Source organism: Paenibacillus sp. ov031, from assembly GCF_900143165.1.
GTDB lineage: Bacteria > Bacillota > Bacilli > Paenibacillales > Paenibacillaceae > Paenibacillus > Paenibacillus marchantiae.
In genome coordinates this window covers 1-57,671 of sequence record NZ_FRDO01000012.1, presented here as the reverse complement: position 1 = coordinate 57,671, position 57,671 = coordinate 1, and the positions used below count along the sequence as shown (strand labels likewise).

Annotated in this window: 56 protein-coding genes, 1 rRNA gene and 1 riboswitch (1 of these 58 running past the window's edge); of the genes, 3 read left to right on the top strand and 54 right to left on the bottom strand. The window is 47.4% G+C overall.

Features of this window, described 5'->3' with window-relative positions; translation table 11 throughout:
• The 27 genes from BUA17_RS29500 to pth form a co-directional block, all read right to left on the bottom strand.
• A protein-coding gene (locus BUA17_RS29500; protein ID WP_072735841.1) for an anthranilate synthase component I family protein crosses the window boundary here: on the bottom strand, positions 1 to 847 show its 5' portion. 725 nt of this gene lie to the left of the window's left edge; 847 of the gene's 1,572 nt are visible here — the first part of the coding sequence; the start codon lies at positions 845 to 847; its stop codon lies beyond the left edge, outside the window.
• 141 nt (positions 848 to 988) lie between these two features.
• The gene (cysK, locus tag BUA17_RS29495; protein ID WP_063567563.1) at positions 989 to 1,927 is read right to left on the bottom strand and encodes a cysteine synthase A; all 939 of its coding nucleotides are present in this window, start codon (positions 1,925 to 1,927) and stop codon (positions 989 to 991) included.
• Positions 1,928 to 2,265: 338 nt separating this feature from the next.
• The gene (locus BUA17_RS29490; protein WP_072735833.1) at positions 2,266 to 3,216 is read right to left on the bottom strand and encodes a peptidyl-prolyl cis-trans isomerase; all 951 of its coding nucleotides are present in this window, start codon (positions 3,214 to 3,216) and stop codon (positions 2,266 to 2,268) included.
• Positions 3,217 to 3,240: 24 nt separating this feature from the next.
• On the bottom strand, positions 3,241 to 4,131 hold the full coding sequence (hslO, locus tag BUA17_RS29485; protein WP_072735832.1) for an Hsp33 family molecular chaperone HslO: 891 nt from the start codon (positions 4,129 to 4,131) through the stop codon (positions 3,241 to 3,243).
• Positions 4,132 to 4,226: 95 nt separating this feature from the next.
• On the bottom strand, positions 4,227 to 4,997 hold the full coding sequence (locus BUA17_RS29480) for a type III pantothenate kinase (RefSeq protein WP_072735831.1): 771 nt from the start codon (positions 4,995 to 4,997) through the stop codon (positions 4,227 to 4,229).
• A gap of 6 nt (positions 4,998 to 5,003) precedes the next feature.
• Positions 5,004 to 5,870, bottom strand: coding sequence for a carboxylating nicotinate-nucleotide diphosphorylase (gene nadC / locus BUA17_RS29475; RefSeq protein ID WP_072735830.1), 867 nt, complete (start codon positions 5,868 to 5,870; stop codon positions 5,004 to 5,006).
• The gene (gene nadB, locus BUA17_RS29470; RefSeq protein ID WP_072735829.1) at positions 5,867 to 7,486 is read right to left on the bottom strand and encodes an L-aspartate oxidase; all 1,620 of its coding nucleotides are present in this window, start codon (positions 7,484 to 7,486) and stop codon (positions 5,867 to 5,869) included. Before nadB ends, nadC begins: the two co-directional genes overlap by 4 nt.
• A 36-nt stretch (positions 7,487 to 7,522) precedes the next feature.
• Positions 7,523 to 8,461, bottom strand: coding sequence for a quinolinate synthase NadA (gene nadA, locus BUA17_RS29465; RefSeq protein WP_024633731.1), 939 nt, complete (start codon positions 8,459 to 8,461; stop codon positions 7,523 to 7,525).
• A gap of 298 nt (positions 8,462 to 8,759) precedes the next feature.
• Entirely contained in the window at positions 8,760 to 10,805 is a 2,046-nt protein-coding gene (gene ftsH / locus BUA17_RS29460; protein WP_072735828.1) for an ATP-dependent zinc metalloprotease FtsH, read from the bottom strand.
• Between the two features lie 101 nt (positions 10,806 to 10,906).
• Complete coding sequence (gene hpt, locus BUA17_RS29455) at positions 10,907 to 11,446, bottom strand: hypoxanthine phosphoribosyltransferase (protein ID WP_024633729.1); 540 nt, start codon at positions 11,444 to 11,446, stop codon at positions 10,907 to 10,909.
• A gap of 53 nt (positions 11,447 to 11,499) precedes the next feature.
• Positions 11,500 to 12,939: a tRNA lysidine(34) synthetase TilS gene (gene tilS / locus BUA17_RS29450; RefSeq protein ID WP_063567557.1), complete on the bottom strand. Its 1,440-nt coding sequence runs from the start codon at positions 12,937 to 12,939 to the stop codon at positions 11,500 to 11,502.
• Between the two features lie 44 nt (positions 12,940 to 12,983).
• Positions 12,984 to 13,931: a serine/threonine protein kinase gene (locus tag BUA17_RS29445; RefSeq protein ID WP_024633727.1), complete on the bottom strand. Its 948-nt coding sequence runs from the start codon at positions 13,929 to 13,931 to the stop codon at positions 12,984 to 12,986.
• Positions 13,915 to 14,667 (bottom strand): vWA domain-containing protein, encoded by a 753-nt coding sequence (locus BUA17_RS29440; RefSeq protein ID WP_064641402.1) that lies wholly within the window; start codon positions 14,665 to 14,667, stop codon positions 13,915 to 13,917. The genes BUA17_RS29445 and BUA17_RS29440 overlap by 17 nt, the downstream gene beginning before the upstream one ends.
• Positions 14,668 to 14,752: 85 nt before the next feature.
• Positions 14,753 to 17,260, bottom strand: coding sequence for a stage II sporulation protein E (gene spoIIE, locus BUA17_RS29435; RefSeq protein WP_170867968.1), 2,508 nt, complete (start codon positions 17,258 to 17,260; stop codon positions 14,753 to 14,755).
• A gap of 502 nt (positions 17,261 to 17,762) precedes the next feature.
• On the bottom strand, positions 17,763 to 18,296 hold the full coding sequence (locus BUA17_RS29430) for a S1 domain-containing RNA-binding protein (RefSeq protein WP_063567555.1): 534 nt from the start codon (positions 18,294 to 18,296) through the stop codon (positions 17,763 to 17,765).
• A gap of 198 nt (positions 18,297 to 18,494) precedes the next feature.
• Complete coding sequence (locus BUA17_RS29425; RefSeq protein WP_063567554.1) at positions 18,495 to 18,830, bottom strand: FtsB family cell division protein; 336 nt, start codon at positions 18,828 to 18,830, stop codon at positions 18,495 to 18,497.
• Between the two features lie 12 nt (positions 18,831 to 18,842).
• A complete protein-coding gene (gene yabQ / locus BUA17_RS29420) occupies positions 18,843 to 19,412 on the bottom strand; it encodes a spore cortex biosynthesis protein YabQ (protein WP_072735827.1) in 570 nt (189 codons plus the stop codon).
• A complete protein-coding gene (yabP, locus tag BUA17_RS29415) occupies positions 19,409 to 19,693 on the bottom strand; it encodes a sporulation protein YabP (protein ID WP_053778920.1) in 285 nt (94 codons plus the stop codon). The genes yabQ and yabP overlap by 4 nt, the downstream gene beginning before the upstream one ends.
• Positions 19,694 to 19,872: 179 nt before the next feature.
• Positions 19,873 to 20,151, bottom strand: coding sequence for an RNA-binding S4 domain-containing protein (locus tag BUA17_RS29410; protein ID WP_024633720.1), 279 nt, complete (start codon positions 20,149 to 20,151; stop codon positions 19,873 to 19,875).
• Positions 20,151 to 20,423 carry an HU family DNA-binding protein gene (locus tag BUA17_RS29405; protein ID WP_017691362.1) on the bottom strand — a complete coding sequence of 91 codons (273 nt, stop codon included), beginning with the start codon at positions 20,421 to 20,423 and terminating at the stop codon, positions 20,151 to 20,153. Before BUA17_RS29405 ends, BUA17_RS29410 begins: the two co-directional genes overlap by 1 nt.
• A 303-nt stretch (positions 20,424 to 20,726) precedes the next feature.
• Positions 20,727 to 22,220: a bifunctional methyltransferase/pyrophosphohydrolase YabN gene (gene mazG / locus BUA17_RS29400; RefSeq protein WP_064641406.1), complete on the bottom strand. Its 1,494-nt coding sequence runs from the start codon at positions 22,218 to 22,220 to the stop codon at positions 20,727 to 20,729.
• A 249-nt stretch (positions 22,221 to 22,469) separates the two neighbouring features.
• On the bottom strand, positions 22,470 to 24,170 hold the full coding sequence (locus BUA17_RS29395; protein ID WP_072735826.1) for a putative polysaccharide biosynthesis protein: 1,701 nt from the start codon (positions 24,168 to 24,170) through the stop codon (positions 22,470 to 22,472).
• A 189-nt stretch (positions 24,171 to 24,359) separates the two neighbouring features.
• The gene (gene spoVT / locus BUA17_RS29390; RefSeq protein ID WP_024633717.1) at positions 24,360 to 24,902 is read right to left on the bottom strand and encodes a stage V sporulation protein T; all 543 of its coding nucleotides are present in this window, start codon (positions 24,900 to 24,902) and stop codon (positions 24,360 to 24,362) included.
• Between the two features lie 319 nt (positions 24,903 to 25,221).
• Positions 25,222 to 26,364 (bottom strand): peptidylprolyl isomerase, encoded by a 1,143-nt coding sequence (locus tag BUA17_RS29385; protein WP_063567550.1) that lies wholly within the window; start codon positions 26,362 to 26,364, stop codon positions 25,222 to 25,224.
• Positions 26,348 to 29,875 (bottom strand): transcription-repair coupling factor, encoded by a 3,528-nt coding sequence (gene mfd, locus BUA17_RS29380; protein ID WP_063567549.1) that lies wholly within the window; start codon positions 29,873 to 29,875, stop codon positions 26,348 to 26,350. Before mfd ends, BUA17_RS29385 begins: the two co-directional genes overlap by 17 nt.
• A gap of 278 nt (positions 29,876 to 30,153) precedes the next feature.
• Entirely contained in the window at positions 30,154 to 30,384 is a 231-nt protein-coding gene (locus BUA17_RS29375) for an anti-sigma-F factor Fin (RefSeq protein WP_024633714.1), read from the bottom strand.
• A gap of 98 nt (positions 30,385 to 30,482) precedes the next feature.
• Entirely contained in the window at positions 30,483 to 31,043 is a 561-nt protein-coding gene (pth, locus tag BUA17_RS29370; RefSeq protein WP_072735825.1) for an aminoacyl-tRNA hydrolase, read from the bottom strand.
• Positions 31,044 to 31,405: 362 nt separating this feature from the next.
• Between pth and BUA17_RS29365 the strand changes: the two genes are divergently transcribed.
• The gene (locus BUA17_RS29365; protein ID WP_064641977.1) at positions 31,406 to 31,606 is read left to right on the top strand and encodes a hypothetical protein; all 201 of its coding nucleotides are present in this window, start codon (positions 31,406 to 31,408) and stop codon (positions 31,604 to 31,606) included.
• A 109-nt stretch (positions 31,607 to 31,715) separates the two neighbouring features.
• Here the strand turns inward: BUA17_RS29365 and BUA17_RS29360 are convergent, their stop codons facing one another.
• From BUA17_RS29360 to BUA17_RS29300, 13 genes are all read right to left on the bottom strand, one after another.
• Positions 31,716 to 32,669 (bottom strand): ribose-phosphate diphosphokinase, encoded by a 954-nt coding sequence (locus BUA17_RS29360; protein WP_017691370.1) that lies wholly within the window; start codon positions 32,667 to 32,669, stop codon positions 31,716 to 31,718.
• 101 nt (positions 32,670 to 32,770) lie between these two features.
• Positions 32,771 to 34,171, bottom strand: a complete 1,401-nt coding sequence (gene glmU / locus BUA17_RS29355; protein WP_063567547.1) for a bifunctional UDP-N-acetylglucosamine diphosphorylase/glucosamine-1-phosphate N-acetyltransferase GlmU — start codon at positions 34,169 to 34,171, stop codon at positions 32,771 to 32,773.
• A 383-nt stretch (positions 34,172 to 34,554) separates the two neighbouring features.
• On the bottom strand, positions 34,555 to 34,839 hold the full coding sequence (spoVG, locus tag BUA17_RS29350) for a septation regulator SpoVG (protein WP_017691372.1): 285 nt from the start codon (positions 34,837 to 34,839) through the stop codon (positions 34,555 to 34,557).
• 188 nt (positions 34,840 to 35,027) lie between these two features.
• The gene (purR, locus tag BUA17_RS29345; protein ID WP_064641410.1) at positions 35,028 to 35,855 is read right to left on the bottom strand and encodes a pur operon repressor; all 828 of its coding nucleotides are present in this window, start codon (positions 35,853 to 35,855) and stop codon (positions 35,028 to 35,030) included.
• 98 nt (positions 35,856 to 35,953) lie between these two features.
• Positions 35,954 to 36,808 (bottom strand): 4-(cytidine 5'-diphospho)-2-C-methyl-D-erythritol kinase, encoded by an 855-nt coding sequence (gene ispE, locus BUA17_RS29340; RefSeq protein ID WP_063567568.1) that lies wholly within the window; start codon positions 36,806 to 36,808, stop codon positions 35,954 to 35,956.
• A 149-nt stretch (positions 36,809 to 36,957) separates the two neighbouring features.
• Entirely contained in the window at positions 36,958 to 37,134 is a 177-nt protein-coding gene (locus BUA17_RS29335; protein WP_053778930.1) for a small, acid-soluble spore protein, alpha/beta type, read from the bottom strand.
• Between the two features lie 223 nt (positions 37,135 to 37,357).
• A complete protein-coding gene (locus BUA17_RS29330; RefSeq protein WP_053778931.1) occupies positions 37,358 to 37,633 on the bottom strand; it encodes a biofilm formation stimulator Veg in 276 nt (91 codons plus the stop codon).
• 153 nt (positions 37,634 to 37,786) lie between these two features.
• Positions 37,787 to 38,683, bottom strand: coding sequence for a sporulation peptidase YabG (yabG, locus tag BUA17_RS29325; RefSeq protein WP_072735824.1), 897 nt, complete (start codon positions 38,681 to 38,683; stop codon positions 37,787 to 37,789).
• Between the two features lie 59 nt (positions 38,684 to 38,742).
• Positions 38,743 to 39,645, bottom strand: coding sequence for a 16S rRNA (adenine(1518)-N(6)/adenine(1519)-N(6))-dimethyltransferase RsmA (rsmA, locus tag BUA17_RS29320; protein ID WP_063567544.1), 903 nt, complete (start codon positions 39,643 to 39,645; stop codon positions 38,743 to 38,745).
• A gap of 4 nt (positions 39,646 to 39,649) precedes the next feature.
• On the bottom strand, positions 39,650 to 40,195 hold the full coding sequence (gene rnmV / locus BUA17_RS29315) for a ribonuclease M5 (protein WP_072735823.1): 546 nt from the start codon (positions 40,193 to 40,195) through the stop codon (positions 39,650 to 39,652).
• Positions 40,196 to 40,351: 156 nt separating this feature from the next.
• Positions 40,352 to 41,536, bottom strand: coding sequence for a 3D domain-containing protein (locus BUA17_RS29310; RefSeq protein WP_063567543.1), 1,185 nt, complete (start codon positions 41,534 to 41,536; stop codon positions 40,352 to 40,354).
• A 273-nt stretch (positions 41,537 to 41,809) separates the two neighbouring features.
• A riboswitch (cyclic di-AMP (ydaO/yuaA leader) is annotated at positions 41,810 to 42,063 on the bottom strand.
• Between the two features lie 241 nt (positions 42,064 to 42,304).
• Positions 42,305 to 43,075, bottom strand: coding sequence for a TatD family hydrolase (locus BUA17_RS29305; protein ID WP_170867967.1), 771 nt, complete (start codon positions 43,073 to 43,075; stop codon positions 42,305 to 42,307).
• Between the two features lie 328 nt (positions 43,076 to 43,403).
• On the bottom strand, positions 43,404 to 44,684 hold the full coding sequence (locus BUA17_RS29300) for an HD domain-containing protein (protein WP_072735822.1): 1,281 nt from the start codon (positions 44,682 to 44,684) through the stop codon (positions 43,404 to 43,406).
• Between the two features lie 318 nt (positions 44,685 to 45,002).
• Here BUA17_RS29300 and BUA17_RS29295 point away from each other — a divergent pair, with 318 nt between their 5' ends.
• Positions 45,003 to 45,257, top strand: coding sequence for an AbrB/MazE/SpoVT family DNA-binding domain-containing protein (locus BUA17_RS29295; protein ID WP_024633700.1), 255 nt, complete (start codon positions 45,003 to 45,005; stop codon positions 45,255 to 45,257).
• 291 nt (positions 45,258 to 45,548) lie between these two features.
• On the opposite strand, the gene rsmI is transcribed toward BUA17_RS29295, so the two are convergent.
• The 12 genes from rsmI to BUA17_RS29235 form a co-directional block, all read right to left on the bottom strand.
• Entirely contained in the window at positions 45,549 to 46,430 is an 882-nt protein-coding gene (gene rsmI / locus BUA17_RS29290; protein ID WP_072735821.1) for a 16S rRNA (cytidine(1402)-2'-O)-methyltransferase, read from the bottom strand.
• A complete protein-coding gene (locus BUA17_RS29285; RefSeq protein WP_063567540.1) occupies positions 46,431 to 47,210 on the bottom strand; it encodes a tRNA1(Val) (adenine(37)-N6)-methyltransferase in 780 nt (259 codons plus the stop codon).
• Positions 47,211 to 47,295: 85 nt separating this feature from the next.
• Entirely contained in the window at positions 47,296 to 47,664 is a 369-nt protein-coding gene (gene yabA / locus BUA17_RS29280; protein ID WP_024633697.1) for a DNA replication initiation control protein YabA, read from the bottom strand.
• Between the two features lie 28 nt (positions 47,665 to 47,692).
• Positions 47,693 to 48,493, bottom strand: coding sequence for a PSP1 domain-containing protein (locus tag BUA17_RS29275; protein ID WP_024633696.1), 801 nt, complete (start codon positions 48,491 to 48,493; stop codon positions 47,693 to 47,695).
• A gap of 117 nt (positions 48,494 to 48,610) precedes the next feature.
• Positions 48,611 to 49,582, bottom strand: coding sequence for a DNA polymerase III subunit delta' (gene holB / locus BUA17_RS29270; protein WP_063567539.1), 972 nt, complete (start codon positions 49,580 to 49,582; stop codon positions 48,611 to 48,613).
• Positions 49,583 to 49,591: 9 nt separating this feature from the next.
• On the bottom strand, positions 49,592 to 50,035 hold the full coding sequence (locus BUA17_RS29265; protein ID WP_024633694.1) for a YaaR family protein: 444 nt from the start codon (positions 50,033 to 50,035) through the stop codon (positions 49,592 to 49,594).
• Between the two features lie 263 nt (positions 50,036 to 50,298).
• Positions 50,299 to 50,628 carry a cyclic-di-AMP receptor gene (locus BUA17_RS29260; RefSeq protein WP_017691391.1) on the bottom strand — a complete coding sequence of 110 codons (330 nt, stop codon included), beginning with the start codon at positions 50,626 to 50,628 and terminating at the stop codon, positions 50,299 to 50,301.
• A gap of 62 nt (positions 50,629 to 50,690) precedes the next feature.
• Positions 50,691 to 51,338 (bottom strand): dTMP kinase, encoded by a 648-nt coding sequence (gene tmk, locus BUA17_RS29255; protein ID WP_072735820.1) that lies wholly within the window; start codon positions 51,336 to 51,338, stop codon positions 50,691 to 50,693.
• A 229-nt stretch (positions 51,339 to 51,567) separates the two neighbouring features.
• Positions 51,568 to 52,260 (bottom strand): LrgB family protein, encoded by a 693-nt coding sequence (locus BUA17_RS29250; RefSeq protein WP_063567536.1) that lies wholly within the window; start codon positions 52,258 to 52,260, stop codon positions 51,568 to 51,570.
• The gene (locus tag BUA17_RS29245; RefSeq protein WP_079697640.1) at positions 52,230 to 52,658 is read right to left on the bottom strand and encodes a CidA/LrgA family protein; all 429 of its coding nucleotides are present in this window, start codon (positions 52,656 to 52,658) and stop codon (positions 52,230 to 52,232) included. The genes BUA17_RS29250 and BUA17_RS29245 overlap by 31 nt, the downstream gene beginning before the upstream one ends.
• A 94-nt stretch (positions 52,659 to 52,752) precedes the next feature.
• On the bottom strand, positions 52,753 to 54,507 hold the full coding sequence (locus tag BUA17_RS29240) for an aminotransferase class I/II-fold pyridoxal phosphate-dependent enzyme (protein WP_072735819.1): 1,755 nt from the start codon (positions 54,505 to 54,507) through the stop codon (positions 52,753 to 52,755).
• Between the two features lie 343 nt (positions 54,508 to 54,850).
• Entirely contained in the window at positions 54,851 to 55,036 is a 186-nt protein-coding gene (locus tag BUA17_RS29235) for a sigma factor G inhibitor Gin (protein WP_024633689.1), read from the bottom strand.
• Between the two features lie 594 nt (positions 55,037 to 55,630).
• Between BUA17_RS29235 and BUA17_RS29230 the strand changes: the two genes are divergently transcribed.
• Entirely contained in the window at positions 55,631 to 56,155 is a 525-nt protein-coding gene (locus tag BUA17_RS29230; RefSeq protein WP_063568461.1) for a hypothetical protein, read from the top strand.
• Positions 56,156 to 56,805: 650 nt separating this feature from the next.
• Here the strand turns inward: BUA17_RS29230 and BUA17_RS29225 are convergent.
• Positions 56,806 to 57,243, bottom strand: coding sequence for a hypothetical protein (locus tag BUA17_RS29225; RefSeq protein WP_079697642.1), 438 nt, complete (start codon positions 57,241 to 57,243; stop codon positions 56,806 to 56,808).
• Between the two features lie 293 nt (positions 57,244 to 57,536).
• Positions 57,537 to 57,653: ribosomal RNA gene (gene rrf / locus BUA17_RS29220) — 5S ribosomal RNA — on the bottom strand.
• Between the last annotated feature and the right edge of the window lie 18 nt (positions 57,654 to 57,671).

The window sequence follows — 57,671 nt, the reverse complement described above, 5'->3', positions numbered from 1 at the left end:
TCAGACGTTTTTCCTGCCGCAAGGACAGATTCACTTGAAACACATCCCCCTGCCGGATATATTCCTGCACTGTGCGTACCGCCTGCTCAAAGTCCTCTTGAGGAAAGGAGGTGTGCCATCCTTCCGTTTCCCGCTCCGAATCCGCTGATTGCGCAGTGAGATGAATGTGGCTATGGCGATGCTCCAATGCCTGCTGCTGCTCTTCCGCCTGGGCAAAGCCCAGAATATGCAGCCATCGCTGCTGCATGGCTGCTGCTCGCTCTTCTGCTTCTGCGTACAGCTTGCGAAGCTGAGCTTCATCCTGATCCGGCTGTACAGTCAGATGAACCATGCAGAACAGCGCCTGCTGTTCATGATCATACGCCCATATTTCTTCAAAACGCATCCACCAATAATCCGGAAGTGCCGGGTTATCTTCTGCCAAGGTTGGCAGCTTTTCCAGGGATCTGGCTACGTCATAGCTTAGATAGCCTGCACATCCACCACCAAAGTCTGGAGCCCCGCTCACCTTTGGTGCCTTGTATGGCGCAGCCCACCTTTTTAATACTTCAAGTGGTTTACCACCGTCCGTTCGGGTACCTCCTTGAATAAGATCATGAATAACAGCTTCGTTGCCCTTGCCGGAGATAACGGATACCGGGTTTAATCCCAGAAAGGTATACCTTCCGCCTTTACCATTCTCCAACACCATTGCATAGGGTGACGCCTGTTGCCAGGCTGCTTCCCACGTTAACGGTAAACCGCCATGATACGGTCCCTTATCCGACTTAATCATATACGGCATCATGGTCCAACCTTTTCCGGCCCACTCTGTCCAGTCGGCGTATGTTGTCATCAGGTGTGTCATTGCGGTTTGCCGCCCTCCATCTGTCACTAGTTCTATTGTCTGATAGTATACTAAAGCGCCGCTGCTTTTAAAAGCATTCAGCAAAAAATCCTCCACACCCGGCATGCGGGCAAGGAGGATTTGTTTCATCACTAGTTAAGCTTAAGCTTCGAAGTTGTAAAGTGGCGTACTGAGGTAACGTTCGCCGTTACTTGGAACGATCACGACAACGCGTTTGCCTGCACCCAACTGTTTAGCCACTTGCAGACCTGCGCGGATGGCTGCACCGGAAGAAATACCGGATAGAATACCTTCTTCCTTCGCTACCTGACGAGCCGTCTCGAACGCATCATCATTCTCGATGTGAATGATCTCGTCATAGATTTCCTGATCAAGAATCTCAGGAATAAAGTTAGCACCGATCCCTTGAATTTTGTGAGGACCCGGTTTGCCACCTGCCAAGATTGGCGAAGCTGCCGGTTCAACGGCAACGATTTTAATCCCAGGGTATGATTCCTTCAATACTTCACCTGTACCTGTAATCGTTCCGCCTGTACCGATTCCTGCAACGAAAGCATCCAACGTACCGCCTACAGATTGAATGGCTTCAACAATCTCAGGGCCAGTCGTTTCACGGTGGATCTTCACGTTAGCTTTATTTTTAAATTGCTCAGCCATGAAATAAGATGGATTTTCCTTAAGCAATTCCTCAGCTTTTTTAACTGCACCATTCATACCTTCGGCTCCCGGTGTGAGCACAAGCTCAGCTCCATAGGCGCGAAGCAGGTTACGACGCTCCATGCTCATCGTTTCCGGCATAACAATAACAGACTTATAGCCTTTGGCTGCAGCCACCATAGCCAGTCCAATTCCTGTGTTACCACTTGTTGCTTCGATAATGGTATCACCCGGTTTCAGCTTGCCTTCTTTTTCCGCTTCTTCCACGATGCTAATCGCGATACGGTCTTTGACGCTTGAACCTGGATTCTGGTATTCCAGTTTCACGAATACTTCAGCACTGCCTTCAGGTACGATACGGTTCAGACGAACAAGCGGAGTACCTCCGATAAGTTCTGTTACGTTATTAACTACTTTAGCCATATGAATGCCCTCCTTAGTGGGATGAATACTACTTAAGTCCTGTTGCCATATACATGTGTGGCCGAGCAGCCTCTAGATGTTATAGAAGAACTTCGGAAATCCGCCTGAGTTCATTCCGTCTGCAATAAATCGGACAGAACCTGGGTTTTCGAAGATTTCTTTGTTCATATAAATGGTTTTATTCCGAGTAAATGAGTAGGTTTTTGATTATTTTTATCTTATCAACGTTACACCCTATTGTCAATATGAGTACTCAAAAAAATACTCCGCCCTGGGCCCTAAGGCCGTAGACAGAGTATTTTTATCAAGATGCAGTAGGACATTCGTTTGCAGGATAATCAGGATGCCGGAATTTCAGCGATGATGACAGCTTCATACTTGCTTCGCAGCCTTTCCTCCACCTGGGGCAGGGGATCAGCCTGGCTGAGAGCAAGCTGCATCCGAATTTCTTCGCGAACCTCTTCTGCAGGTTGCACCTGACGCTCTTGTTTGTCATTCATTTTAATGATGGCGTATCCTTCTTCCACCTTCACCGGCCCTGCAATATCGCCAACGTCCAGTTGAGCTGCAAGTTTGAGGATCGCTTCGGACTGAAACGGATCGTTCTGCTCAACCCATCCCAGACGACCACCCGCATCACGGGAGTAAGTGTCCGTCGATTCATTACGCGCAGTTTCTTCAAAGTCTGCTCCCTTGTCGAGCGCATCCAGGACTGATTCAGCCTGTTCCTCTTCCTTCAATACAATGATAGACAGATCATATTTTTCTGGGGAAACATAGTCTTCATGGTGTTCGTTCCAATAATGCTCAATATCTGCATCCTTGATCTGTATACCGCTCGTCGCGATTTTCTCAAGCAGAAGTCGGTATCCTGCCTCCAACTCAAGATCTTGCCTGGATAAACCCAGTTGGGACTGCGTCTCGTCAAAATATGCCTTCTCCGAATCATATCCATCCATGGCCGCGGCAAGTTCCTTCGCAATTTCTTTGGGAGTCACCGTCAGATTACGATCGAGCGCTTCTGCATATACAGCTTTACGATTGAGCATCTGAAGCAGCAATTCACTGCCATAGCGCCGTTTCAATGCCTCGGTCCATTCCTTGTCGGTGATGACCTCCCCATTGATCGTTGCTACCGCATTTCCCTCTTCTTGATTGGTATCCTGAGGCGAATCTGCTCCTTCACGTCCATTTCGTAAGCCTTGCACAACCATAACCGAACCCATCACCAGCATTCCAAGCGTCAAGACAATTACAGCCGTCCATAACCCTTTTTCCTGTCTTGTCATTCCGCGTCCCGTCCCCGCATAAAATCAGTTCTTGGCTTGCTCTAGGATGGTTTCAAGTTGTTCCTTGTTGAAATCGTAAGCCTCATTGCAGAATTGGCAGACCACTTCAGCCTGGCCTTCTTCCTCAATCAATTGTTCCATTTCGGATTGACCCAGACTGATCAACGTTTTCTCTACCCGCTCACGTGAACACTCACAGTGGAAATGAATATCCATTTCGTCCATGACCTGTACATCAGGCAGTACGCGACGAAGCAGTGCTTCCAGTTCAAGCCCCTCAGCCAACAGAGACGTCACTGGCGGCATTGTACCAATGGCATTTTCAATCACCGTAATCTCATCATCCATCAAACCTGGAAGCAACTGTACAATGAATCCACCGGCTACAATAACCGAATTATCGGTATCCACTAGTACACCAACGCCTACAGCAGAAGGCGTCTGCTCCGATTTGGCAAAATAGTACGTAAAGTCTTCGCCAAGTTCCCCTGAAATAATCGGCACACTGCCGCGATAAGGCTCTTTCAGCCCCAAATCCTTCGTTACGTTCACGAATCCCTCTGTTCCGACTGCGCCAGCAACGTCCAGTTTGCCCATACTGTTGCTCGGCAGATGTACATGCGGATTGCTTACATAGCCACGAACTTCACCCTTCGCATTAGCATCGGCAACAATCTGTCCAATGGGGCCGTCGCCTTTGACTTGAATTGTCAGCTTCTCTTCTCCCTTAAGCATAGCCCCCATAATGGATGCTGCTGTAACCGTACGCCCCATAGCTGCTGTAGCCGTGGGAAACGTATCATGTCTTCTGCGCAATTCCTCAACCAGTTCCGTCGTTTGAACAGCAAAGGCCCTAACCCGTCCGTTCATTGCTGTACCGCGAATTAACCGGTCTTGTTTGTTGTTGTTTTCCAAGTCATTCAGCCTCCTTTGGCGTAATCGCCAGTTATAGAAAAAACGGCATAACATATAAGACTGTAACCTCAGCCCGCTGTTTGCCGTCTCTGTTCTTACCTTTCCCGGTTCCGCTCATAAACGATACGCAGCCCTTCAAGCGTAAGCAGCGGATCCACTTCATCGATGCTGCGTGTTTCTTCTGCAATCAGCTTGGCAAGGCCTCCGGTTGCAATGACTCTAGGCTTGGCTCCCATTTCCTCGCGAATACGCTCCACAATGCCGTCCACCTGTCCTGCATAACCAAATATAATGCCGGCCTGCATCGCATGAATGGTGTTGCGACCAATGACTTTCTTGGGCTTCTCCAATTCAATACGAGGTAGCTTGGACGCTCGTTCATAGAGTGCTTCGGTTGCAATATGGATGCCGGGTACGATAGCCCCGCCCAGATAATTTCCTTTCTCGTCAATACAGTCAAATGTAGTCGCTGTACCAAAATCGACCACAACGAGAGGGCCGCCATACTTCTCAACGGCTGCTACTGCATTAACAATGCGATCCGCGCCAACTTCACGAGGATTCTCATACCGCAGGTTCAGGCCGGTTCGAATACCAGGCCCAACGAGTAGCGGTTTTTTGCCTACGTATTTCTCACACATGGCTTCAATCACATTCACCAGTGGTGGAACCACGGATGAGATGATCACACCTTCAATGTCGCGTGTTGAAATCCCCGACATATGAAATAAATTATAAATCAATACGCCGTATTCATCCACTGTCGACTGACGGGATGTACTCAGGCGAAAATGGTGGAGCAACTCCCGGCCTTGATACACGCCGAGTACGATATTGCTGTTGCCCACGTCTACCACAAGAATCAAAGAGGTTCACCCCTCTTTCTTTTCGTTTAAATCCAGGCTGATATCCAGGCTCTCAAAAGAGTAGGTTAACCTGCCAACTGAAATTACATCCACTCCGCTCTCTGCAATACCACGAATGGTATTTAGCGAGACGTTGCCCGATGCCTCAACTTTCACATGCGGAGCCTGCTCACGAATAAGAGCGACGGCCTCACGCATCCGATCTGGGTGCATGTTATCCAGCATAATGATATCTGACCCAGCCTGCAAGGCTTCTCTGACCTGTTCCATGTTTTCGGTCTCTACTTCAATGGTCATTGTATGCGGAATGACGGCTCGCGCACGCTGTACCGCTTCAGTGATCCCGCCTGCGCCCTTGATGTGGTTATCCTTAATCATGACGGCATCATAGAGACCGAACCGATGATTTGCTCCGCCACCAACCCGCACTGCATATTTTTCAAGCAAGCGGTGTCCCGGTGTTGTTTTACGAGTATCGACCAGTCGTGTAGAAAGGCCTTCCAGCGCGTCAACATAAGTACGTGTACGGGTAGCGATACCAGACATGCGCTGAAGCAGGTTAAGAGCCAGACGCTCTCCTGTCAGCAAGCTATGTGTGCTTCCTTCTACCTCAGCCAGAATCGTACCATGTGTAACTGCATCACCGTCTTTTACCATTGGTGTGAACGCAAGACCAGGATCCACTACCTGAAACACGAGTTCTGCTACCGTAATTCCTGCAATGATTCCATTGTCTTTGGCATGTATAACGGCCTTGGACTGACTGCCAGCGGGAATCGTCACATTTGTTGTGACATCCCCTGCACCAACATCCTCACGAAGCCAGTTTTTGATTGATTCGATGAGTCCTTCATTATATCCGTTCAGTATCATGACATCAATTCCTCCACAATCGCTTGTTCTCGCTGCTGCAGACTATGCTTCTGCCATACGGCATCGTCACGCTGCGGGAAATCCTCACGGTAGTGGGCTCCCCGACTTTCCTCGCGGTGTAATGCTCCAGTGGTAACCAACCAGGCACAGGTCAAAAGGTTGGCATATTCCATCTCTTCTTTGTGAGTAAACTTCTGATCAAAAAATTGCAGTTCTTGTTGCAGTTTCTCTATTGCTGCTTGCAGGTTAGCGCCATTCCGGCGCAGCCCCACTTGACGCACCATCATTTTTTGCAGACGCAAGCGTCTTTCGGACACCGGCTTCTGCTCTTCCTTTATGATCCTGCGAATAGTTGTTAATGTGGGAATATTTGTCTGGAGTGAAGCAAGCGGAGGAAGGGATTGAATACGATCCACGATTCTCCGGCCAAATACGATTGCTTCAGACAGAGAGTTGCTCGCCAGACGATTGGCTCCATTTACTCCAGTAGAAGATACCTCACCGCAGGCAAATAACCGGCCAATGCTGCTCTCCCCACTGAGATCCGTCTTCACTCCGCCCATCATGTAATGTGCAGCAGGAGCAACCGGAATCCAGTCTGTGGTCATATCCAGTCCGTATCGCATACAGGTCTCATAAATAGTAGGAAACCGATGCTTAATCATCTCCGCCGGTTCATGAGTGATATCCAAATATACAAAGGTGCTGTTTGTCGATTCCATCTCACTGACAATTGCCCGCGCGACGATATCACGTGGTGCCAGTTCAAGCTGTGCATGATACCGTTCCATGAAGCGCTCGCCTTTCACATTGCGCAAATAAGCTCCTTCGCCACGTACCGCCTCGGACACCAGGAAACGTGGTGCTCCCGGATAACAAAGGGAGGTCGGGTGAAATTGGATAAACTCCATGTCCCGGACAACTGCCCCGGCACGATAGGCCATCGCCACACCATCTGCTGTAGCCACTTCCGGATTAGTCGTATATCGATACAATTGTCCAGCTCCGCCAGAGCATAGTACGGTTGCCTCTGCCTTCACAAATACTTGTGAGCCGTCAGCCTTCTGAACCAGCGCACCTACACATTCTCCCTGCTCTGTAATCAGGTCAATGACAAAATGCTCATCCCACACTTCAATCCCCGGATGTTCATTCGCCTGTGCAGCCAGTGCACGCACAATCTCATATCCCGTTGCATCCCCATTGGCATGCAAAATACGGCGGTGGCTGTGCGCACCTTCCTGCGTCAACGCCAACTCGCCGTTCTCCAGATCAAACAAAGTACCCAGTCGAATCAGTTCTTTCACTCCGTCCGGGCCCTCGTTCACCAATGCTTCGACTGCTTCGGAGCGGCATAATCCCGCTCCTGCAACAAGTGTATCCTGCAAATGGTAGGCAGGTGAATCATCCTCAGCAATAACCGCAGCGATTCCTCCCTGCGCATACCGGGTGTTACTTTCCAGTAACGACTTCTTCGTGATCATCAACACACTGCGTTGTTCACTCGCCTTGATCGCAGTAAACAAACCAGCAATGCCCGAACCAATAACCAGCACATCCGTCTCCACCATCGGCAGCGCGGACAGATCAAAATCCACTAAATATTGCGGTATCATGTTATTTCACCTGTCTTGGAGCAAGAGTAGCGCATGCTACTTCACCAGTAACATGCGCTCTAGTGATTCTCTGGCTTTGTCGGCAACGGCTGGAGGCACGTAAATTTGCGGCTTCATCGTTTCCAGACATTTAACCAGCTTTTTCAAGTTATTGACCTTCATGTTCGGGCATACGAGGAACTTGGTAGCAAAGTGGAATTGTTTATCCGGGCTATCGAGACGCAGTTGGTATCCTGTACCATCCTCGGTACCTACGATAAATTCTTTAGCGGACGAATTCTTACAATATTCCAAAATGGCGGTTGTGCTACCTACGAAGTCACCCATCTCTACAACCTCAGGACGACATTCCGGGTGAACAACGAACTCGGCATTTGGATGCTTCGCTCTCATCTCAACCACGTCTTTGACCGTCAGCATATCATGGGTATTGCAGTAACCTTCCCAGATAATCATTTTCTTGTCTGTATGTTGTTGCACATAATGTCCCAGATTTTTATCCGGTACCCAGATGATTTCATCGGAATCAACAGATTGAATGACTCTGACAGCATTGGCCGATGTACAACAGATGTCGGTCTCTGCCTTGATCTCAGCTGAGGAATTGATGTACGTTACAACTTTGGCATTCGGGTGCTGTGCTTTCAATTTACGTAAGCCTTCAACGTTCACCATGTCTGCCATTGGGCAGCCTGCACGCTCGTCGGGGATGATAACCGTTTTGTTAGGAGCAAGAATTTTAGCGCTTTCACCCATAAAATGAACCCCGCAGAAAACGATAACATCCGCATCGGTTTGTGCCGCCTTCTGGGCCAGCAAAAACGAATCTCCCCGGAAATCAGCGACCTCCTGTACCTCGTCACGTTGATAATAATGGGCAAGAATAATGGCATTACGTTCCTTCTTCAATTCCATCAGCCGCTCGCGCAGCTCCCGGTTCATCTCAGCCTTGCGCTCTAAAGCCAGAGCTTCCACCTGTGATCCTCTCCTTATCGGGACAGCCTTATACGCTGTTTCATATGGCAAATCCAAGTCGTTATTTTCGCTTGAGAAACGAATCACAAGCGGTTTAACACCTAATGTACACAACGTTCACGACTCTGTCAATAAATGAAAACGCCCCAGAACAAGGGCATAACCGCCCATTTCCTACGTGGTTCGCCCTATAGCTCCCCGTTATCATTATCTATACAATTTGAAGGAATATATAAAAAAAGAGAGCCCAAAGGCTCTCTTTGTTCATCTGCCACTATAAACAGATGGTTGTTATAAATTAAGACGTTGGCTTCGTTCCACCATCATCCGGGTCATTGCTGTTTCCTTTGTCCAGATTCGGAGCTTCGTTAGGAATATCTCCGGCTGGTGGCTCAGGCGTTTCATCTTTGCCTTGGATACGGACGCGTACATCACCGATGTTGTCGATGATCGCCTCTCCGCTTTCGCTAGGCGTGCCTTCTCCATCATTGCTGTTCTCACTTTTTGGAGTCAGGGAACCTGTCTCGATCAATTCCTTGATCTGATCCATTTCCAATGTCTCCACTTCGAGCAATGTTTGTGCGATCAGATGCATCTCTTTCGAATGTTTTACGAGCAAGTCCTTACATTTCTCGTAACAATCGTTAATGAAGCGTTGCATTTCCTGATCAATCTCATATGCGATGGAATCCGAGTAATTCTGTTCATGACCAATATCACGGCCCAGGAATACCTGTCCCTGTGAACTTCCGAATTGCATAGGACCCAATTTCTCACTCATACCGTACTCCATAACCATACTTCGAACAATACCTGTCGCTTGCTGGAAGTCACTGTATGCGCCAGTACCAATTTCACCAATGAACAATTCTTCTGCAACACGGCCCCCAAGGAGTCCCGTTATTTTGTCCAACAGCTCCTGCTTGGTTACAAGCATACGATCTTCTTTTGGCAACATGATTACATATCCACCCGCGCGTCCACGCGGAATAATGGTAACTTTATGTACCATATCGGCATGTTCCAGGAAGTAACCTACAATGGTGTGACCTGCTTCGTGGTAAGCAATGATACGTTTCTCACGATCACTGATGACACGGCTTTTCTTCTCCGTACCTACGATAACACGGTCAATCGCCTCGTCTACCTCACGCATGGAAATATCTCTGCGATTACGACGTGCCGCAAGCAATGCCGCTTCATTCAAGAGATTTTCCAAATCTGCACCGGAGAATCCGGTAGTACGCTTCGCAATAATGTCCAGCTTCACATCTTTGGTGAGTGGTTTGTTGCGTGAGTGTACTTTCAGAACCGCTTCACGACCTCTCACGTCAGGGCGATCAACCGTGATTTGACGGTCAAAACGTCCTGGACGCAGTAAGGCAGGGTCCAGAATATCGGCACGGTTCGTTGCAGCAACGATGATAATACCTTCATTGGCTCCGAATCCGTCCATTTCAACAAGCAACTGGTTGAGTGTTTGTTCACGTTCGTCGTGACCACCACCAAGACCAGCACCACGCTGACGTCCTACAGCATCGATCTCATCGATAAAGATGATACATGGGGCGTTTTTCTTCGCATTTTCAAACAAGTCACGTACACGAGATGCACCGACACCGACAAACATTTCAACGAAGTCAGAACCGGAAATACTGAAGAATGGTACACCCGCTTCACCGGCAACAGCACGAGCGAGCAAGGTTTTACCTGTACCCGGAGGACCTACAAGCAATACGCCTTTAGGAATCCGCGCACCTACTGCTGCGAATTTACGAGGGTCCTTGAGGAAGTCCACGACTTCAACCAGTTCCTGTTTCTCTTCGTCAGCACCCGCAACATCTTCAAACGTAACCCGTTTTTTCTCTTCGTTATAGAGACGAGCACGGCTTTTACCAAAGTTCATTACTTTACCGCCGCCGCCTTGGGCCTGATTAAACAGGAAGAAGAACAGCAGGAACATAATGATCAAAGGAATAAAGGAAGTCAGCAACGTCAACCAGATGCTGTCACCTTTCATAGGTTCCTGATGATATTGGAACTTGTTCGTTTCGCTTGCAGTTACAAGCTCACTAATTGCCTCATCCGTAGGAGGAATATACGTTAAGAAATTTTCTGATTTGGCTCCGTCAGGAATCTTCCTGTATTGACCGGTCACGATGTACGTCTGACCATTGAATTGAACAGTCAATTCGGAGACATTGTTAGCTTTAACCTCAGCCCGAAGCTGATCATATCCAGGTTTTTCTATAACATCGTTCCCATCTGTGATAAATCTAACTAAACCCACCACAACTAAAAAAAGAATCAAATAAAAACCAGAATTCCGGATGAACCGATTCATCCCCTACCTCCTCTCGAGACACTTTAATTATTTTAACATAGCCCGACATGGCTTCTCAACAGAAGCCACTAACAGATATGGGCTTGGAACTAGCTTAAGCATTAGTTGCTGTAAACTTCCGGTTTCAGAATCCCGATGTAAGGGAGGTTCCGGTACTTCTCGGCATAATCCAAACCATAGCCAACGATGAATGCGTCCGGAATGTCAAAGCCGGTGTAATGAGCTTCAAGTTCGACTTTGCGACCTGAAGGCTTGTCAAATAGCGTAACCACACGGACGGATTCAGCACCGCGGTTCTGCAAGAGTTCGATCAGATAACTGAGCGTGAGTCCACTATCAATAATGTCCTCTACAATCAGAACCTCGCGTCCCTCGACGGATTCATCCAGATCCTTAATGATTTTAACAACGCCTGATGATTTGGTGGAAGCGCCATAACTCGATACTGCCATGAAATCCATCTCAACAGGTACCGTAATGTTCTTAACCAAATCAGCCATAAATATAAACGCACCCTTGAGCACACAAATGACCAAAGGATTGCGATTTGCATATTCGGCACTTATTGTTGCGCCTAATTCCTTGATTTTACTCTGAATTTCTTCTTCACTGATCAATACTTCCTGAATGTCGTTCTGCAACTGTGCGAACCTCCTAAGTTATACATATGAAAGCCTTACCTGAACCATAACCACTACCCCTGAATCGCTGAATCGCCTACAGTCATGTACAGGATTGCAGAAGTATCCTCCCTGACAGGAGCTACACTAGACCGGCGAACACCCGGTAACCAAATGACATTGCCTGCTCCATCACATACCACGGGAACCCGTGAACGGACAGATGGGGGAATTTTCTCATCGATGAAAATATTTTTCACCTTTTTGCTTCCGTTTAATCCCATCACTTTCATGGTATCTCCAGGTAACCTTGAACGCACAACCAGCGGCATAAGCAGTTGATCCGCATCAAATGCGGCATGATCCGCCGATTCCGGTACATGATAGTCCTCGGGACTCATCGGAACGATCCGAACATGCCGGTCGATTTCCGCGAGAGAAAGCTCATAAGTTCCGCTCCATTGAGCAAGACGATATTCGTAAGATTGATCCTGTACGTCAGTCCGTATGCCGAAAGAGATCAGATCATACTCCCGGGTGCAGGCGAGTGTCTGTCCTATATCCAGGCTCCAGGTCGTCGCGTCAGGCTGAATTACCTTGCGACGAATGGTCTCAATACGGGTAAAGTCGACAAAATCACTGTCCAAAGGCAGATAATTCAATATTAGTTTAATCAACCTTCGTTGTAAAGCGACATGTAACTTCAAAAAGGAAGGCACCTCAAAGGTTTGCCTTCCGCCGTTCGCCTGCACTAGACACCTGTATGCGTCATATGCACCTTGTTCCATGAAATCGTCTTCATCGCCTACAATTTCGGCAAGTCGATTCAAAGACGGCGTCAACTGTCCATTATATTGCCCCAAAAAAGGAAGCACATCCAAGCGAATGGCATTACGCCGATATTTACGCAGGGAATTGCTTTCATCATTAAAATACAGAAAACCCTGGGTATTACAAGCTTCTACAAGGTCTGTCTTGTTTATACGAAGGCATGGACGAATAAGTTCCACATTTTTTTCTCGCCGTTTAAACTTCATTCCTGCGAGTCCGGAAAGACCACTTCCTCGCAGCAAATGGAGCATAACCGTCTCTGCCTGATCGTCGGCATGATGGGCCAGTGCAATGCTCGCCGCATCGTATTTGACAGCCACTTCATGCAAAAACTCATATCGCTTGTTGCGCGCAGCTTCCTGAGAGCCTTGACCGGTAAGCTTCATATAAGAAGGTACGTCGGCCTTCACCCATTCAAATGCAATGCCAAGTCGGTGCGCAAGTTCCTTCATCATCTCGGCTTCATGATCGGATTCAATCCGAAAACCATGGTGTACATGGGCGCAGATCAATTCCAGCGGGACATGCCTGGTACTGATCTCATGCATGATATGCAAAAAAGCTACCGAGTCCGGTCCGCCCGATACTGCGACGACAATCCGATCCCCGGGAACCCATAACTGATGCTCTTCCGCTGCATCCAGCACGTTATTCACCAGCTTGTTCCAGCGTAAAGCTTCCATACCTGTTCCTCATTCCTTACGTTATGTATATGCACTCTCACAGGTCAGAATCGCAGTGCATAGATGAGTACCCCAATAAGTAATATAACGGAGACGGCAAATGCATTTTTGAGCCAACGCGGAGTTGTACTCTTGGAACGGCGACGAAGAGGAGAAGGGCGTGCCATCATCTCTTTCCAGACCTTAGCCGCGTGTCCGGCATCCTGAAATTGACCTCGTAATGCCTGAATAGTCCAGTTTCGAAAAGGGCGGAGACGTTCACTGCGCTCCACGAGAGCTGTGAGCTGATTTACACTTCGCAGTTGAGGTAATCCCTCTGCAGCTAGCGCTTTGAGTGCATCAGCTTCAAGTACATGAATCAATAATAGCGCAAAAGCAAACACATCATAGGTACCGTCTGCTGTTCGACTGCCTGCATTCCAGAATCCGCGATCATACCATTCAGTGAACTGCTTGACGCTCCGGCCGATAGAAGTCACTCCGCCATAGTCGATAAGTTCTACCTGCCCATAATCCGATACCAGTACATTTTGAGGTTTGAGATCGCCAAACACCCATCCAGCCTGATGCAATTGAGCCAGCTTTTGCAATAGTCTGAGTCCAACCAGAAGTGTCCAGTCCGTTCCCTGACGCCGAATGAAGTGGTGCAAAGACTCCCCCCGAACGTAACGCATCACATAAAAGGGAATATCACGACCACGAATAGCGTAGTCATCCACATCTTTCAGATAAGAAGGAATGCCACTCTGCCGAAGGGCCTCATGATTACGCTGTAATTGAAAAGATTTGAGCACATTAATTTCCGATTGCAGATCTACTGGGTCAAATCCCATTTTAAGCGCATAATGTTTGCCATTCTCACCCCGCTGGACAAGAAAAACGATGCCGTTGGCTCCTTTGCCCAGCAGCTTCCGAATCGTATAACGGCTGCGATTCCATTTCCCTGTGATGACTGTTCCTGGCGGGAAAGAGGCGTCAGACAACGTTGTCACCGAGCATCCCTTCTCTTTCAATGCGATAGTTCCCTTCTATTTCCTGCTGTCCCTCCAGTGTACCATAACGGTAAAAATCAATCACCCTTTGAATCGCAGGACCTGTCGGCGTCGCTCCCTTCATTTGCAAACGTCCAAATAGTGAACGAACACGGCTCGGGTCAACTGTCCAGTCGATATCCATGACAGCTTCTTCTCCGCTATGGCGCCCAGGAAAATGAAAGACGGAAAGATGGCTCTGACCCATACGTGCCTGCAAGCTAAGCATTAAATCGCGAATCCCTTCCTCCACCGCAGCAAGCTTCGGCTTCATACTGGCACTTACGTCAATGAGAAGCACGACCTGAAGTGGTGTTGTCTCGGCCATATCATCCATCACTTCAACGACCTGCGCACGTTTTGCCGGTTCAAGGTCTGTTACCGTTTTCGGCTCGTGCTCTCCCAGAATTTGTGTTAACTCTCTATTAACCGCCTGTTGAATGGTCTGAACCACCGTTTTTCTTGTCATCATCTGCATCGTATGGGCAAGCTGTCTTGTGCCTACGATCTGACTAATTCCACCTCCGGCTTTGGCAATATCCTCGATCTCCCGACTACCCAACTCACCAATGGTTCCATAATCAATAACGCCGACCACGTTGACCGTAATTCCTTCTTCTCGCGCTTCCGCCGCAGCCAGCACTGGACTTGGGCCTACATTGGAACAACCGTCGGTGATCAACAAGATTTGTTTCATCCGATATCCCTCCGTTTTGGGTTACTCTCCAACTCTATGACTAGCATTGCCAGAATGAAGAGACTTCAAACAGAGGAATATGCAATTAACTGACAGTGCGCGGACGCTCCATCCGGCTTATTCCGGGTACTCTCAATGTGGCCCACTCCGGGCGATAATGTTCTATTTTGCCTACAATTACAGTCATATCATCATAGATCTCATGTTGCTGATAACGTATAACACTTTCAAGCAGACAGTCTGCTACCTCCTGAGGATCATCACTATCAATTTCCTGAATGAGCCGCTTCATCCATAGTTCTTTATTGACGGCATACCCCGGTGCATCATAGATACCATCTGTCATCATAATTAAAACATCCCCTGGCTGAAGCTGTACGGTTACCAGATCCACCTCAATATCTTTGATAATGCCAATCGGCAGATTGCTTGCCGAAACTTGAATAACCTCCTGCCCTCGTTTAATAAAACTTGGAGTCGAGCCGATTTTCATAAACGTGGTCTCTGCCGTATATTCATCGATCAGAGCCATATCCACTGTTGCATACATTTCTTCAGGAGAACGCAGCATCAGAACGGAATTCACCGATTTGATTGCCAGCTTCTCATCCATGCCCGACTGTAACAACTGCTCCAGTATATTTAGCGCAGCACTGCTCTCCATACGTGCCCGTTCGCCATTGCCCATGCCATCGCTAAGCGCAACTGCAAAGGTCCCGTTACCCAGTTCAACCGTGCTGAAACTGTCCCCGGACATCACATCTCCCCCTTTGGCGGCAGCAGCAACACCGGTTGTTATCTCGAACGTTTTGGCAGAACCAAAGGTGACTGTCGCCAGCCCTTGGCGAGGATCGAGCATGGTCTCATTCAAGACGGCAATATGCTCGTCCAGTACATCCGAGATCAGCGGAGCAATTATTTTCCGGCACTCGTCAAATCCGCGTGTATAGGCATGAACAATCTCAATTTCCACATTCCCCGCTTCCAGATTAATGATTTCAATAGAATGTATGGACAGACCCAACGACTCAAGCGCATCCCGAATCTGCTCCTCCTGTTGTACCATCTCCTCACTTTCCCGTTGAATTTCTTTCGCCAGGTCCTCCATCACCTGGGATACCCCTGATAATTGCTCTGCAACCAGCTGTCGACTATCTATAATCTGACGTTTCCATTGCATGTTATGTTGATGCAGACCATACTGGGCACGCATCACTTCAAGTACGTCCTCCGGTTTCGCACATACCCTGTTCCATTCCACCGGAATCTGCTTGCCTGACATCTCCGGGTTGGCTTCAATGGAACTCATCACGTCCGTCATGTATTTATAGGTTTGAATAAACTTCGCATCCCAACATTGATCCTTCTTAAAGCAACCCGAACATGTGCCTTCGGCTACGGCATTCATGAAGTGTTCCATCCCGCCTTCGTTCTGTACCGGCTCCCCCGCGCCGGACATCTGATCGAAGCTGCGTGACAACTGACGGAATACCTGAGAGAAGCGGGTAACCCGTTCTGCGGTGACATCCCGAATTCTCTTCGCATATTCATGTTGCGATTTCGTGTGATCCTGAGTGCCAGGAACATATTTGGAGATGGCCGTCAGCATACTTTTTGGCGTTAACATAAACAGAACAATGGCTGCGCATGTCTCCCATAAGGAGTTCATGACATCTCCCGGTCCACCCAGGTATATGGATAGAATAGAGGAACCGAGCAGCATGCCCAGAGCAACCGCCGCACGTTTTCCTTCCCGGAGCATACCCGCCAGCATGCCAGCAAAAGCAAGCAGACTCATCTGATATACCGCCGACATATCGGCCAAACTCAGAATGAGACCAGTAATGACCCCAACCGATGCTCCGAGGGGGGCTCCGCCCACCAGCGCGAAGATTAGAATGAGATAACGAGAGAGCATATGCTCTACAGACAGGGACTGGATCGTCCAGCCCACCGCCCCCGTCATTACGGAGGCCAGCAAGATGATCAGACAGAGGATCTCCTCGTTCTTTAGGTTGAATTTTTTTTTGCGATACGTGAAGATCGGTATGGCCTGTATGAAAACTAAGGTAAGCACAAAGCTGAGTACGGAATCCATCGTGAGCATTAGCATGGCGTACCAGCTGAAAGACGGCCCAATAACGACGGCGAATAACTTGACCATAAAAGTAGTCGTAAACACCATCGTTGGCGCATAAGATAATTCAGCGCGGTCATAAGACTCCAGTCCTCTGAACAACAGATAGAAGATAGCGAGCTCCGAAGCAACAATCAGAGGTACCGGAAACGGGGCGAAGAGACTTCCTGCCAGCAACGCAGCTCCTACCGGAATAATGTAATCCCTGCGCATGAAGGCGATAACCGCAAAGTAAGCAATCGCAAAGGGTGATAATTCATTCAGAATCATGGCCTTACCTAGCAAAAATCCCATAAAGGTAAGAAGCAGCACCCATTTACGTGCAGCAACGATCTGGACGGCCTTGCGGGAGCTAATCCACTGTTTGAGACGTACCGACAGCTCCTCCCGAGCTTCTGTACCTCCTTTACCAGCTTTCATTCCCGGAAATTGAATGACATTCCACTTTTCCATCATCCTCAAGGCACCCCATTCGATTAATTTAATTTTCGTGTTTCGTTCTCGATGGTTCTGATTATAGATAGAATAGAAGACGTAGTTTGTCACAATTGGTGGGTAGGGTCCAAAAACTTTACGACAAAAGAAACAGACGCGGCGCGGTGGTGCGGAACCCCCGGCCTTATTGTGGTTTGCTCCATTTGCCACAACCCTTGCCGACAAGGCACTTGTCTGATTTTGAACCGGACGCGCTTCGTCCTCGCCACGATTTGAGCAGGATACCTGTGGAATGCCACGGAAACCTGTCGGTAAAAAATGGTAGACGACAAATGTTCTTATGTACTTTTTTTCTTGTGCAGAAAAACTGGGGATATGGAGCTTCACTTTACAAAAACGGCTATGAATCCGGTTAATTGTCTATATCTGAACGGTTAAACTCCAAAATTAAAAACAAACGCAAAAAAACCGTCAGCCCCAAGGCTAACGGTTTTTCTTATATTTTAAATCAGGTTGAACCAGATTACACGCGTTTAGCTCCACGGCCACCACGTTTGCCTTCTGTGTTCTTCTTCAGCGAAGAGATTCGTTCTTCGCTATCTTTCAGGAAGCGTGACATTTTATCCTCAAATGAAGGTTTGCCTGCTGCGGGCTTGAAAGAACGGCCTCCGCGGTCACGGTTAAAACCACCACCACCGCCACCGCCTCCACGGCCTTGGCCACCACTTGGGCCTCCACCGCTGAATCGTTCGCGATCTCCTCCACTGCGTTCCGGTCTAGGAGCTCTTGGGGGTCTGGACTGTGTTTGTTGCTCAACCGGTTTGTCAACAGCTTGCTTAATGGAAAGCCCAATCTTGCCATCCTTGTCAACGTTGATGACCTTAACTGTAACGAGGTCATTAAGCTTCAGGTGGTCGTTGACATCTTTGACATAATTGTCGGCGATTTCCGAGATGTGAACGAGACCCGTGACACCTCCTGACAGATCCACAAATGCTCCAAAATGCGTGATGCCTGTCACCTTGCCCTCTAACTTGGTGCCCACTTCAATTGCCATAGAATAAAATGATCCTCCCTTAAAAATATACAACCCGATTTTTTGAATGCCAAAATCAATGCTGTGCTAATTTAATTATACCTTATGCCGCAAACCAAGGTCAACTGAGCACTACCCCTTAAGGTAGCCTATTTTTTCCGGTATAACGGCTTCAGACACATAGATAACAATCCTTGCTCGATAATGAGCCAAATTACATCAGTTCCCTGACTCTTCAACCTGAATTGGTGTTTCCTCAGGCAGATAGTATCCTTTTTTCCGAGCCAGCTGTCCTATGTATTCGGGATCCTTCAACCGACTGACTTCGTACTTCAATTGATCCAGCTTCTTCAACGTCTCTTCCTTTGAAGATTGCTGGGCAGCCAGATGAGAACTCTTGTCCGAAATTTGCGCAGTCTGCACAAGGAACGTATATCCTGCCCAAATGATAAACACAACCATAAAGGTCATCCATAGCATGAGACGCCTTTTGGCACCTGCAGATTTTCCTTGGCCTGCTGGAGCTTTTGATTTGTTCATAGGTGTTTTACCCATTATCGGACCTCCTTAAAACCAGCGTTTCCACATCGCTGCGATACTTGAACCCGCACGGATCAGGAAGTGTGGCGTAACCCAATGTTTCAGGATTGGCCTAAACATCCAGCGGAACAACTTGCCGAAAGGTACCAAACATTGCAGCACCAGCTTACCCAGGAATAAAAGTATGGCGAGTACGAAACCAAATAATACACGCACTAGCTTGTAAAGTCCTTTAGCGGGCATAACGATCAGGATGTTAAGGATATGTCCACACCAATGAATCAGCGTTCTTGCGAGTTTAATTAACATTACCACAAAACGCTGGGTTGTAACACTTAAAAGCCAAAAATAGAAGCAAACCCCTATAATCAGCCCCAAAAAGACATAAAACCGCAGCTGTCCGTGGTTTCCGGCGTACAGCATCCGGAAGACGAACAGCGCGGAAGCGACCCAATACAACAGATCTAGCATGTGGACGCTCCATCTCGGGAACCGTAGCTGACCGGACAGTACCCGGTAACTGTCGTAGGCCATCCCCATCACGGCTCCCGACATCAGCATCCACATCAATGTGATCCATTGAGTATCCGGACTCATCGGAACATCTTGCCGAACAGGCCTTTACCGTTTTTGGACTGAGAACCGGGGTCCAGATATTGAAGAGAACTGACAGTGCCCTCGATGGATAACAAACCGTCCTCCAGGCTCAGGTTTTTGATATGTAAATTGTGCCCCCGGATGGTCAGATGCCCAAGTTCAGTTTGCAGCAAAAATTCCTCACTGTCGAAGCTCTCCACATTGGAGACACCCGTCAGATCCAGCAGTTTCCGATTCTGCATGCTCAGATGATGCTGTTTCGTCTTACTTTGCTCAACCATGGCATGTACCCCTCCTTCTTAACCCTAGCTTATGGATCAGAAGTGCAGAATAGAACCAAGGTTGGATGAAAGCAAATGTCCGGATAACGGTTGAACACAAAAACGCCCTTCCCTATACGGGAAAGGCGTTTCTTTTCATTTTGCAATGAATGTGTATAAAAGTATATCAGGCATCCCTGTTACCAGTTCAGACCGTTATCCTTGGCGATCGGCTCTTCCTTAACCAAGGTGTAGAGGCTGCTCGCCTCATCCTTCTTGGTACTCTCGGCAAGACGTTCCACCTTCACGGTGACCAGCTTTTGACCGAACTGAACCGTAAGCTCATCGCCCACTTTGACAGCAGCGCTTGGCTTCGCTTCACGTCCGTTCACCAGCACACGTCCCTGTTCGGAAACGTCCTTGGCTACGGTGCGGCGTTTGATCAGCCGGGAGACCTTCAGGAATTTATCAAGACGCATTATTTTACGGCTTCTTTAAGTTTGTTGCCTGCTTTAAACGCAGGAACGGTGGACTCAGGAATCACGATTTCATTCCCTGTTTGCGGGTTACGTCCGGTACGACCGGAACGTTTGCGGGTCTCAAAAGTGCCAAAGCCGATCAGTTGTACTTTGTCTCCGCTGGCAAGTGCATCTGTAATTTCTCCCAAAAAGCCGTTCAATACGGACTCAACGTCTTTTTTAGTCAAACCGCTTTTGGTGGAAATGTTGTTAATCAGATCTGTTTTGTTCATTTTTAAAAGCCTCCCAAATTGAAAAAAAAGTATCTGCGAATCCGTGACAACAGATCTGCTGCTGCTGGCTCCGCGCAAGGTTACTACACATGTATTCTGGCTTGTCATCTGAAATCCTGCCTCGGTCTTCGACTTTTTTCACTTTTTGTCGGTCCTGCCCAAGAACAGTCTAAGTCCAGTACCCGAAACGCCTCTGCATTAATCACACGGTTTCTCGTGCAACCGCACCCGAGATGCTTCGACGACACGATACGCATGATGCAACTAATGATATCGGATCAGCGCCCAAAATGCCAGAACCCTTTACAATCCAGCCTTCTTCGCTGCCTGCCAGTATTGCTCCATTTCATCGACATTGCTGTCTGATGGAGTTCTTCCCTGTTCACGCAGACGCTCCTCAATATACTGGAAACGCTGAATGAATTTCCTATTGGTGGCGGCAAGCGCCTCCTCTGGATCGGTATCAATAAATCTCGCTACATTGGCAGCTGCAAACAGTAAATCGCCCAGTTCCAGCTTCCGTTCTTCCGCAGACTGGTTATGCTGCACTGCTTCTTTTAGCTCTGCCAGCTCTTCCTCAATCTTGGCAAAGACACCTTCCACGTCATCCCAATCGAAGCCAACTTTAGCCGCTTTTTTCTGTAATTTGTACCCTTTCATCAAGGCAGGCAAGTCGCGGGGAATACCGTCTAGCACAGAAGTCTGCTGTAGATCCTGTCCCTTGCGCTTTTTCTCCTCTGCCTTCATCTGTTCCCAGTTTTGCAACGCTTCATTCGCATTCTCTGCCTGTTGTTCACCGAATACGTGCGGATGACGGAAAATTAGCTTGTCGTTCAACCCTTCGATAACGTCGTACACGTTAAATGTGCCAACCTCTTCTTCCATCTGGGAGTGCAGCAAAATCTGCAACAGGAGGTCGCCCAGCTCTTCCTTCATGTGATCAGGGTCATCTTCATCAATCGTTTCAATGACTTCATAGGTTTCCTCAATCAGGTTTTTACGAATCGACTGGTGGGTCTGCTCCTGATCCCATGGACAGCCACCTGGACTGCGAAGGATATTCACGATTTCATGCAGTCGTGCGAAGGAGCGCCGACGAAGCGCGTCATCCGTATTTTTGGGCACATATATCAATGAGAGATTACCGTACCCTTCAATCCGATCCAGATCATGCAGCGGCACCTTGTGTATAATCTCCTGTCCCTGTACACCCAAGGCATGTCCGACAAATACCGGATAATCGTCAGGGTAAACGTCCATCAGGCACAGTTTTACGTCGGAAGCGGTAAACACATCATATACTTGTCCAATCAAGGTATGAAGCTGCGGTTGCACCAGTTCCGTATTCAGACTGCTGGCATCGAGAAGCTGAAAACCTTCAATCGGATCGAATCCAAGACGAATAAACGCTTCATCCAGAAAGCTTTCCCCACCCATAACGCGCAGCGAAATGCCCATTTCTGGGCAGCGCTCCTTCAACAGGCGTACGCTCGCTTCAGCGACCATGGGATGCCCTGGCACGGCATAAACGATCTCGGTACCCGGCTCGCCCTTACGTGCGGCCTCAATCAGTCGATCTGCAATTTCGTCGTACACTTCCGGAAAAGAATCCTTCGCCTCATAGATGGCATCGAAGGATGTCATCTCCAACCCTTCCTGCTTGAGATCATTCAATACGGGATGATCCAGTGTGCGTACATACAGCGTCGCTGCATGTTTCATTTTTTTGATGATTCCTACCGTTAGCTGATCTGCATCTCCAGATCCAAGACCGACTACTGTCAAAGCTGCACTCATCTTTATAAGCCTCCATCCGAACTATCCCGTTCCGACTCCCCATCCTTGGTCAACCAATCTTGGATGGGTCATACATAGTACAGAACAGGGCTCTATAATTAAACGTATTATACCAGAATTAGACGTTATCCTATAATTGCATTTGCATATGACACGGTGTGACTCATTCAATCACTTTTGCTCCGCTTTAATGTGGGAGCCGGGTTGAATGGCTGACGTAGCGCTAACTGTAGCAGCGCAACGTGAGGGTTAGCGCAGCACACGCAGTCTGCGCAGCAGCTTCGCCAGCAGCGGCCCCAGCTTGGGCACGGCCGCCAGCTCTGCGGCGCTCAGCAGCCTCGTCCGGGCCGCGGCCAGCAAGAACACGGCCGAGCCTGCGGCTATGCCTAGCAGGCTCACGCCCATCGCGGCCAGCCTACGATCGGCCGCGATACCGATGCCGCCGAGCACTGCTTCGGCGGCCCAGGCCGTGCCTGCCGCCGCCAGGCTCATGGCGGCGATCACCAGCGCCGGCTTCGCCAGAACGGCGCCCGGGGCCGGGCGCATGGCGACAAGTCGCGCCAGCAGCGCCACATTCAGGCCAGCCGCCAGCATGTAGGCGACTGCGCCTGCCAGGGCCGCGCCGCTGATGCCCAGCGCCGGCACAAGCATGACGTTCAGCAGCGCCTTGACGCCTGCGGCGGCCAGCATGCTGAACGCGGGTGCGCGCACGGCGCCGAGGCCTTGCAGCAGCGCCGCCGCGATAATGCTGACGGTGCTGCCCGCAGCCGTCAGCGCCATGTACCGCAGAGCTTCGGTGCCTGCGGCATCGCCGTACAGCATGCGGTTAATCGGCTCTGCCAGCACCGCTAAACCTGCGGATGCCGCCAGGCCGATCAACCAGAACCAGCGCAGCGCAAGGCCTGCTTGCTGCCTCACGGCTTCTGGCCCGCCTTTCAGCCGGGCTTCGGCCACCGCCGGAATAAAGAGCACAGACAGCGACGTGGCAAGCATCGTCACCAACTGAACCAGCGGCAAGCCCCGGTTGTAAATCCCGAAGGACACCATAGATTGAAGCTCATCCAACCCTTCTCGTCTTAGCAGTCGGGGTACCGTAAAAGTATCCACCAAATTCATCAATGGCACAGCCAGTGATCCGAGACAAACCGGAATGGCATAGATCAGTAGCGTCCGCATCCACTCACCGTTGGATCGCCGCTCCTCAGACAGAAGGCTGCTCCCCCCGCTTCGGTGTTCTTTGGTTTTCTCCATTTGCTCAGCTGTCTCAGTACTTTTCATAACAGCGAGCCTTTCCCCATTTTTCCGTCGATGATGGTACACATATCCAAGCATCGTAACTAACCCGGCAAACCCTCCTGCCACTGAACCAATCATGGCTCCAGCTGCAATGGTCTCCAATGAAGCGTCCCGTCCCATGAGCCACAACAACAGAACAATCATCACCGTGACCCGAACAGTTTGCTCTACCACCTGGGATACCGCCGTAGGCACCATTTGCTGCAACCCCTGAAAATATCCGCGCAAGCCTGTCATCACCGGTACAAACAACAATGCCATTGAAGCTGCCCGAATGGACGGTACGACACTTCCGTTTCCAATCAGATCTCCAATAAGCGGTGCACCTATACACATCAACAAGGCCAGCGCTAGTCCAATTCCACCGAGCAGCATCGAGGACAAGCGTATAACCCGTCTGCCCTCCTCCGGTCGACCAAGAGCATTCTGCTCGGCTACGAATTTGGATACAGCCACAGGCAGCCCTGCAGCAGCAAGGGTAATGATGAGCATATAGAACGGGTACACCGTATTGTAGATGCCAAAAACACCGTCTCCCCCCAGATTCTGTAGCGGAATCTTCTGAAAAGCACCAATGATTTTGGATATAATGGCGGCAAGCCCAAGCACAAATGCGCCCTGAAGCAATCTTGAGCCTGTAGACAACTGTTTCATATGTCCCTCCTGCGTATGTCCGTGCATTCATTCCTTCAAAGTATACCTAGCTATTATACCTGTCCCAAGGCGCACAGACTAACCCTTCAAGACACCATGCACTTCAGGACATCATCCACACTATCTACAGCTTCCCTAAAATGCAAAAACTCCTGGTTGCCCTCTGGGCACCAGGAGTTGATCTGCTATTTATTGCTCCATCTGTTTGCCAAGGAACCCGGCAGCTGTCTCGGACATTTTAATTTCCATCTGAGACATCTTCACCGATTCATCCTTGTTGAAAAGGATAACCGTTCCGATGGGGTCACCACCTGAAATGATCGGGGCAATAACAAAAGACGATAACGTCTCGTCATGATCTTTGCTAAGCTCATAAGAACCATTGTTGGTCTCCAAAATCGTCTTCCGGTTTTCCATACAACTCTCCAGCAGAGGACCTACCTGCTTATCCAGATACTCTTTCTTGGAGCCACCTGCCACGGTAATAATCGTATCACGATCAGAGATCATCGTTACATGGCCTGTACTTTCATACAGCGATTCTGCATATTCTTTGGCAAAATCACCAAGTTCGCCAATCGGCGAGTATTTTTTAAGAATAACCTCTCCATCGCGGTCCACAAAAATCTCAAGTGGATCGCCTTCACGGATACGTAACGTACGGCGGATTTCTTTCGGAATGACCACTCGACCGAGGTCATCTATACGGCGGACAATACCAGTAGCTTTCATTTCACATGTTGCCCCACTTTCTCGAGAAGATTTTTCAACTACTGTTCCTTAATGGGTAGAGGAAAGTCCCAGAACGTTTAGTGTGATATCTTGACCATAGTATTCATCTGTTCCCATTTCCTTATACATACTTTGGAGAATATAGTTGTGTAAACTTCCACAGAAGGAGACCATGTACCCAATTTGCTCCACAGATACAAGGAAAAGCAAGAGGGAGGCCTTAAGTCCCCCCCTTGCTTTTCTGTATGGTTGTCCATATTAGAAGCGTTCAGTGTATCACCCAGACAAACGTATTTGCTGAATGTGTGCACTCGCTATCTTACTTACCGCTTGTATCTGTACCTTCACCTGTTGTTGTATCCTTGTCGGTTCCAGTTGTTCCTTGATCCGTTTTGGTATCCGTACCCGCATCGGTTTTTTCACCCTCAGTACCCTTTTCCGTTCCTGTACCGGTAGTACCCTCAGTCGTGCCTTCTTCAGCTTTGTCTGTTTTCGGCAGTTTTACTTCTTTAACGATTTTGTCCAGTTCACTGGTCATGAATGTGTCGATCTCAGCAGCGGCCAATTGACTTTTCAGTGTTTCTTTTTGTTCAGCAGTCAATTTCGTGTAGTCCGCTTCTGTACGTTTTTCTACTTTCATGATGTGATAACCATATTCAGTCTCTACAGGATCACTGATTTTGTTCAATGGCAGTGTTTTAGCAGCTTCTTTGAACGCATCTACCCAGCTGGCTACAGGTGTATCTTCATACAAGCCGCCTTTTTCTGCAGAACCTGTGTCTTCGGAGTATTTCTTCGCGATTTCAGCAAAGTCTGCTCCGCCGTCCAATTTCGCTTTCACTTCTTTCGCAAGTTTCAGAGCATCTTCCTTTTTACGCTCTTTTTGCGTTTTTGGATCAGTGAAATTGATCAGTACATGACGAACAGACGCCGTTGTGAACTGATCTTTATTTTTCTCAAATTCAGCTTTAATCGCATCTTCAGTAACGCCAGTTTCTTTATCCTTAATTACCGTCATGATGCGAGTCATGTAATCCTTAATGTTCTGGTCTGTCAGATTCTGAGCTTTCAGCATCTCAGTCCATTGGTCAGCTTGAACAGAAGCTTTCATTTTGTCGAATTGCTCTGTCGCTGTTTTGGCACCCTCGGTTTTGGCTGCATCACTTGCTTTTCCACTCAAATATTCATAAGCAACTTCCTGTTTTACCAGGTACTCCTTGAAATCATCCATATCCATCATTTGTGCATATTCCGGATAGAGGAATTTCATGACCCGTTGCTCCATGTCGAATTCATTGGCTGTAATTGTACCGCCATCATACGTAGCGACTACAGCACTTGTATCCTTCGGTTCTGTTTTCGCTTCTTCCTTCTTGCCACAAGCAGCAAGCAGTGATAAGGACAGTACTGCTACCATACTCACAGACAGTACTTTCCCTACTTTTTTATACTTTGCTAACATCCTTTAGTTCCCCCTTTGATTTAAAAGCACTTTTCATGGACTCCAGAAATTTCTCTACCAGCTCCATCAGTTGCTTGTCCCCAAGCCCTTTGCCCTTTACATGAATAAGCATATGGGGTCCTTGTTCAAATTGTACACGTCTTTCGAACTGATTTCCAATGTGTGCGATTTTTGAGAGCTCAAATGCATGTTCTCGGCCTTCGTAGAACTTCACTGTAAGATCATCTCCGCGTTGGGAGATTGATTCAATACCGTAGATCTTGCCATAGACTTTCATTCTGGCCACCGCCAGCAGATTGATCACGGCTTCCGGCAGATCTCCGAATCGGTCAACCAATTCGTCTTCCAGTTCCATTGCATCGTCGAAGGAGGCAATAACCGCCACTTTTTTATAAATTTCAATCTTCTGAATACTGTCATAAATATAATCAGACGGCAAGTACGCATCGATACTGAGATCCAGTGTTGTGTTCCACTGATCGGATGGCACCGGCTCTTCGCCGAGCATCGTAACTTTGCGTTTGTTAATTTCCTCTGCCAGCATCTGAGAATATAGATCGAATCCGACAGACGCAATAAAGCCGTGCTGTTCAGCTCCGAGCAGATTACCCGCGCCGCGGATCGACAAATCACGCATCGCGATCTTGAATCCCGAACCCAGTTCGGTGAATTCCTTAATCGATTGCAGACGTTTCTCAGCAACTTCGGTCAGCACTTTGTCCCGTTGGTACGTGAAATAGGCATACGCGATCCGGTTGGAACGTCCCACCCGTCCACGAAGCTGGTACAGCTGGGAGAGCCCCATTTTGTCCGCGTCATGCACGATCAGAGTATTTACGTTAGGAATATCTACCCCAGTCTCGATGATGCTAGTGCTGACGAGTACGTCGTACTCACCATCCAGGAAGTCCAAAATAGTCTTCTCTAGCTCCGTTTCCGACATCTGGCCATGTCCCACACCAACCTTGGCCTCAGGCACCAATTCGGAAATTTCCGCAGCCATCTCCTGAATTCCCTGAACACGGTTATACAAGTAGTAGACCTGACCGCCACGAGCCAATTCACGTTCAATCGCTTCACGAACAAGTGCCTGACTGTGTTCAACGACATACGTCTGTACCGGAAAACGGTTTTCTGGCGGAGTCTCAATAACCGACAGATCCCGAACGCCCAGCATGGACATGTGAAGGGTACGCGGAATCGGCGTTGCTGTCAGTGTCAGCACGTCCACGTTTGTTTTCAGCTTTTTCAGTTTTTCCTTGTGCGTTACACCGAAGCGCTGCTCTTCATCTACAATTAACAGGCCAAGATCCTTGAAGACTAGATCCTGTGACAACAACCGATGGGTACCGATGACGATATCGACAGTGCCTGCCTTAATACCTTTGGCCGTCTCGTTCTGTTCTTTACGTGAACGGAATCGGCTAAGTACATGAATGTTGAATGGATAACCGGAGAAACGCTCACGGAACGTTTCATAATGCTGCTGCGCCAAAATGGTTGTAGGGACTAATACAGCAACCTGTTTCCCCTCAATGGCAGCTTTAAATGCAGCACGGATAGCGACCTCGGTTTTGCCGTAACCGACATCCCCACACAATAAACGGTCCATCGGGCGATTTTGTTCCATATCCTTCTTGATTTCTTCGATGGCACGCACCTGATCACGTGTCTCATCATAAGGGAACATGTCCTCGAACTCCTGCTGTTCCGCAGAGTCTTTGTCGAAGCCAAAACCTTTTGACGTCTGACGTTCCGCATAAAGCTTGATTAGATCATCAGCAATATCCTGTACAGATGTGCGGACTTTATTTTTAACCCGTGTCCACTCATTGCCGCCCAGCTTATATATTTTCGGCTCTTTCTCTTCCGAACCGACATATTTCTGAATTAGATCAATCTGCTCAATCGGTACAGACAGTTTGTCTCCACCTGCATAGAGAATATGCATGTAGTCCTTGTGAATACCGCCAACCTCAAGTGTGCCGATCCCGAGATACTTACCAATCCCGTGATTCTGGTGAACGACATAATCGCCCACTTTCAGCTCACTATAGGATTTAATTCGTTCAGCATTGTCCACATTGCGAATCGGTTTGCGCACTTTGCGCTGCTTCTGTGAGAACATCTCGCCTTCGGTGACGACAGCCAGATGAATAGAAGGCATTTCAAAACCCGTTTGCAAGTTGCCAATAAGCATCTCCGGCTCAGGGATATCATAGTCCATGAGTACCCGACGCATGCGATCTAGTCTTTCCTCACCGTTAGCCAGCATGAGCACCTGAACTCCGGCTTTCTGCCAGCGCTCCATCTCTGCTTTGAGCACGTTCATCTGACCATGGAAGTCCTGCATTCCACGGCTGATAAAGTTGAGGATATTCTGCGGCTGGGTATGAGGAACCTGACGCAAAAAGATGGACATAAACAGCGTCTGGAATGGACGTTCATATATCAGATCATCCCCATCGGCCGACAGATGCAGGTCTGGAAGGGTCTTCCCGTTTTGCATCAAATGCAGATTCCACTCCGACTCATCTCGGTCAAGCTGTTTCGACGTCTCCGCGAGCCTTGCTGGCTCGTCGAGTACAAGCAACGTATCTTCTGGCATGTAGTCGTAGATCGTCTTGTTTTCCGGATAGAGCGGTGAAATATATTTATACATTTCGGAGAAATACACATGCTCCCGCAGAAGTTCGATCTCGCGATGAATTTCTTCTCGCAGACGCAGCTTTGCCTGCCGGTCCGTCATTTTCTCCAACTGTTGGTCAAGCAAAATAACGGCCGCATCCGCAGCCTTCTCCATACGTTCACGATCTGCAATTAACTCTTTGCACGGCAGAACCGTTACTTCGTCAATTCGTTCAATGGAACGCTGATCTGCAGGATCAAATGTACGAATGGAATCGATCTCATCGTCGAATAATTCCACACGATACGCAATGGACGATGTGACTGGATAGAAATCAATAATTCCTCCACGCACGCTCATCTCACCGCGTGATTCTACACGCTCTACACGTTCATATCCGAGCTTCACCATCTCCAGCAGGAATGCATCGAGCTCCAGCGTATTGCCTTGTTTAATTGTAATCTGAGCATTAGCCATCACTTCTGGAAGTGGAACATAGCGCCGTACCCCGGAAAACGGGATAACAACAACGCCCCTAAATCCCTGGGCGCAACGGACCAACACGTCAATACGCTGACCCAATGTTTCCGGACTGGAAACAGCAGCTTCAGCGGCAACAAGTTCGTTGGCAGGATAGAGCAACACCTGATCAGGTGAAAGCGCTTCCTGTAAATCTTCTGCGATTTTTTGAGCGGAAAACATATTGTGTGTCACAACGAGCAGGGGTCTGTTCATTTCCTGATGTAGAGCAGCCAGCATAATCTGACGCGCCGAACCGGATAAGCCCGAAACCAATTGCTCTTTCATGCCGGATGTAATCCCGGCCGTAATGGACCCGAAGTCCGGATCTTTGGAAAAAGCCTGTATAAGTGCTTGTAACAAAAGGGGCACCTCTCTTATAACTTACTTGAGTATCTCACGCATGCGCGCAGGTTCACCACATTAAAAATTGGATACAAATTCCTTTTTGTCCTGTTTCATCATAAAGGATTAATCGCTACTTTGCCACATCCGTTTGATGTGGCTGGGGGCTAATTTGGATATAGTCTGGTTTCATCCCAACTGAAAAGAAGCCTCAGCAGGCTGCCAAGGCTATAAAGGTGGAGCGATATTCCGCAGCCGCCATCATCTGTCATAAGTTCTTGCTGCGGGCGAGTTAATTATTGAAGCGGACTCGCAAGCAGGCTCAGCTCAGGATTGAACTCCAGAGCTTCTTTGCAATAATCACATGTAATCCGAACGGTTATATCGCCACCTGAATTATACGCTATTATATCCCTCCGCTCGTCGGGGGTCAAGAAATGAAAGCCCAATTGCGCTTCCGTTATCCGGGCAGAATCGATTCGTCCAATAAAAGTACGGCAATGCCTACACACATAATTCACTGACATGTTTATGCCTCCTGAACATGGTTTATACGTCCAGTATGCCCATTAAGACCGAATCGAACCCGAATCTTGATCATTTTTCCAGTGTCACTTGCAGCGGTTCATCCGTTGAACTTGGCCATCGTCTGCTCAAACGTATGATCCAGACTATATTCCAATGCATCACAGGTCTGTTCGATCGTTTGATCGAGCGCTTCCTTTTCGTTCTTCATAAACTTCGACAGTACGTAGTCTACAATGGCATGTCCCGGTTCTGGTCGGGATATTCCCATCCGTACCCGGTTAAACTGCTGTGTACCGGTATGCTGGATAATGGATTTGATTCCATTGTGACCACCTGCACTGCCCTGGTAACGCAATCTGACTTTGCCTGTTTCTGTGTCCATGTCGTCGTAGACAACAATCAGGTCTTCCAGACTAACTTTATAAAAGTCCATATAAGCCCTTACCGACTCACCGGACAGGTTCATAAACGTCATTGGTTTAATCAGCACCGTTTTGACGCCACCAATTACACTTTCTCCAATCAGCGCCTTGCATTTGCTCTGCGTTATGGAAATATTATGGCGCTCTGCAAGTCGATCAAGTGCCATAAAGCCAATATTATGACGGGTTTTAGCGTAGTTCGGGCCTGGATTTCCTAGGCCGACAATCCACTTCATCTTGTTCCCTCCTTCGGATCAGCCTAAGGTGAAGCATAGACTTCGAATGTTATATTTCATATAATATCAACAAAGTGAGATTCGAATTGGTTATATAATTTGAACGATAATTACACCTAATCACTCCGATAGCAGTACCATCTTTCGATCGCTCTTATCCCCAGATTTTATTTATTCTCTTGATCCAAGGGAAAAATCCGGTGATAGCCTATGCTTCCGAAGTAGCATTCTTGCAGAAAGCTTTCAGGCGCACGCTCCGCTTCTTCAGACTGGTTCTGCACTCTCCGTTTTGGTGTAAACGTCAGTTCAACTTATATTATTTTTACAGCTTTTATTCATCAACCCAGGAAGGTGAGCGGGTTTTGCGCGAAGACAACGGACAACTGACTCAACATAGCGATTTTATCTATCATCTGGAATATCATATACCTGTACAGGTATATGACCGCGACACCCATATTGAGATCGGACTAATCACACGTTTCGATAATCAATTTGTCGAAATTGCCGACACTCTTTTTCATCGGCGCCGGTTCCGTTTTATCTCCCGCCCCGGATACTAGAAATCCGGCAGGCAACTGCTTCACTTCCAATATAACGGAACGCCGACAGGGGTTACATTTTCCATTGATCCGGAAAACGTAACCCCTCTACTACTTTATGCAGACATCCTTATTCAATTTCAAACAGCTTGCTGATTGACAATTCCTCATGAACCCGGATAATGGCTTCTCCGAGCAAAGGTGCTACAGACAACACTTTAAGTTTGCTTGTCGGGTTAGCATGCGTAATCGGAATGGTATCCGTTACGATAACTTCCTTCAGTGGTGCATTCTCCAAGCGTTCCATCGCAGGTCCGGACAATACTGGGTGAGTACAGCAAGCGTATACTTCCTTCACGCCGCCTTCCATCAGAGCATTCGCTCCCAATACAATCGTTCCCGCCGTATCAATGATGTCATCGATCAGAATTGCTGTTTTACCTTCGATGTTACCGATAATGTTCATCACTTCGCTGACGTTCGGCTCTGGACGACGTTTGTCGATAATTGCGAGAGGTGCATTCAGGAAGTCCGCCAGTTTCCGAGCGCGTACTACGCCGCCGTGGTCAGGCGATACAACAACCGGATTTTCGATCTGTTTCGAGCGGAAATATTGAGCCAAAATCGGCACGCCGAGCAGATGATCAACCGGAATATCGAAGAATCCTTGAATCTGCATTGCATGCAAGTCCATCGCGATTACACGGGTTGCACCCGCTTTTTCGATCAGATTGGCAACCAGTTTGGCTGTAATCGGGTCACGCGAACGGGCCTTACGGTCCTGTCTAGCATAGCCATAGTACGGAATAACGACGTTAATCGTCTTGGCAGATGCCCGTTTAAGTGCATCAATCATAACGAGCATTTCCATCAGGTTGTCATTAACCGGCAAGCAAGTAGACTGCACGATATAAACGTGACAGCCCCGAACACTCTCAGAGAGTTTCACTTGGATCTCACCATCACTAAAGCTAGTTGTGTGAGATTCACCCATAGGAATTCCGATATAATCAGCAATTTGATGGGCAAGCTTGGGGTTAGAATTGCAAGTAAATATTTTTAATTTCGAATCAAAATAAGTCATAAAATAAAAACCCTCCGTGCTGGTTCATTGGAATCTATAAGCGTCTGCGACATGTCGGCACCCCCCGATGTTCGGGAGGCAATTCTTAATATCAATACCCCTTATTCGGGTTTGGCATTTTGTTTCTTGGCTTTGGCACGACCACGGATTTTCTCCGCATATCCAGGTTTGTTCTCCTGGCGTGGGCGGGCAATCGCGAGATCATTGTCGGGAACTGAATGGGTAACGGTAGAGCCCGCAACAACATATGCGCCTTTTCCTACCGTGACAGGTGCAATCAGATTGACATTGCTGCCTACGAACGCATCGTCTTCAATCGTCGTTACAGCTTTATTATATCCATCATAATTCACCGTTATTGCCCCGCATCCAACATTTACGTTTTTCCCTACTTTAGCATCCCCAATATAACTGAGATGAGATACTTTGGAGCCTTCATCAATTGTAGCATTTTTCACTTCAACAAAGTCACCAATTTTTACTTTACGGCCCAGTTTGGTACCTGGACGCAAATAAGCAAATGGACCTACAGTTGCTTCTGATCCAACCTCGGCCTGTGACAGTACAGAATGCTTGATTGTAACCCCATCCTGAATGATACTGTCTTCCACATCTGCCTGAGGACCAATATGGCATGCTTCACCAATGGTAGTTGTACCTTTGAGTATGGTACCCGGATACAATACTGTATCTGATCCAATGGTAACATCCGCCCCGATATATGTCGATGCCGGATCGATGATTGTAACACCGTTCAACATATGTTTTACCGCCAAACGTTCACGCATGAACGCTTCTGCTTGTGAAAGAGCAAGTCGATCATTAACTCCGATGGATTCCGCGATGTCATCTGACATGTAGGCTTCCACCACTTCTCCATCATTACGGAAAATGCCAACCACGTCAGTGAGATAGTATTCTCCCTGAGCATTCTGGTTCGTCACTTTCTCCAGCGCAGCGAACAACTTAGCATTATCGAAGCAGTACGTACCTGTGTTGATCTCGTTCACAGCATCTTCCTGCTCCGTGCAATCCTTCTGTTCCACAATGCGCTGTACAGAACCATCTTCTCCGCGAATAACGCGGCCGTACCCTTTGGGATTGTCCAGTTCAGCTGTGAGTACCGTTGCTGCTGCTCCGCGGCTCTCATGGAGTTTCATCAGTCCTTCCAGCGTCTCGCTGGTCACAAGTGGTGTATCTCCACAGACAACGATGGTTGACCCTGCTTCACTGCCGAGCAGAGATTTAACCTGCTTCACCGCATGTCCTGTTCCCAATTGTTCAGCCTGAAGCACGTACTCTGCTCTGGAACCCAAAAATGACTGCACCGCTTCGGCACCGTGACCGACCACAACGACACTGCGTTCAACGCCTGCGCGAAGAGCTGCATCCAGCACGTGACCCACCATCGGTTTACCGCATACGGGATGCAGTACCTTGTACAATTTCGATTTCATCCGTTTGCCTTGCCCTGCCGCAAGAACGATTGCCATTCTTTTCAAAATTTACGACCTCCTGTTCTGAAAAACCCATCGTTTGACCTTACCTGTATATATCCGATGAGTAACGTTCAGCCGGCCCTGCGCCGGTCTTGTTCATCGCCTGCTGTCTCTGTAATCACGCGTAACAACGCGGACACCAACAAATCGTGACCTATATGTATACGCCGTGTACTTGCGAGCTTAACCGATTCCCATGATTCCTAGATGCCGCCCTGTTACCAAGCGCACGCTGCGCTTTTTGTTCTTTCAACATTTTGCAACATTTAAGCTGCGAAAATGCTCTTCTGTGAATAAACTCAATACTGAATATATCTTATTCCGGTCAAAAAGAAAAGAGAGCCATAAGACATGGCTCTCTTTTCCTTCGAACCCCAATAATGTTCTCAGGCACCTTCTTCAATGACTTCTTCCTCAGTTGCTGCGCGATCATACTCAGTCAAAACAGCTGCTTGAATCTTCTCGCGAGTACCGGAAGAGATCGGGTGGGCGATATCACGGAATTCTCCGTCAGGAGTCCGCTTGCTCGGCATAGCAACAAACATTCCGTTATTGCCATCGATGACGCGAATGTCATGAACGACGAATTCGTTATCGATGGTAATGGATGCGATAGCCTTCATTCTCCCCTCAGAGTTAACACGGCGGAGTCTGACATCCGTAATTTGCATGTGTGTGTTCACCACCTTTTTCCATCAGAACTTGGTGTATAATTCCACACAGCACATACGAACTCCTTCTTTTTATAACCACAAAAATGTCCTAATTTCAGGAATTTTTTTATTTAATACACAATTCGACAATGTTAGTGCCAGGTCGATGGAAAAGAACCTTTCCCGACATGTAATTCGTCATGATTCTACAGGTCAAAATAGTTGCCAGGCTTGACGGAAATGTGTCTGCTCTTCGCATCAACCGCCGTCAGCTTCGCCAGAGATATGTAATCCGTCAGCAGTCGTTCTTCCGAATCAACCGATCCAGATTCTACTAATACGCCTACCCCAGCTACCGTGGCATTAAACTCGGCCAATAGGTCGATCATCCCTTGGACGGTTCCCCCAGCTTTCATAAAATCATCTACAATGAGCACTCTGGAGTGCTCACGCATTGCCCTGCGAGATAGGGACATGGTATGTAGGCTTTTATGGGACCCGGATACATAATTGATACTTACGGCCGATCCTTCCGTAGCCTGATGGTCCCTGCGCACGAGCACTACAGGCAGGTTGAGCTGGGCTCCGGTCGCATAAGCAAGTGGAATCCCTTTGGTTTCGACCGTCATCACCACATCAATATTCATATTGCCAAAGGCCGTTGCAAAAATCTTGCCGGCTTCATTCATCAATGCGGGCTGTCCAAGCAGGTCGGACATGTACAGATATTCACCAGGGAGTATCCGATCCGGCTGCGCGAGCTGGGTAGAAAGTCGTTCTGCAAAAGCCAGTGCCAGTTCTCTGGACACCTTTGGAATCCACTTTACTCCCCCGGCTGCTCCAGCCAGTGTATGCAGTTCTCCCGAACCACCTTCTTCGAACACTTCCTTGATAATCGCCAAATCTTCACTGATCGACGACTTCGCAGCTCCATAGCGTTCGGCAAATGTAGTCAACGGAATAACCGTATGCGGTCTAGACAATAAGTACTGCGTCATTTCAACCAGCCTTGCGCTTCGTTTTAATTTCTTCACAGAGATCCATCCTCACGATCACGGAAAACATCCAAATCCGAATAATTATTTAAAAATATACCACCTTTATACGTGTTTGTACATTATAAAAGCGAATTTTAAGTTAGCATGCGTACTGCATATACTTCTTTACAGAAGCCTCGCAGTCCATTGTATATCCGAGCAACCTTGGACTCCTTAGAGACCAGTCCAAACACAGTTGGACCGCTGCCTGACATTAATACTCCGTCTGCTCCAAGCCGAATCATGGCATCCTTCAGATGCTGAACTTCCGGATACAGCTTCAACGTTACGTCCTCAAGCACATTCCCCATCTGCCCGCACACTTCGGCAAAGGATTGGTTGCGAATGGCCTGCTCCATTTTGGCAGCACTCGGATGACGAACAATCTTGTCGCTGCGGAAACGTCCATAGACATCGGCTGTAGACACATTAATCGGCGGCTTGGCCAAGATCACCCAACATTGCGGGGGATTCGGCATTGGTGTCAGCTTCTCTCCACGGCCTGTGGCGAGTGCTGTTCCGCCTGTAATGCAGAAAGGCACATCCGAGCCCAGTTCTGCTCCAAGTTCCTGCAGCTCTTGATCCGGAATGTTGAGACGCCAGAGGCGATTCAATCCACGCAGCGTTGCTGCTGCATCACTGCTGCCACCAGCAAGTCCGGCGGCCACCGGTATTTTTTTGTCCAGATGAATATGAACTCCGGTTTTCACGTCGTAACGCTCTTTGATAAGCCTGGCTGCCTGAAAAGCCAAGTTCTTCTCATCCAGGGGGATATATCCCGCCTGACTGGAGATAAAGATCGTGTCACGAGGTAGCTCAGACATTTCCAGTCGATCGGCAAGATCCACCATCGTCATGATCATCTCAACTTCGTGAAATCCATCTCTTCTTTTATGTAAAACGTCTAGCATCAAATTGATTTTAGCAGGCGCTTTTTCGTAAATTTTCAAGGCGTTCACCCGTCCTCACCTTTTCCCTAAGACAACTTAACATATTATATCAAAATGGGGCTGTCAAGTCATTTCTATTCCGCATCCATGGGGAAAAAGCGAGGTCATTCCTGCCGGATTGCCCCGCTCTCCAAACCGATTGAACCGGATTACGATTTGCGTGCCGCTTCTTCCGCAAGTTGAATGGCCCGTTTCACCATATTGCCCGCATCCTTCGCTTTGATCCCGCCCCAACCTTCCTGCTGGACGGTATCATAGAATCCTAGGTCTTTTGCCAGTTCATTCTTGAGTTCATCCGACATTACACTTCTTCTTCTCCGGCTCATGGGTCATCCTCCTCGAAATAGTTCATTCATGATAAGTCCATTTGTATCCGGGACTATTTGCCCCCAGGCCAAGAAAAATGCCTTGAACCTGTCCAAATAGTATGCCGCTTCTTCCCCAGACTCATTCCTGATCAACTATGCATCTCCGATGAATCGAGCGGGATTATTGCAAAAATAAAAAAAGCGACCTGCCCAAGGGGGCAGAATCGCCGTAAATCGATACTTACGTCTCCATGTAGGAGCTATGCGTCTGGCTGCCTGGATCAAATACCATGACTTCCACCGATTCCGTAAGTATATCAGCATAACTGTAGGATACTCGCTTGAAAGTTTCTTGCTCCTCATCAAGCTTAACAATAAAAACAGAAGGGTACGTTTCTTCCAATACACCCGTACGCTCAATGGTCTTACGGCGGCCACCATTAGCCCGCAGCATAATTTTCTGACCGATATGTGCATCGAGATTGCGTTTGATATCCAATAGCGTATTTTTAGCCATTGTCGACGACCACCTCTTTTCTTGTCCATTATACCGGATTTTACAGTCATTGTCAAATCAAAACTAATTATTATATCAGTATCAAAAAGTTGTTGTCAATGAATTTTTTTGCAAACAAAAAAAGCCCCTAAATGGGACTTTCTTCTGCCATCATTAGACGGCTGATGGATTCACTTTTAACGTGGATAGATCGTTCAATCCGGGCAGACCTACCCGATAACTTCCCCGTGTCTCTACGCCGCCCACACCCTGGCTACCACTAATCGTGTTATGCAAAATGTCATTCATGTTCACCGTTTCCCGCACCGACGTGAAGGCTGCCTTAGCTGCCACATAGACCGGGTCCAGGGCATGGATGAGAATTCGTCCTGGTGAACTGGCAAAGTTCGCTCCAGCCCGCAGCAAGGCCTCAAAGTGGGACTGACACGCGCCAGCTACAATCGTGAGCGCATCGAGATGACGTTCATATTGCCTAGCTACCTGAATAGCGGATACAAAGTTCTGCGAATTCTTGTAGCTTCCCAGACTATATAAGTCATAGGGCTGACGGGTCTTGAGTACCCCATCATGGCCAGTAATGACAACGATATCCGGACGCACTTTGGGCAGCAGACGATATAAAGTGTCCGCCATGGCAGACTCGTGTACATATTGACCCTCTGCGGGAACACGAAGCTGCTCATAAAGGTTCATGCTTTTTTTTAGATAATTAGGATCGCCATCCAAGTGCAGCACTTTGCCAGGCATCTCGAAATAAGCGGGTTCTTGTTGAACAGACCATTCCTGAACCAAACCTTCACGATTGCGCTCGGCCTGTTCCATTCGATTCTGCTGCAGGAGTGAGAGCGTCTGATGTGCCTTCACATGGGCCTGCCTCGTCTTCGCACTCTGCGGTTCATAAGGAACCTGTATCAAATCGTCCACAGGGGAATCGGCTAACAGCCGGAACTCGGTCCCTTTAATGATGGCACCGTCCGACTGGAGGCCTTCCAACCGGAAAGTCACATCTCCACCGTATGACTTTCGAACGACCAAGTCTCCGATATTCATCAACATAATCACCTCTACCCCATCGTATGGGCAGAAACCCGGATTGGTTCATCCGAATTTTACAGAGCTGATCGTACCCCAGCTTCCCACATTACGGTACTGAGTGTCGCATACTCCTGCAGGCTCAATGTTTCTCCCCGTCTTGAAGGCTGAATACCGGCCTGCTCCAACAACTGATCAGCCTGTTCTCTGTTCTCCTTCGTGAAGAAACGGGCTTTCAGATTATTGGAGATGGTTTTTCTACGCTGCGCAAAGGAAGCCTGTACCACTTCGAAGTAATGTGCCTCGTCGGGAACTTCAACCGGTGGTTGTTCACGCACCTTTAACTTAATTACAGCCGATTCCACATTAGGCTGCGGAATAAAGACCGTGGGCGGAACAATACAGACCAATTCCGGCATACTGTAGTACTGAACCGCAATGCTCAAACTGCCATAGTCCTTTGATCCTGGTGCAGCAGCCATGCGTTCAGCCACTTCCTTCTGGATCATGACCACAATGCTGTCTACAGGCAGCTTCTCTTCGAGCAGCTTCATCATGATTGGCGTCGTTACATAATAAGGCAGATTGGCTACAACACTCACTTTATCTACCGTTCCAAAATCGGTATGGAACAACTCAGCTAGATCCAGCTTCAGCACATCCCCGTGATGCACACGAACGTTTGGATAAGGCTGCATCACTTCACCCAGAATCGGGATCAATCGCTGATCAATCTCTACAGCCGTTACAGGACCGGCTACCCGAGCCAGACGTTCTGTGAGTGCGCCGATCCCTGGCCCGATCTCAAGTGCGCCCTTGGACTCGTCCAGATCAGCTGCATTTACAATTTTGTTCAGTATATTTTGATCGATCAGAAAGTTCTGACCCAGGCTCTTCTTGAATGAAAATCCGTGTCTTTGAATAATTTCTTTGGTTCGTTTGGGTGTTGCAATTTCTACGGTTTCTTCCATGCCTTTCATACGCTCACAATCCTTCACGTTCAATTTGCGATAATGCTTCGGAGAACTCTTCCCGGGTAATCTGGAATACACTCAACCGCTTGTGGAACTGTTTGCCATTGCAATAACCTATGCCCAGCAGATTGCCCATCTCCATACGACGTGCAGCAGCCTGTGGGTGCACAATCAGTCCCGCCGCAATCAGATCCTCCCAATCGATCAAACTTGGTGCGCCTTCATATGATGTGTGTACACGTGCTAATGCATGACGAATCGCCTCCGGTGAAGCGTTCTCCACTCCGATGTCGCCTTTGCGCGTAGCATCTTCCTCCGGAATGAAAGCATGCTTGCAACCAGGTACTTTATTGGCGATGATTTTACGAATACGTTCACCAGCATGATCCGGGTCTGTCAGTACGATGACACCACGTCTCTCTTGAGCAAGTGCAATCCGCTTTAGAATGCGTTGGTTGATGGCCGACCCACCGGTCTCGATCGTATCTGCCTGAACCGCACGTCGAATGGCTACGGTATCGTCACGGCCTTCTACCACGATCACTTCTTTTATCATGTTCCATTTCTTCCTTTCTAACGCAAAAAGAAGAGGAATATCCCTCTTCTCTGCCAAACGGCGGGGGAGACTGAATTCAGACCCCTCCGCCGCATATTCCGCATGAATCATTCATGCTTATATTTTATAGCATTCCCATTTCAAAGTAAAACGATTTTAGTTCGCTTCCGGCTTCACCGGACCAATCACATATACCGTCTTGCCTTTCTTCCGTCCGAAGTTCAGGGCATGCTTCACACTATCATAATACACATCAATTTTGTTGCCTTTAATGGCACCACCTGTGTCTTCCGCACGACGGAAGCCAAGGCCCTCGATATACACCCACCAGCCAATCGGAATGATTTTGGGATCAACCGCAATGGTACGTCCCTCAGTTACCCGAGTACCTGAAGCTGTTTTTGTGCCGATACCAGGCTCTTCAGAAGAGTATGCCGTCATGGATACATTTTTCAAGACTTTTGAATATTTAAAAGAACTGCCTGAGACGGTAATTACTTTGCTGCCCGAGGCAGCGGTTTTCTTCGAGTTCGTGGTTGTTGCTGTTTTTGTCGTGGAAGTCTGCGCCGATACCGTCTGAATCACTGGCTCTTTCACAACAGGTTTGGCTTTGGTACCAATGGCAATCACTTTATCGACGCGATTCGTTGCGACCGATTTACCCACCATTTTTTTGGAGACCAATTCTCCATCCTGAAACACTTTTTCAATATGCTGTACAAGTGTGCCTTCTTTACCGCTCACAACGACACGATTGTCGCCTTTGTACAAGCTAGGGTCAGCCGTTTTGATCACTTTATAAGCAATCGGATGTTCCACTTCCACCGTACGCTTTGTTACCCGCACTACACGGATTTTCATATCCGCTTCAATAGTGGTTCCAAGCGCCGGATATACTTTGTCTTCACTTGCAATTTGAATACCTGATTTTTTAATCGCATCTTTTACCGATGAATCGGTTGTATACAGAGTCTTGGTGTCCCCGTCTGCCGTAATATTAACTGGAACGGCCCGCTCAATAACGATGCGGTCTCCATCTGTGATCGCCCCATTCAAGGGCATGGATACCTGATCGTGAGGGCTGACTGTGATTGACTGCTCCTCCAGCATTTCCTGAAGCATTCCTGTACGAGTCTCTACCGCTTGAGCTTTGCCATCAATAACCAGTGAAATTTGTTTCCCGGCCTGACCGTAAACGACTAACAAGATCATGATTGTAAGCGCAATTGAGAAAATCGCGATCAATGCCATTTGACGCAAGTTCTCATGCTTCCACCGCAACGCGAAAGACTTACTGGATGATCGTGACTCATGGGTCTCTTCTGGTTGGAATGTGCCCACTTCTCCGTCCTCCTTCATAGCCTCGCCGTCTAAAGTAATGCATGATGTCTTTGACGCGACTATACCAAATTTTCTACAGAACACAGATCGGACCAACATAATCCGGTTCTGCACCATGAATCAATCTTCGCAACATGATGTCATCCTCCTGAATACTTACCGTATGATGACCGTATTTCTTTTATTCAAAAACAAAAAAGCCAAAGAAAGAGTTTAAGAGGAACTCTTTCGTGGCTTCCGAATGATTCTGAATATCGGAAATTCATGCACGAGGTTGCCTCTCTTTTTCCGCTTGCGAGGTTAGCTGTCGGGTTCGGGCGAAAGAGAGCCGCCCTATCTCCGGTCATCCGCTCATGGCGGACGCCCTTGAATTCACCCCGAGACCCAAAGAAGAAATCAAATACGGCTTCGCAGATTCATACGCTGCTTTTGGGTCAGCGCATGTTGCGCATCGGCTGCAATCACTGATGTTTAAGCCCTATTGGTTCCCCCGCTCTCCGTTAACGGAGACTCAGCGAGACTGATTCATGAAAGTAATGTTGTTTCATCGGAAAGTGTCCCTTTGTTCATCCCCCGAACATCTGTCCAATTTTCCGCACAACAATTCACTGAAAAGATGATATCCTGTTTCTATGCATGTTGTAAAGCGTTGTTCAAGTACGTTTTTCTAAATATTTGGTTAAAATATTGTAATATTCTTGATTTATTTGGATCAAAAAGCAAATTAACTCCGCCTAACTCACTTTTTCACCCGTTTTGCTCGATCTTTTAACGAATCCCAAATCGTTCCATGGCATTTTTGGTCGTTATTGCTGCAATTTCCTCTATCGAAATGCCTTTAATTTCCGCAGCTGCTTCTGCAACCAGACGTACATGCGCTGTCTCATTTCGTTTTCCACGATAAGGGTGCGGTGTCAAATAAGGAGCGTCCGTTTCGATGAAAAATCGGTCCATAGGAACCTTCTCAAGTACCTCTTTGGGTTGCTTTGCATTTTTGAACGTGATTGGCCCTCCGAAGGAAAGATGAAAGCCTAAATCCAGACACATTTTCGCCGTTTCCCAGCTGCCAGAGAAGGAATGCATGACACCGCCTACTTCTCCAGCTTTCTCTTCACGCAGAATATTTACAATATCTTCATGCGCATCCCGGTTGTGAATGACAATCGGCATATTCAACTCACGGGCAAGACCAATCTGTTGTCGTAATACGCGATGTTGAACCTCTTTCGGTGAAGTGTCCCAGTAATAGTCTAGACCAATTTCACCGATGGCTACCACTTTTTCATGCTTGCATAAAGATGCAATCCATTCCAGATCACCCTCTTGCATTGTGATTGCATCCACTGGGTGCCAGCCTACGGCAGCATATATAAAATCATAGGTTTCAGCCAGCTTCATCGTGGTTGGAATGGTCTCCCGGTTAAAGCCCACATTAATCATGCGACCAACGCCTGCATCCACAGCACGCTGAATCATTTCCTCGCGGTCCTCGTCGAATTGTGGTGCATCCAGGTGTGTATGTGTGTCGAACAACATCATGCTGTATTTCTCCCTTCATGTCGAATAAACGACTATCTCTTTTTAATCCATCCTGCAGTCTTAACCAGAACATAACTATTACTAAATTGGATCATGTTTTTTTTATATTTCTTTCATTGTTTGTTGAGCACAACATGTAGAACGAACAAGTTCCTTCATATCTATATGTGCTCATTTTTAGGCAATCGGGTTGTATTCTAATTACTTTGATTACAAAATTATGTCGATCTACATGTACTCTCCATTAAAGCAGATTACTGTATCATGAAAAATAGCTCTTTTCGAAAGCTTTTTTACATCATGATTCTTGAACAGCATTACGCATCATTTAATGGGAGAAATAGGGGCGTATATGGGACGGTAATTCATGAACAATCGCATCCACCTTATTTTGCGGATAATACAAATGATGCTTTCCACGATGAAGACCACTAATTGAACGGACAATGTCGGACACCTCTGACAACTCATGTAACTTGTCTTGCCGATCAAGCAGCAGAATCTGCTTGTCCGTGGATTCATCCGGACGAAACACATCATACGGATTATCCGTTGGAAAATCAATTTCAAGATCATACTCGGGATTGAGACCAGCTACAGTGAAGGCTTCCCGAATCTCTTCAATCATGTTTACGTCGATCTGTTCAATCTCTACATACTTATATAATTTGCGATCTATAAATCGTTCGCATAACTCACTTAGAACAGCATCGTCCTCTTTGCGCCACTGCATAAATGCCGTCTGAATCAAAGCTTCGTCCAGTTGTAAATATTCATCCACCGATAGATCTCCAGCGAATAACTGGGGTAGTGGATCAATCATGAAGCGGAATTGAAAACCTTGCTGTATGAGACTTTTTGCCCGCTTAAATATTTGCCGCAATATAATTTCCGAACTTCGGGTAACCGGATGAAAGTAAATTTGCCAGTACATCTGGTACCTGGACATCAAGTAATCCTCCACGGCGTGCATGCCCGACTCCTTGACCACAATTCGTCCGTGATATGGACGCAGCATACGCAAGATACGGTCAAGGTCAATCGTCCCATAGTTTACACCTGTAAAGTAGGCATCCCGAAGCAAGTAATCCATGCGGTCCGCATCGAGCGGACTGGTAACCAAATTAACGACAATAGGTTGCTCATACGTTTTTTGAATAACAGAAGCCACTTTCTCGGGAAAATCAGGAGCATACCGTCTTAAGATCGCCCCTACTTCGGTATCACCTGTAATGATCCGACAAGTCCAATCCTCATGATTCATATCGAAAGCTTCTTCTATAGAGTGAGAGAATGGCCCATGTCCAAGATCATGGAGCAATGCTGCACAAAGGGCTACTGTTTTTTCCTCCTTTGGCCAATCTGAATAGTGACTTCTTTCGAATTGGGAAATAATCTTACGTGTAATTTCGTAGACGCCCAAGGAATGTGAGAAGCGGCTGTGCTCTGCACCATGGAAAGTAAGAAACGAAGTTCCCAATTGACGGATTCGGCGTAAACGTTGAAACTCGGGCGTGTTGATCAACTGCCATATAATCGGATCTTGCACATGGATATAATTATGTACCGGATCTTTAAACACCTTTTCTTCCGTTAAACGCTGTTCCATGTCTATTCACTCCTTTAAATATCGTTTGTATTTGTCGCTTTTCAGTATAATACCACCAAGGATTCGACAGGCTTTGACGAATCTTGTCGAATAAGGTAGTTTTGTCGTTTTCCAAATCGACAAAGATGACATTGATGTTTAAATACGAAAAATGGCTTCCAATCCCTTACCACTCGTAATCTTATCAAAAACAGCCTTTATTTTAAGCTAATTTTAAGGTTGACTGTTTTGGGAATCGTTGGTATGATGAGTATCATAAAACATAAAATAATGTCGAATAATGACAATGATCGTTAGCTGAGAGGAGCACTGATTATAATGATGAAATCAACAGGTATTGTAAGAAAAGTGGATGAACTGGGACGGGTAGTTATTCCAATCGAATTGCGCCGTACGCTCGGTATTGGTGAAAAAGATGCTCTTGAGATCTATGTTGACGGCGAGCGCATCATGTTGAAAAAATACGAACCAGCTTGTATCTTCTGTGGCAATGCAGAGAACGTTACTTATTTCAAAGGTAAAATTGTTTGTAACGAATGTATTTCCGAAATCCCTGCACCTGTGACAAAATAAGAAATATCAGGTATAATGGTCTTATTAAATTGTTATTTCTAACCTTTTTATATTCCTTGATCGCCTTCCCGGTGTGAACCCCACCGCTGGAAGGTATTTTTTTGCTTTATTATTGGTTTTCATTACCCAAAAAATCGAGCTACGAGTCTGTTCAACTCCAAATAGAAGAGCGGTGACGTTCGTAATATAATTTTTTCTCCGCTCTGCTCATTTTCATATTCCATTAAGGTTGGATCTAAGGTCCCTTTAAGTTTATGTTCCCTATTCCAGCATATTTTTGTTGATTCGTTATTAAATTAAAGCGTTATATACATCTCGTTTCGTCAAACCTCGATCCGTTGCCGTTTTCTTCATCGCATCTTTACGACTAAGTCCTTCATTCTCATAATGGCTCACATGATCCTCCAAGGACAGCAGTTGCCACCAGGCTTCCCGCTCCGCCTTACGCTCTTCTTCCCTGATACCTTCTACAAGCAAACAATATTCCCCAAGTGGCGGGTGTTCCTCAAGCCATTCTATGCAATCTTGGATACTGCCTCTCGCGAACTCCTCATGACGTTTCGTTAGTTCACGTGCCAGTACGATCGACCGATCACCCAGAATCTCTTCGAGATAAGCCAAAGTTTTACGAATACGGTGAGGGGACTCATAAAATAGCAACGTACCGTTGGACTCATTAAAAGCTTCCATCACTTTTCGCATGTCTTTTTTCTCCCGCGGCAAAAAGCCGCCGAATGTGAAACGCTCCGTCGGTAAACCAGATACGATCAGAGCTGATAACGCCGCATTGGCTCCAGGGATGGGAATGACCGTAATTCCAGCTTCAAGCGCAAGTTTTACAAGATCGGAACCAGGGTCGGAAATGGCCGGCAGACCGGCATCACTGACGAGTGCCAAATTTTTTCCTTCTATTATATAGCGTATTAGTTCAGGCCCACTAGCTCCCTTATTATGCTCATGGTAACTGAACAACATCGATGGTGTAATTTCAAAATGGGTAAGCAGCTTTCGGGTCTGACGTGTGTCCTCCGCTGCAATGATGTCACAGCTCTGCAATGTTTTAATTGCTCGAAATGTCATATCGTCCAGATTACCGATTGGTGTTCCTACCAAGTATAGTTTACCGGCACCACCCGACTGCTCCGCGTAGCTCTTCTGAATATGCAATGTCATCTATAACCCTCCTTCCGTTGTTCGTTGTGCATGCTGCGCACCGTAATATATGTCCATGATTTCTTCGCAGTATTTCCCTTCTTCATTGTAAACAATCAGTGGTGGAAGCATGCGTACCTCCGGTTTCCCATCCTTGAGCGCTTCAATCAACACCATATTGGCTTCCAAATGAGCACGGGGATGTACCATCCGAATCCGCTTTGGTTCAAGTTTGTACTCACGCATCAGAGTGATGATCTCTCCTAAACGCTGCGGACGATGAACCATGGATACTTTACCGCCATTGCGCACCAGTCGATTACAGGCCTGAATGACTTCCTCCAGCGTACACCCGATTTCATGGCGTGCCATTGCCTGATGAGTGTTCATCTTGAGGTCACTTCCATTCAAGGGCATATACGGAGGGTTAACCGTTATAGCATCGTATACAGCATGGCCCGTTTCTTTCACGAGTTCACGCAAATCACCTTCATGGATCGTAATGGATTCTTCCAATGCATTCAGTTGAACGCTGCGACGTGCCATATCTGCCAATCGCGGCTGAATTTCAATGCCTTCCAGACTCGCCTGCGTTCGTGTGGTCAACAGAATGGGAACAACCCCATTGCCTGTACACAAATCAAGCACACGACCCCGTTTCGGTACTGAAGCAAATCGGGCCAACAATACGGCATCCATCGAAAAACTAAACACTTCATCACTTTGAATAATCTTCAAATCATGAGAGAGCAAATCGTCGATTCGCTCCGAATCTTGCAATTTTACTGATATTTCTGTCATATGATACACTCATCCTCCGGTACTCTATATCTCAGACAAGGTTCTTAACCTTGAAAAAAAACCGTAGGGGATCCCTACGGTCACTTCATTTATTCAAAAAAGACAGGCAGAACAGACAATCGCCTTCCGTCCGCAAATGTCCATAATAGACATTGCAGATATGGAATCCTTCGTGATACAACCGAGCCAGATTATCATATCCTTCACCTACAACATCTTCACCAGTAGCTGGACCCGCAGGCCTTGCTACCGGAGCGAGCGCCGATGCGATGGGCAAATCTGCCGGGGCCTCACGCTTCAGCAGTTTGCGTAACTGCTCATTCTCGATGGTAAGCCGCTGATTATCTTCAAGCAGCTCTTTAACAATCATTTTTAACTCTCCTAAATCACTGTGCAACTGACCCAATTGGGTTTCCATTTCATGAATGTGCGTAAACAGATTTTTCTTTTCCAAGTTTCCACCCCGAAGCAACCTTTATGGTTTACTTGATAACGACGTCATCCAGCGGAAGTTCTTTGACTTTACTGATGTCGAACAGTTGAACATGGACTGTGCGATTACCGGCATTGATGCCGACAACTTTTCCTTCACCCAAAGAGGTGACGACCAACTTGCCTACAGCCGGCAATTCTTCTCTCACACTTTCATAGTTATCATGCTCAAATTTCAGACAACACATGAGTCTTCCGCACAACCCGGAAATTTTCGTCGGATTCAGTGACAGGCTCTGATCTTTAGCCATCTTGATTGATACCGGCTCAAAGTCTCCCAGCCAGGAAGAACAACATAATACTCGGCCGCAAGGTCCGATCCCTCCAAGCATCTTTGCTTCATCACGTACACCGATCTGTCTCAGTTCGATCCGTGTCCGGAAAATGCTTGCCAGATCCTTGACCAGCTCCCGGAAATCCACTCTTCCTTCAGCTGTAAAATAAAAAATAATTTTATTGCGATCAAACGTAAATTCCACATCGACCAGCTTCATTTTGAGGCCGTGGTCTTTGATTTTATTTAAACAAGTACCGAATGCTTCTTTTGCTGCACGCTTGTTCTCATCTACGACACGGGCATCTGTCTCGCCCGCCACCCGGATGACCTTTTTGAGCGGCAACACCACATCAGACTCGCCTACTTCTTTCTTGCCGACGACAACCTTACCGTACTCTACCCCCCGCGCTGTCTCCACGATAACGCAGTTTTCTTTTTCAATGGGAAGGTCCAGGGGATCGAAGTAATAAATTTTGCCCGCTTTTTTGAAACGGACACCCACTACACTGTACAAAAAATTAACCCCCTCGTAAGCCAATCCCACTTCGTCTGAAGCCCTGTCTTCTTAGGGAACCCGCCGAAGTTATAACCGTTTGCATATGATTGGAACAAAATCTGTCCTCTCCCAGTCTTATGCCAAACCGATCAAAAATTGCTCCAGACAAAGCTGGCCATTGACATTGAAACGCAATTTTTTTCTGCATGCTGCGGCCATATCCATGTAGGAAACCCACTGCTCGGTGCTGCGGGTATGGGCCAACTGAGACAGCATGTCCAACTGATCTATAAAAACGATATGTTCATGCCTACCATACTGGACATACAGCATATCCCTGAACCATAAATGGAACAGGCTAAGCATCGTATCCAGGTGTTCTGAGAGTCCGGTTTTAAAAAGCTTCTGCTGTGCAGAGATCAATGATGTACTTCCTCTACCCAGGGACTCCTTCCCTAATTGTAACATTACGTTTCTAATTTCTGCAAACCAATTCTGCTGGAGAATTTCTCTACATGCTTCCAGTCCTGACGCTAAATGGACGGCAGAGCGAGCCAGATTGGCAGGGTGCCCTTCCGCAATCAGCGATTGCAGCATCTCTTCCGGATTCAGAGCACTGAAAGGAACCAATTGAGAGCGTGAACGAATGGTGGGCAACATCGCCTGTCCATTATCCGTAATCAAAATGCCTACCGCGGGCACCTGAGGTTCTTCCAGAAACTTCAGCAAACTGTTGGCCGCTTGAACAGTCATTTTCTCGGCCTGTTCAATAATATATACTTTGGGATGCCCCGCCTCTGATCGGTACGAAAAGATACGCTGCAGATCCCGAATTTGATCAATTTTAATGTTATTCCCATCCGGTGCAAGCATGGTTAGATCCGGATGATTTCCATGTTCCACCTTACGACATTCAAGACACTGTCCGCAGGCATCATCTTCAAGCTCTGTACAGAATATTGCTTTGGCAAATGTGATCGCCGTCTGCAATTGTCCACTGCCGGATGGTCCGCTAAACAAATAGGCATGACTTATGGCATGACGTCTCAAACTGCTCTGTAACATCTGCTTGGCTGCCTGCTGACCCATAATTTGTTGAAAGGACATACTTCCTCCTCAGAAGCTTAAATTAATAAGCATTCCCCGAATTTCTCCTACTTGCTGTAGCAACGTAATCTTGCCTTCCTCTGTTTCCAAAAGCTCATCAGCCATAGATAATAAGGCAGAGTCAATCTCATCAATTAACTTGTAACGCTTCCCTCTTCCCCGACGATCCCATCCTCGCGTCTCTTTCATAGACACACCACGACGAACCGTTTCCTCCAGAAATCTTTTTACAAGCTGCTTGTATGCTTTCAATTCACGAATGGTCATGGAACGAGACAAACGGTCACCCTGCATCTGGATCTCACTTAATCGGCGGGTAAGTTCAGCCTGTGATGCCCGTTCACCCTGGTGATTCATCATATCAGAGAAATTTTTGGATTGAACCGGTTTGGAGCCGGAATCGGAAGAACTGAGTCCACTCTGCATCGGTCGGAATCCAGGATTGATTTTCATGGAAACGCCTGCTTTCTACCTTAAGTAGGCCAATCGCCCATCAGCACAGTGCGCGCTGCGCCTGTGCGTGGAGGAGACCTTATATATGTGCTAGATCATACTCTATATATAATAGTAGTTAAATATCACCACATGGATCTATTCGTTGTTAGTCAACCTCTGTCCGAAATAAGATCTTCCCTGATCGAAAAGTTTATCCGGACAGAGAACGCGATTCTTGATTACAAGAAGGACCCTCAATAGGATTTATGGGAATTGCATCATTAAAAGTGTTCGAATCGATCTACCGGAAGAACAAACACGGTAGCTCCACCTACTTGAACTTCGACAGGTAGCGGCAGGTAAGAGTCGGTTGTTCCGCTCATCGGAGTGACTGGAGTCACGAGCTGTTCACGAACCTTACAGCTGCTGCGAATGACGTTCATTACGGATTCGACCTGACCATCATCGACACCGATCATAAACGTCGTGTTGCCTGCCTTCAAAAATCCACCGGTACTGGCCAATTTCGTAGCCCGAAAATTTGCTTTGACCAATGCGCTGGATAATCGGTTGCTGTCTTTATCCTGTATAATCGCAACAATCAGTTTCATCCTGCATAACCTCCTTCAGATAATAAGCACCTTGTGAAATGCCCTGTCTATATATTAGACAATTACTCGTCAAAATCCTTCAAAATCCCTGTCTCAAGCGACAAAATCATTGCTGCTAAGACCTCATCTTGCTTTTGAGAGGCATCGATGACCTTGATCCTGTCAGGAAACTGTTCCTTCAGCAAAAAATAGCCTTCACGCACTTTGCGGTGGAACTCCAGACTTTCGAGATCCAGACGGTTAACTTCACGTCCATCGTGGGCATCAATGCGGGCGAGTCCTGCTTCAGGCTCAATGTCCAGATAGAGTGTGACATCCGGCATCAGTTCACCTATTGCAAACCGATTGATGGCCCATACATTCTCTATGCCAAGACCACGAGCGTATCCTTGATAGGCCAGACTGCTGTCGACAAATCGGTCACAGATAACGGTCTTCCCTGCCTTCAATGCAGGCTCCACCTTCTCTGCCAGATGCTGACTTCGTGCAGCTGCATAGAGCAGCGCTTCGGTTCTTGCATCCATTGCCGTATGAAGAGGATTGAGAATGATGGCACGTATTTTCTCCGCAATTTCAATCCCGCCAGGTTCCCGAGTAACTACATATGGTATACCCTGTTCTTCAAAGTAAGAACCTAGCTTACTGATCATCGTTGTTTTGCCGGACCCTTCTCCCCCTTCCAACGTAATGAATTTACCTCTGCCCTGCATATGCTTCCCTGCTTTCTATATCGATAATTGCTCCTAATTGTGCTGCGATAACTACAATCTCGATCCTCTCATACTCCAGACTATGAATGAGCCCGCCCAGAGGTGTATGTTCATGATCAATCCGTAGATTGTTTCGAGTTGGGTACAAGCTTCTTATTATAATACTATACATGATCCCGCGTTAACGGTCAGCTATTCTCCAATATTTCCGATAAGGCACATAGCCTGATCAGCCGTAAATCAACCATACCCATAGAGGGAGCATGACAGAGCCGGCAATAGCACTGACAATCATGGATACGGAACTCAGCGCTACCGCATTTTCTCCATACTCAAAGGATCTTGCCATACCCAATGCGTGGGAAGCCGAGCCGAGTCCGATCCCATACGCATTTTTGCTGTTTACTCTGGCCCATTTTAAAATCATGGGTCCCAATAATATCCCCGAAAATCCGGCTATCATCACAAATAACGAAGTGAAGGATGAATTTCCTCCCACCTGATCAGCCAGTTGAATGGCAACGGGTGTCGTAATGGATTTGGGCAATAATGCGATAACGATATCTTGCGGATAACCGAGCAGCAGCGATATGGCGGCCCCTGTGGACATACCAACGATGCTTCCACCCAAGGTCCCCCCTAATATCGGGATAATATTCCGTTTCAGTACATCAAGGTGTTTCGCCAAAGGGAATGCCAGGGAAACTACAGCCGGCCCCAATAACTCCTGTATCCATTTGCCACCAAGCATGTACGTATCGAGCTTAATACCGGAAATGATCAGAATCAGTACAATTACAGTCGTTGCCGTCAAGACGGGCATAAGGATCGGCCACTTCAACCTTCTATATAAATGAGTCGCAGGAATATATATAGCCACGGTCAAGGCAATCATTCCGATTCCGAGGATGAATGCGAGCATGAGATCGCCTCCTTCTTACCTTGATGCGTCGATCTCCATGCCATGAGCCATTCACTGATTTTCGCAGACAACAGACAAGTAATTAATGTACTAATGATTAACCCCAGAACAAGCAGCAGCGTATTGGCTCTAAAAAAATCAAAATGATTGATAATGCCCACCGTGGGAGGGATAAACAATAATTGCAAATTCGATTGAAGCCAGGATGATCCTTCTTCGCCCCAACTTATTCTGATCCATCCCAGTTGAATGACGATGAATAGAAGCAGCATCCCGACAATACTTCCTGTTAACGGCAGATGCAATACAGCCTGAATCAGGTTTCCTATCCAATAAAACCCGTACATCAGTATGACTTGCAGGACTATTCCCGTATATTTTTTTAGCGGAATATCCAAAGTTTGTTCCCTTCTTTCTTATGTCCAGATAACAATGATGTCTTAACTTGTTTGAGCATTTTGCATAAATCCAAAGCGTGTCTTCTAAACTCAATTATTCCCTGATGATTTTCAATGATTGCAGCGAAGTATCAGATACACCATGGAACCTGGCTCCTTCATCTCTCAGTAGCTTAATACGTGATATCATGGCCGCACTTATTCGCTCACCAGCGTACACAAGAGGTATGCCGGGCGGATATGGAATGACCATCTCCGCAGAGCGAAGACCTACACATTTATCAATGGATACCTCTGTTGTATCCTCTTCCATAATCGGCTGCAACGTAAACGGGATAGGCTCCGAAAAAGGAGTTCCTTCTTGAAAATTGTTCCACGTGGAAATATAATTTGCAGAATCTTTTGTAAAACGCTGTGATTGCTCACCAAGAGATTGGCTCTGCTCCTGTTCAAGGCTGATTTGGCGTAATGCCTGCAACAGGTGCTCGGCATCGCGCAGCGTCGAGCCCAGGCTAAAGAGCAAGACGACGTATCTTTCGTCGCTCATTTCGGGCACGCAGCCGCATACTTCCAGCTGCTGCTGCAGCCCATAACCGCTCAGCACCCCTGTGCCGTCATAAATGACGGCCTTGAACGGGTCCTGAGCGGTGTATCCCGCGGCTGAAGGCAACGCCGCCGCGGGCAGAGCTTCAGGCCGCCCCGGTGCACCGGCGGCCTCGGACTTACCGCCAGTTGCTGGCTTCGCCCCGGCTGGCGGCTCTTGCTGCAGCAGCTGCCCCGGCTGCAGCAACTGAAAGCGCGGCAGCTCCGCAAGGCCGCGCTTAAAGGCGTCCACGGCGGCAAGCCCCGCCGTGAAGGCATTCGCGCCCTGCGTATGCAGCAGGCGGCGCGCCAGATCAAGCGAAGCCATCACTGGGTACGATGGGCTTGAGCTTTGCACCATGGCCAGACGCTGACGCAGCAGGGACCGGTTTAACCGTGGTCCCTGAACGTGCAGCATGGCTCCCATGGTGAAAGCAGACAGCATCTTGTGGGTCGACTGCACCACACCGTCTGCTCCGCAGGACAGCGCAGAGGCTGGCAGCTCCGGATGCTGCCCATAATGCGCGCCATGCGCTTCATCCACGAGCAGCGGCATGCCTGCCTCATGGCACACCTCAGCGATGGGCTTCAGATCAGCGCCCATGCCGTAATAATTGGGCAAAGTCACAAGTACTCCCTTTGCCTCAGGATATGCCTGGACAGCGGCCTGCACCGTCTCAAGCGACGGCATCACCGCAAGTCCACTCGCAGGATCAACCCATGGCTCTAGGAATACAGCCCTTGCACCTGCCAGCATCAACCCGTGAATGACGGACTTGTGCACATTGCGCTGTACCAGTACAAGACTATTAGGTTCATTACATACGGTCAGCAGCAAAGACAAATTACCAGACGTACTACCCCCAACAAGGAAGAAGCTCTCCTCTGCTCCAAAACAATCTGCTGCCAGCTGCTGTGCCTCCAAAATAACCCCTTCTGGATGATGCAAGTCGTCCGTCCCCGAGATTTCCGTTACATCCATCCGCATCATCTCCAGAAACGCATTCACCGGTACAGCATCTGCTGCAGATCCGTCAGTTCCATTCCCAACATGATTCGTCAGCCCGTAAATTTCATTGCCATACCTCTCTTCCTCAGCTTGTCTGAAGCACTCTTCCCCATCTAACTGCTGCTGATCCGCTTGCTCCAGTAACCCCCGATAGACTTGTCCGTTCTTATGCCCAGGTACATGAAAAGAACGCTGCCCTGAATCACGATACGCAAGCAACGCTTCATATAAAGGTGCGGTATTTGATTTATGCTCCATTGAATAATCATCCTGTACATTCATAAATTTTGATACGGTTCATACCAATGCTCTCCCTATAACAACAGAGACCTTTCCACGCATGTTTCTATCCTACGATCTGCTGTATTCAAAACGTGTAGGTAAAGCACTTCTTCTTTCATTATATCAGGAATTGTCCAGCCCCCGTGCAAACCACCGTTTCCACCGATGCAGCAGCATCATATCCAGTTACCCCATGGGTCCTTTCCATGTCCATTTTCCCCTTCTTATTTCCCTGATAGAAACAGAAAAAGGCCCCTAGGGCCTCTATGCACATTGATACAAATCAATGTGATGTTTCACTAATATGATTTAACGCTCTTTATGCGTTCTTTTGCACCCAAATCTGCTTCATTTGATGAATAAAATAATTGTACTTGGCATCCTGTGCATCCGTATGAACCATTTCTGCTTCGCAAGCGTCACATATAAATTCAGATACAATAAAAATGCCTTCTCTTTTGGTCTGTTCGCAGATAATGCATGTGTGTTCGGCGTGTCCTTCCATCAACCATCCCACCTTGTTTAACGTATTACTATCAGTATTGCACAGTTTCTATTATTTTAAACCTTTTCATAGTGCTTTCTTTCTATAAAATATATATATTCGCCTACCCCTCTATGGGTGTCTGTACCGAAAACAAACAAAAGAAAAATGCCATTCGTTCTATACTTCAGCCAGACAGCCTGCATTTGTTAGCCATTCTCCTTACCTTATAACGTAGCTAAAACCTCGCAGACCTGCAATTTCTTCTATTATATGAAAAGCATGAATGGACAGTCATTACAAGAAACATCCCCGCACTTCATTGTATTTCTCATGTGATTACCTACTCCTCCTACAGCTTTGAAAAACTTATATACTATAATCTTAAAAAAACTTGGATTTTCAGCCGATATATAATACATCACCATCAGAACCTGACAGCCAGGTCGTTCAAAGGTATACTTGTATATGATTAATCTACTTCCATATCTTGTACATCAATCTGGAGTCCATACAAGGTTCATATATGTAACTCTGCGTCATCCATTTCCTTATTTATGAAAACGAATACCTATTACAAATGAACGTGATCCCAGAAGGAGGATTTGTAATCGTATGATCGCCGAACCGGAGAATAAAGCAACCTTTTATCAATACCGGCTTCTGAAAAAAAAGGCCATTGCCCGCAGCGTAATCTTTAGCTATCTGTCTTTGCCTGTCATTATGCTTTTGTTTAATCTGTTAGCATTCTCCTGGACCGGCCTCTTCTACTTTATCCTGGCAGGACCGATCACACTATGGATTCATTATGTCATTGCCAGAACCATATTACTGCTGGTCCGTACCTCCTATGCACGTCGTTGGCGCTGGAACCTCAAAATGCCTTGGTTCGGCTATATTCCAGACCAACATTTCAGCTACCGCATGTTCGTCCGGGTCCACCTCAATATGAGCTGGATTGGGCTATGTATCATTACCGTCTGTTTAATATGGTCACCCTTGTCCTTCACCCTATCGTTGATTTTCTGGCATCTGTGGCTGCTTGTACCACGTCTATATGTTGTACTTGTTCTTTCACGCGAACGTAAGGACGGGCTTATCAAATTAAATGAACAAGATGTCTCCTACTACCTGCAATAATTGTTCTTCTATCCTTTACCTATAACCTTGCCTAACGCATTGTATAGTTGAAACCAGTAATACATAAAACGCTAAAGCTCATCCATACCTTCTATTCAAACTGACGCAACCACTCCTATGACACTCTTCCTTGATTACTGCGTCATGCTTCCAAACCTTAAAGGTTATCCACAGTGGATAACCTTTATTTATTTCACCTCTCTTTTTCCCTTATCCACAGCATGGGTATAGTTAAAACGGTTATCCCCAACGCAGTACATCCATTTCCGTTCTGCCACGTCCTAGCTTGTTGAATACCTTTTCTGATATTGAGTACGTAGTAGGCTCATAATCGACCTCCTTTCGATATCTTCCCCCTCTTCTATGTTTACTTGCTCTATAGACGACTGATACCAGCCTCTACAGGCACCTACTATCTTTGCTATCTATGCCTCATGTCTCCTGTGTGAGTGCTGTAAGCCTGCCTCTCTACAGCTCCTGGTTAAGTCACCGCCAAAAGAAAACCTCCGAACGATCCATTGCTCATCTAATATGATTCATGACAGACAAAAATAAATACAAAAAGCCCCCGATCAGAGATCGGGAGCTTTACTATCATACGGACCATTACACCGTTAATTGTCGAACCATTACATCAAAACACAACTCAATCAGTCATCATCATCAAGTGATTTTACTGTCGTCTGGGCAGCTTCACTTTTCGGAACCATCACCGTGAAGAAACCATCATGTACAGCTAGATGTACAGTATGCCCTTCTTTAGCAAATACACGTAGGGAACTTGAGTCATTGGAAGTACTCTTGGCTTGCTTTTCTGTCCATCCCCAGCTCTTAATCTCGTCTAGATACACCTCAGGAATACTAGTGCTCTCACTAATACCAGATAGCGTATATCGAACATAATCCATATCCGAATTGTTTTCAGACTGGTCAGATTTATTCGCCACTTTAGGAACCGGGAAACCCTTCTCGTTTACCGCTCCTTCATAAGAAGTCCATGCAGATCCTGCTTCACCGCATCCTACAAGCACGCCTATCAGGCCGAGCAAGAGAAACGAATGAAGAACTAGTCTTCGCCAACTTATCACACACACCCTCCTTTTCACAGCTGCACATTCCAGCTCTGTGGTCAGGTACTTTTAGCATATTTAACATAGTCCTATTATACTGGTTTCGAATGCGTTTTCCGTAACAAAAATGTTACCTTCATTTCAAGACTTTTTTAAGTCATTCATTTACCCTCTTTTGAAAGTCAATCCACCCTCTATTTATATCAGCTTCCAAAGCAAGAATTAAATCCATCTTCAACTAGCTATTCCCTCATTTTTGCTTATAAACACAAATAAAAACCACCACCGAATAACATCGGCAGTGGTTCTTTGCTTGGCGGCGTCCTACTCTCCCAGGACCCTGCGGTCCAAGTACCATCGGCGCTAGAGGGCTTAACGGTCGTGTTCGGGATGGGTACGTGTGGAACCCCTCCGCCATCGCCACCAAACGCGATTTGTCGAAGCAT

What these genes read in the sequence shown, in the direction of transcription:
- nadC (WP_072735830.1), bottom strand. Translation starts at nt 5,870, where the DNA reads ATGATACTGAACGGATATAATGAAGGACTCATCGAATCAATCAAAAAC.
- ftsH (WP_072735828.1), bottom strand. Translation starts at nt 10,805, where the DNA reads ATGAATCGGTTCATCCGGAATTCTGGTTTTTATTTGATTCTTTTTTTA.
- BUA17_RS29300 (WP_072735822.1), bottom strand. Translation starts at nt 44,684, where the DNA reads ATGGAACAGCGTTTAACGGAAGAAAAGGTGTTTAAAGATCCGGTACAT.
- BUA17_RS29235 (WP_024633689.1), bottom strand. Translation starts at nt 55,036, where the DNA reads ATGGAAGGACACGCCGAACACACATGCATTATCTGCGAACAGACCAAA.
- BUA17_RS29405 (WP_017691362.1), bottom strand. Translation starts at nt 20,423, where the DNA reads ATGAACAAAACAGATCTGATTAACAACATTTCCACCAAAAGCGGTTTG.
- BUA17_RS29285 (WP_063567540.1), bottom strand. Translation starts at nt 47,210, where the DNA reads ATGACAGAAATATCAGTAAAATTGCAAGATTCGGAGCGAATCGACGAT.
- BUA17_RS29240 (WP_072735819.1), bottom strand. Translation starts at nt 54,507, where the DNA reads ATGGAGCATAAATCAAATACCGCACCTTTATATGAAGCGTTGCTTGCG.
- BUA17_RS29260 (WP_017691391.1), bottom strand. Translation starts at nt 50,628, where the DNA reads ATGAAACTGATTGTTGCGATTATACAGGATAAAGACAGCAACCGATTA.
- BUA17_RS29335 (WP_053778930.1), bottom strand. Translation starts at nt 37,134, where the DNA reads ATGAGCCGGAGAAGAAGAAGTGTAATGTCGGATGAACTCAAGAATGAA.
- tilS (WP_063567557.1), bottom strand. Translation starts at nt 12,939, where the DNA reads ATGGAAGCTTTACGCTGGAACAAGCTGGTGAATAACGTGCTGGATGCA.
- BUA17_RS29360 (WP_017691370.1), bottom strand. Translation starts at nt 32,669, where the DNA reads ATGACTTATTTTGATTCGAAATTAAAAATATTTACTTGCAATTCTAAC.
- BUA17_RS29430 (WP_063567555.1), bottom strand. Translation starts at nt 18,296, where the DNA reads ATGGCAATTGAAGTGGGCACCAAGTTAGAGGGCAAGGTGACAGGCATC.
- mazG (WP_064641406.1), bottom strand. Translation starts at nt 22,220, where the DNA reads ATGAGTGCAGCTTTGACAGTAGTCGGTCTTGGATCTGGAGATGCAGAT.
- BUA17_RS29265 (WP_024633694.1), bottom strand. Translation starts at nt 50,035, where the DNA reads ATGAAAATCAATCCTGGATTCCGACCGATGCAGAGTGGACTCAGTTCT.
- BUA17_RS29375 (WP_024633714.1), bottom strand. Translation starts at nt 30,384, where the DNA reads ATGTCAGTGAATTATGTGTGTAGGCATTGCCGTACTTTTATTGGACGA.
- nadB (WP_072735829.1), bottom strand. Translation starts at nt 7,486, where the DNA reads ATGATACCGCAATATTTAGTGGATTTTGATCTGTCCGCGCTGCCGATG.
- BUA17_RS29440 (WP_064641402.1), bottom strand. Translation starts at nt 14,667, where the DNA reads ATGAAACAAATCTTGTTGATCACCGACGGTTGTTCCAATGTAGGCCCA.
- yabQ (WP_072735827.1), bottom strand. Translation starts at nt 19,412, where the DNA reads ATGAGTCCGGATACTCAATGGATCACATTGATGTGGATGCTGATGTCG.
- cysK (WP_063567563.1), bottom strand. Translation starts at nt 1,927, where the DNA reads ATGGCTAAAGTAGTTAATAACGTAACAGAACTTATCGGAGGTACTCCG.
- BUA17_RS29410 (WP_024633720.1), bottom strand. Translation starts at nt 20,151, where the DNA reads ATGCGTCTTGATAAATTCCTGAAGGTCTCCCGGCTGATCAAACGCCGC.
- rsmI (WP_072735821.1), bottom strand. Translation starts at nt 46,430, where the DNA reads ATGACATTGCATATTCAGAAGAGCTACGCGGAGCAGTCGGGTGGTGCC.
- spoIIE (WP_170867968.1), bottom strand. Translation starts at nt 17,260, where the DNA reads ATGATGGAAAAGTGGAATGTCATTCAATTTCCGGGAATGAAAGCTGGT.
- tmk (WP_072735820.1), bottom strand. Translation starts at nt 51,338, where the DNA reads ATGCAGGGCAGAGGTAAATTCATTACGTTGGAAGGGGGAGAAGGGTCC.
- spoVT (WP_024633717.1), bottom strand. Translation starts at nt 24,902, where the DNA reads ATGAAAGCTACTGGTATTGTCCGCCGTATAGATGACCTCGGTCGAGTG.
- BUA17_RS29230 (WP_063568461.1), top strand. Translation starts at nt 55,631, where the DNA reads ATGATCGCCGAACCGGAGAATAAAGCAACCTTTTATCAATACCGGCTT.
- spoVG (WP_017691372.1), bottom strand. Translation starts at nt 34,839, where the DNA reads ATGCAAATTACGGATGTCAGACTCCGCCGTGTTAACTCTGAGGGGAGA.
- BUA17_RS29395 (WP_072735826.1), bottom strand. Translation starts at nt 24,170, where the DNA reads ATGAAACAGTTGTCTACAGGCTCAAGATTGCTTCAGGGCGCATTTGTG.
- BUA17_RS29250 (WP_063567536.1), bottom strand. Translation starts at nt 52,260, where the DNA reads ATGCTCGCATTCATCCTCGGAATCGGAATGATTGCCTTGACCGTGGCT.
- BUA17_RS29305 (WP_170867967.1), bottom strand. Translation starts at nt 43,075, where the DNA reads ATGATGTTGTTCGACACACATACACACCTGGATGCACCACAATTCGAC.
- BUA17_RS29425 (WP_063567554.1), bottom strand. Translation starts at nt 18,830, where the DNA reads ATGGGTAAAACACCTATGAACAAATCAAAAGCTCCAGCAGGCCAAGGA.
- yabG (WP_072735824.1), bottom strand. Translation starts at nt 38,683, where the DNA reads ATGAATATCGGAGACTTGGTCGTTCGAAAGTCATACGGTGGAGATGTG.
- rnmV (WP_072735823.1), bottom strand. Translation starts at nt 40,195, where the DNA reads ATGATAAAAGAAGTGATCGTGGTAGAAGGCCGTGACGATACCGTAGCC.
- yabP (WP_053778920.1), bottom strand. Translation starts at nt 19,693, where the DNA reads ATGGTTGAGCAAAGTAAGACGAAACAGCATCATCTGAGCATGCAGAAT.
- rsmA (WP_063567544.1), bottom strand. Translation starts at nt 39,645, where the DNA reads ATGAAAGGCATGGAAGAAACCGTAGAAATTGCAACACCCAAACGAACC.
- pth (WP_072735825.1), bottom strand. Translation starts at nt 31,043, where the DNA reads ATGAAGTGGATTGTCGGCCTAGGAAATCCAGGCCCGAACTACGCTAAA.
- BUA17_RS29385 (WP_063567550.1), bottom strand. Translation starts at nt 26,364, where the DNA reads ATGTTAGCAAAGTATAAAAAAGTAGGGAAAGTACTGTCTGTGAGTATG.
- holB (WP_063567539.1), bottom strand. Translation starts at nt 49,582, where the DNA reads ATGTCCTTTCAACAAATTATGGGTCAGCAGGCAGCCAAGCAGATGTTA.
- BUA17_RS29330 (WP_053778931.1), bottom strand. Translation starts at nt 37,633, where the DNA reads ATGGCTAAAAATACGCTATTGGATATCAAACGCAATCTCGATGCACAT.
- BUA17_RS29490 (WP_072735833.1), bottom strand. Translation starts at nt 3,216, where the DNA reads ATGACAAGACAGGAAAAAGGGTTATGGACGGCTGTAATTGTCTTGACG.
- BUA17_RS29295 (WP_024633700.1), top strand. Translation starts at nt 45,003, where the DNA reads ATGATGAAATCAACAGGTATTGTAAGAAAAGTGGATGAACTGGGACGG.